Source organism: Aliiroseovarius sp. PrR006 (assembly GCF_010500215.1).
In the GTDB taxonomy this organism is placed as follows: domain Bacteria; phylum Pseudomonadota; class Alphaproteobacteria; order Rhodobacterales; family Rhodobacteraceae; genus Aliiroseovarius.
Genome location: NZ_JAAGOY010000004.1, coordinates 1417164 through 1473041 on the forward strand (window position 1 = coordinate 1417164; position 55878 = coordinate 1473041).

Below are 55878 nucleotides of genomic sequence, written 5' to 3' on the forward strand. Positions count from 1 at the left end.
ATGAACCAAATCCAGGAAGGTCGAAGCCTCGTTATAGTCACCACATCAACCGGCACGGGCAACTTCATAGTTTTGCTCGCCGCGAGTGGTCAGGTAGGTCTTCCATTCCTGAATTTCCAGCGTCGCATTCACGCCCAGATTCTGCTTCCACATCTGGCTAGCTGCCAGGGCCACTTTCTTGTGAGCCTCGGACGTGTTGTACAGCAGGGTCAGGTCGATCGGGTTGTCCGCACCGTAACCAGCCTCAGCCATCAGCTCGACAGCATTGGCGTTGCGTTCGTCCTGACTCCAACCTGCATATTCAACCGACGGCACTCCAAAGCCAGCGGTTGCGCCCGGAGTAAAGGTACAGACGGTCTTGCCGTCATTGGTGGTGTGGCTCGGCGCAACACAAAGAGGGAAAAAACCATTTACGGCGCGGCAAGCCATCCACCCGTCTGCCCCGCTTTTTCGGCGTATTTCATGCTGCCCGCCGTCATAATCACATCGACCTCCGTCAAAATGTCGATTGTTTGCGTCACCACCCCTGACGTCACGGTGATTATTGCCATTCCCGGTCGCGCGTGCGACCATTTGGTAAAACTTTGACCACAACACATGCCCAAGGGGTGAAATCCGTGAAAAGCGAACCGCAGACAACCTCGGATGAGGGGCTGAAAGCGTCGTCCGACCAGCTGCCGCAACTGGCCTTGCCCCGCAATCCGGGGATGGATTTGGACATGAACTGGGTGCGGGCCGTGCAGGCCAACACATCCGCCATTGAACGCCGCTGTGCGACCCTATCGGGGCGGCGCAGCGTGAAGAAGGACTATCAGGCCGCATGGCTTCTGAAGGCGATCACCATGATCGACCTGACCACCCTATCGGGCGACGATACCGAAGGCCGCGTGCGCCGCCTGTGCGCCAAAGCCGCCCAGCCCGTCCGGCCCGAGATCATGGCTGCCCTGGGGATGGAGCCTGTGACCACCGGCGCCGTGTGCGTCTATCACGACATGATCGAGACCGCCGTGTCGTCCCTGAAATCGCTTGGTGTAACCATGCCGGTCGCCGCTGTGTCGACGGGCTTCCCGGCTGGCCTTAGCCCCTATCACCTGCGGGTCGAGGAAATCCGCGAAAGCGTGCGCGCCGGTGCCGAGGAGATCGACATCGTGATCTCGCGCCGCCATGTTTTAACCGGCAACTGGCAGGCTCTGTATGACGAGATGCGCGACTTCCGCGAAGCCTGTGGCGATGCCCACGTGAAAGCCATTCTGGCGACCGGAGAGCTGGGCAGCTTGCGCAATGTCGCGCGTGCATCGCTGGTGTGCATGATGGCGGGCGCAGACTTCATCAAGACCTCGACCGGCAAAGAAAGCGTCAACGCCACCCTGCCCGTCAGCTTGGTCATGATCCGCGCCATTCGCGACTATTTTGACGCCACCGGATACAAGGTGGGCTACAAGCCTGCCGGCGGGATTTCGAAGGCCAAGGATGCGCTGGTTTACCTGTCGCTGATCAAGGAAGAGCTGGGCGATGACTGGCTGGACCCGCACCTGTTCCGCTTCGGCGCCAGCTCGCTTCTGGGCGACATCGAACGCCAGCTGGAACACCACGTGACCGGCCACTACTCGGCCACCTACCGCCATCCGATGGGATAAGGACAAAGACATGACCGTGAAAGAAAAATTCGACAGCATGGATTATGGTCCCGCACCGGAAAGCGCGGGCGAGGCGTTAGAGTGGATCGCGGCGCGCGACAGTGCGTTTGGCCTTTATATCAACGGCGAAATGACCAAACCGGGCGCGCTGTTCGACAGCCGCAACCCGGCGACGGGCGAGGTTCTGGCGCAGGTCACGCAAGCCAGCGCAGATGATGTGGACGTGGCGGTGATCGCCGCCCGCAAGGCGCAAAAAAGCTGGGGGGCTCTGCCCGGCCATGCCCGCGCAAAATACCTCTATGCGCTGGCGCGTCTGGTGCAGAAGCATTCGCGCCTTTTCGCCGTGCTGGAAAGCATGGACAATGGCAAGCCGATCCGCGAAAGCCGCGACATCGACATCCCACTGGTCACGCGTCACTTCTATTACCATGCAGGCATGGCGCAACTTCAGGACGCCGAGCTTCCCAACCGCGAGGCCTTGGGTGTCTGTGGCCAGATCATCCCTTGGAACTTCCCGCTTCTGATGCTCGCGTGGAAAATCGCGCCCGCAATTGCGATGGGCAACACGGTGGTGCTGAAGCCCGCCGAGTATACCTCGCTGACCGCACTTCTGTTTGCGCAAATCTGTGACGAAGCCGGACTGCCCAAAGGCGTCGTGAACATCGTGACCGGTGACGGTCGCGTGGGCGAGGCGATTGGGACCCATGAAGGCATCGACAAAATCGCCTTCACCGGGTCCACCAATGTAGGCCGCCACATCCGCCGCGCAACCGCCGGGTCGGGCAAGTCGCTGACGTTGGAGCTGGGCGGCAAGTCGCCCTACATCGTGTTCGACGACGCCGATCTGGATAGCGCGGTTGAGGGTCTGGTCGACGCGATCTGGTTCAATCAGGGCCAAGTCTGCTGCGCAGGCTCGCGCCTGATCGTGCAGGAGGGCATCGCGGATCGCTTCTATGCCAAGCTGAAAGCCCGCATGGGCAAGCTGCGGATTGGCGACCCGCTGGACAAATCCATTGATGTCGGCGCCGTGGTCGACCCGATTCAGCATCAACGGATCACCGATATGGTGAACGCAGGCGCGGGCGAAGGCGAGCTTTACCAAGCCCCCTGCCCGCTTCCCGATCAGGGCTGCTTCTATCCGCCCACGCTGATCACCGGATTGTCCTCGGCCTCGACCCTGATGCAGGAAGAGATCTTCGGCCCGGTACTGGCCGCAACCACTTTCCGCACGCCGGGTGAGGCGGTCGAGATCGCCAACAACACCCGCTACGGGCTGGCAGCCTCGGTCTGGTCCGAGAATGTGAACCTGACGCTGGACATCGCCCCGAAACTGGCCGCTGGCGTGGTCTGGGTGAACGGCACCAACATGTTTGATGCGGCTGCTGGTTTCGGGGGCGTGCGCGAAAGCGGGTTTGGGCGCGAAGGCGGATGGGAAGGACTGCAGGCCTATACCAAGCCGCGCGGCAAAGCTGTGGCATTGAAGCCGGTTGCCCCCGTAGCCGCCCCGAAGGACGCCAAGGTAGATGCGCTGGACCGTACTGCCAAGTTCTATGTCGGCGGCAAGCAGGCGCGCCCAGATGGCGGGTACAGCCAAGCAATTTGGGCGAAATCCGGCACGCTTCTGGGCCATGTGGGTATCGCCAATCGCAAGGACATCCGCAACGCGGTCGAGGCAGCGACGGCCGCCAAAGGGTGGGCGAAAACCACCGGGCATGCCCGCGCGCAGATCCTCTATTACATCGGCGAGAACCTCTCGGCCCGTGCAGGCGAGTTCGCCGCCCGGATCGACGCCATGACTGGCGGCAAGTCCGGCAAGAAGGAAGTTGAGGCCGCCATCTCGCGCCTGTTCACCTATGCCGCATGGGCTGACAAGTTCGACGGCGCTGCCAAACCCGTACCGATGCGCGGTGTGGCGCTGGCGATGAACGAACCGGTGGGTGTGATCGGCGGGTTCTGCCCGGACGAAGCGCCGCTTCTGGGCCTCGTGTCCCTGATGGCGCCCGCGATTGCGATGGGCAACCGCGTGGTGCTGGCAGCCTCACAACCCTACCCGCTGGCGGCCACGGATTTCTATCAGGTGCTGGACACCTCGGACGTCCCCAGCGGCGTGGTGAACATCATCATCGGCGATCACGTCACGCTGGCCGCCCCCTTGGCCGGTCACTTGGGCGTGGATGCGATCTGGTCGCATTCCGGCGCCGACATCTCGGCCACGGTCGAGCTGGAAAGCGCCGGCAACCTGAAGCGCAGCTGGGTCAACAACGCCAAAGCGCGGGACTGGATGGGCGCTGCCGGTGAAGGGCGAGAGTTCCTGAGCCACGCGACCGAGGTGAAGACCGTCTGGGTACCCTACGGCGAATAACCCGCCCCATCAAAAAGCAGAAGCGCCGCGCGAGGGTCTCTCGCGCGGCGCTTTTTCATGCAGCCATAAGCGCTTACTTCTTCTTGCGCCACGTCCCCAGCCAGCGGGACACGCGACCCTTAGCTTCATCAGCGCGGGCATCGACGGCATCCCATGCCTCACTGGCATCCTCAATCGCGGGGTCGATCGAGCGCTGGCGGAACTGCCGCCACAGCGCGCGCACAAAGCCCAGCGCGACGGCGAGGAACAGGAAGAAGGCGATGTTGAACCACGGAATGATTGTCACGTCCGGCCCGGCCACGGGGCGAATGCCCACAGCGTTCGGGAAAGTCGACAGCAGCTCGTTCCGCCAGCCGTAATGCGTGATCACCGCCCATTTTGGCTCTTCCGCAGTCGAGCGAAGGTCGTCGACTTCAGTCTGCAAGCTGGCGGTGTCAAACTTGAAATAGAACGGCCAAGACCAGCCGGTATCCTCGTTACGATAGACCATGACCTCGTCCGCATCCGCGCGAATGAAGCCCAGCAGATAGGTCTTCTTTTTCACCGTCTGTACGAACTGCACATCACGGTTGATCAGGCCTGCGGATTGGTCATCCGGTTTGGACCAGAAAATCCGGGTCCAGTCGTCCAGATCCTGACGTTCCTGATAGGTGTTCACAACACGCACCACGTCATGTTGCGGCAGCGTGTAATGCAGCACGCCAAACAGGATAAGCGCGATCAGGCTGCGGATGATGATACGGAAACGGCGCATATTAAACCTCAGTTAATAAGTATAATCGACAGCAGTACCAGCAGCGCAGGCACCACATAAACCAGCAAGATCAGCTTGGGGCGGAAGCTTTTTTGATAGTCCTCCATCCCCTCGCGCAACCACGCTTCGCGGTCGCTTTCATTGCCATTGGGATGTTCTTCGGCCCACTGTTCTTCCAGCTTTTCCAGACGGACCGAGCGGGAATAGAGGCTGACCAGCAGATAGATGATGCTAAGCCCCACAAAGCCGAAAATGATCAGACGTAGAAATCCCATCCCTATTTTCCTTTCACCGCGCCCCAAGGGCCGACCATTTCAATCACTTGCTCACGCGTACGTTTGCGCGTCGTCGTCGGCACTTTCAGCGCGTCTTTGCGCCCGCCAAACAGCTTATCACGGGCACCGGCCTTATTTGCCATATAGTCACGATGCAGGAACTCTGCCACAAACTCGCGTTTTTCGTCAGGCCATGTGGCGTAGGAGGCATAGAAAAGCTCTTTGTGGCAGATGAACAGCTGGCGGAAGTCCATCGGTGCCAATTCGGACAGAAGACGGTTGATCAAGTCGCGATCTGGATGATCAGGCCGCGCGCGCAGGGTGTAAAAATAGGCCGGATGACGGCTGTCGATCCGCGGCCATTGCCCGCCCGCCTCGGCCCAGCGCACAAGTGCTGCCAGCCCGTGGAAGGCCTGCGGCAGATTACGTCCCATCCGCTGCGCCACGTGCCGCAAGGTGCGCGAGGACATGTCGCCCAGCTCCATCCCGGCCGAGGTCGAGGCGTCCACCAAGATGAACTCCATCTTCTGACGCAGAATTCGCGCGCCCGCTGCACCGCGCTCACGCACCAGCGGCTCGACCAGATCGTTCTTGCGCAGGAAGCTGGCGATGCGGTTGGGCTCGGTCGTGTCGACAAAGGGCAGACGGGGGAAGCGTTCCATCCGGTCCTTATCGCCCGAGACCACCACGCAGGGGCTTTCCACATCGCGAAAGATGTACAGCCCGCCGAAATGCGCCGTCCAGAAATTGCCCTGCTCGTATTCCTGCACGCCCAGATCGACCGGAACCTTGGTCACGTCCCCGGTTTCGCGGGCCAGATCGATCATCTCGGCAATCAGATCATCGTCATACCACGCGTTCGGCGCGGTCTGGAAATAGTCGATCTTTTCGGCCAGCACGCGGGCGTTTTTGACGTGGCTTTGGGTTGTATCGGCCTCGATCACGATCTTGCGGATGTCGAACAGCCGCGACGGGTCGGAGATATCATAGACCGAGTTCATCAGCTCGCCCGCCACCGCGTCATGGGCGGTCAGCGCAAAAAGCTTCGCCTCGTTATCCGCAATGAACTGCCGCAGGATCCCGCGCGAGGTCGAGAACATGGCGTTCAAGAGCGGCGCCTTCTTCTGGTCCACCGTCAGAATGATGAACTGCCGATTGCAGCCATTGGGGTTCAGGTAGAGCGGATCGTTCAGCTCCTCCCCCACCTCAGGCGAGAAGCCGGAAATGTCTATGTGAAACTCAGTCAGCCCGGTGCGCTTGCCCGCAAGGGAATGCAGCGCGCGGTTATACCGCTCGATCAGCGCAGGGCTGTCGACCCGGATCAGATTGCCAAACATGAGGCCGCGTTGGATGAGGCGTTTCATGCGTATTGGGAGTTCGTGTGCGTTTCTCTAGATGATCTACCCTTGAAACGATCCAATACAGCTTCGGCTTCCGCAATCCGAATTTCAAAAGTGAAGTCCAACCTAGAGCTATTGTGGTCTACTAGTTGAACCGCACGGGATACAATTCGCTCCAGAATTTTGGCCGAAAACTGAATATCGTGTGAAAACTTTTTCTGCTGTGCTCGAGAAGCGATACTAATGATGGGAACAGAGGCGGCTAGTCCAGCGATAATTCCAATCATCGCGACAAATGAACTTAATTCTACTGAAGCTACGAAGTTCTCGTGCGTGTTTCTAGTTAACAGTCCCACGACCAAGGTTGCTACCGTACCTGCAAGAGCGACTGCGATCAGGAGATTACGAAGAGCGACGCCTCGCGATTCCAGCCGTGCTTCAAGCTCCAGCGCCCGTTTTACGTCCTCTGTGTATTCTTCGAGCAACTTCAGAAGCTCCGCGCGTGCGGAAGAGTAGCTCGTTTCAATCGACGCTAGATCATTTTCATTTTCAAGCGAGTTCAAAGCTTTTTCCCTTCAAGTAGATCATTGAACCTACGAGTTAGATTATACAAGTGCTTGATGTGTTCGTCCAAATCATATCCTGCAGAAGTCGGGGCAAGGATTTGACCGTCCGGACCCAAAAAATTTGAAACCACATGCGAAACAGGCACAAAATGATGACTGAAAGCCAATCCGCGAGCACCTAAGTCATTCTCGATTTCTGCCAGCAACTGAGCATACTCACTACCATCCGCATCAGTATAGTGCTTGATAACCTTCTCTCTGCTGCTCCACCACAAGTCTTGTTTGCCTACGACGGTCATCATCCACACGTTTCGTTTAACTTCGGATATGCCATCCTTCAATGCATGAAGCCGTTCCAACTCTATCCCGCGTCGCTGCTCAAGATAGGCCTCAAGAAATTTTTCCTCCGACATCCCCGGCGTAAACAATTCAAACTCTTCAAAGGAACTCAGATCAAAAGAATGGTAGCCAAAGGCGACCAAGTTTATGATCGCCAGCGACTTTTTCTTCTCTAATGTATCGAAAATCCGCGGCCAAACTTCCGAAACGTACCTTGCCTGTCCAGGGGCAACCAGTAGTCTTGCAGATACTTTCCCAGGAAATTGAACGTTTTTCTGCTCGATGTCCGACTCGTAAGTGCTGTCGAAATGAAGCGGATTGTCTGAAGTAATGACGTGAGCAAAGGTGGATTTTCCTGTCCCACCTGCACCAAGCACTGCTATTTGAGTTTCACCGTTCAAGATGGCATCCAATGTCCTTTTCGCGTAATTCTTAATCGCCTCCGATTTCGAAACTGCCTTTGCAAGCTCTATGGCCAGTTTTGCTGGATCTAAGTTTTCCGGCGATAGCCAGTTCGCATCACTCATGAATTCTACTCCTCTAAATACCTTTTCTTCGCCTCTTCCTGACGGCCAAGGTCTCGGACCATTGCCTCGATGGCGACCTCGTCGGATTTGTCGGCATAGCGGAATTCTGAATCGGCGTAGCGGTTGACCTCTTGGATCACCATGTCGGTGGTGATGGGCACGCGCAGTTCAGAAATCATGTCTTTCTTGGTGTCATAGTCTTTGACCAAGAACAGTTCGGGGTTTTCCATCCATTCGTCGGGCAGCTCAAAGTCCATCGCGCGGACTTTCACCGCGTCGGTGATGTTCTTGATCGAGCGGCCCGTGAAGCGCTCGTCGGCTTCCTGAATGCCTTTCAGATAGGTGCCGATTTTTGCGATATCGTCCAGCTCTCCGATCTGGTCATAGACCTTGTCAAAGACGTTCATCAGGCCGGTTTCCTGCGGCTTGTTATGCGCCTCGAAGCTGCGGGCGACAGCGGATTTGATTTCCTGCGCGCCGTACAGGTCGTGGTTCCCCAGCGGGATGTCGTGGTTCTTGCCCATGAGCAGATGCAGGATGTCGATATAGTCCTCGCGCGTTTGGGGACCATCCACCAAGAAGCGCGCGCCGGCGCGTTGGCGCAGGGCGTCGTCCACGTTCTCGGGATAGTTCGAGAACATGCCGAAGGTGCAGTTCCCGCGCACTACGGTGTTAGCGCCCGCGAAGCTTTCCATCAGAACCGCCGTGACCTCTTGCTGACCGGCCGAGGATTGACGATCCCCGCGTTTGCCCGCGATCTGGTCGATGTCATCCACGGTGCCAAAGCCGATCACATTGGGGTCGAGCACGTTGTTGATAAATGCCTTGGCGTTCTGGCCCGACTTGCCCTGATAGCTGTCGATATTGTCGATGCCGAAATTCTGGTACCGGAACGGATAGCCCGCCACCGCGCAGTAGTCATTGATCAGCCCGGCCATCATCTGGATCAGCGTGGTTTTACCCGTGCCCGGCTTGCCGTCGCCCATGAAGGTGAAGATGAAGCCACCCAGTTCCGCGAAGGGGTTCAGTTTGCGGTCGAAGTCATAGGCCATCAGCATCTTGGCCAGCTTCATCGCTTGGTATTTCGCGATGTGGTTGCCCACGACTTGATGCGGTTTCTTGAAGGTCATCGTCAGTTTCGAGCCGCGATGGGCGCGGGGCGGCGTGAAGCCCGAGATGGTCAGATCATCTGCCTCGACCCGGTAGTTGGCCGAGGTGAACGGACCAAGGTGGCTGGCTGTTTGGGCACGAAGCGCGACCTTCTCCATCAGCTGTTCGACATAGGCCAGCACCGTGGGCACCAGCTTGTCTTCGGAGGTCACGAAGGTGGCAAGCTCCTGATCCAGCTCCCACAATGCGCCATTCAGGGCGAGTGGGGCGTTGTCGGTCAGGATCTCTTCGACCGCGCCGACCTCAATCGGGGTTCCGCTGGCGTGGTCAGCCAGAAGGTACGAGGTCGCGTTGCCGAAGACGTAAAGGACGATCAGCGCCTCGGCGGTCAGAAGTTCCGAGAACGCAGTGGATTTGTCTGCGCCTAGACGGCCCTCGAGGTTCGCGCGACGCAGGGCGGCGAGTTCGGTTTGCTCGGCAAACCCCTCACCCACCGCCAAAGCAATCGCAATGGCGCGGCGCAGCGTGTGCAGGACGGTTGCCTGCATGGGGGACACCAGCGGATCATCCCCGTCCGAGCCTTCGATCCGTTCGACCAGATGCACGCCTTCGGGCCGCGCGGTGGACCGCGTGACCAGACCCGGCGTGGTCGACCGGAACCGTCGCGCGCGTCCAATGCCGGGGCTGCGTTCCGCCTTGGGCGCTTCCTTCGGCTTGGCAATCCGGGGCGTGTGATCGAACCCGTCCAGATGCCCCGCCGCAGCCGCATAATGCGCGCGGATTTCCTCTTCGCGAAGCTCCATCAGATCAGCGGGGTGAGACATGAAATACTCCTAAAAAATCAACGATATGACAGCACCCGGCCACCCGGGCTGACAACAAATTTGCGTACGTCGTGGAACCCGGCGGGGTTCTTTTCGGCCAGCACCTGAAACGGGCGCTCGGGCATGATGATGGCGCGTTCCATGCTGGTCGCGCCGATGGTGGACCCCGCCCCGGCAAACGGATCGAGCGCGAAGACCTGACGTTCCACCTTCCCGAACCAGCCGGATTTCTCCTCCTTCACCGAGGCGCTTTTCAGCTCTTCCACGGTCCATGCCAACGCCCAGTCTTCGCCGGGCGGGCTTTTGGCTTGCTCCAAAACCTCACGCAGAGGGCCGGTTTGACGGGTAAACGTATGGCTGTACATCGGGCCGACATGGAAGCGGCGCAGACGTTTCGGGTGCAGGTCGTCGAAATCCTTATCGAACCCGGTGGCGATGGTCACAAGTTGCAACCCAGCCATCGACTGCGCCATCAAATGCGACTGGACCTGAGGCCAACGGCGTTCGTCTTTGGGCAGCGCGGTGCGGCCGGTGTCTTCCAGTTCCATCAGATAGATGGTGGGCAGGTTGACCTCGCTGTCATAGACCGCCCAATGGGCCAGATAGACGCGGCGGGGATCGCGGCCCTCGCCCTTGTTGTGGCGCCAGATCACGTCGGGATGCATCTGGGGCCAGAAAAGGTCGCCCTTTTGCAGCTCTTCATAATAGAGCCGCTGTGACAGGGCGTATTGCAGCTTCTTCGGCACGCTCAGATCACCGACAATCTGGCTGACCATCTGGCTTTTCAGATCGCGGGCGGAGGCCATGCCCTTCAGATGCGTATCCGCCTGCGCGGCGTCGGACGCCATTTGCAGAAGTTCCGCATGGATCGGAAACCCGCTGTCGCGCCTATCAAAGGTCAGCGTCGCCCCGCCCAGCCCATAGGCCGTTTCGGACATGTGATACTTGTTGGCCAGCGCCTTGAAGCTAAGGCCCAGCTTGATCAGGTAGCGGGCGAGCACGTCGACCTCGTCGCGGCTCAACTTGCCCTCGACCTCCATCTGCCCGGCCACACGGGCCAGATGCGCGGTTATCTTCTCGAATTTCGAGAAGTAGCGCCGCGTGATCTGCGTATCCGTCAGCTCGGCATGGTCGCGGGGGGCAAAGCCGGCCGCGGCACGTTCGGAGGTTTTGATGTTATCGCTCATCGCTTTCCTTTTTGGGCACAAACCAAGACCAAACCCATTTCACAAAGTCCCAAAGTGTCTGAAGATACTCGAGCACTTCCATCAGCAGTACATAGGCGAACCAAAGACCCCGGATTATGGTCCAGAGGCTATCCATCTGGATCGAACCAAACAGTAGCCATTCCAGAGCAAACGACGCGGCGACGACTGCTGTGATCAAGATCGTATATTTGGGAAACGACCGCGCAGTTGTGCGTTTGAAGCTCTGGGTTTCGTTCGTCATAGCTTTCAATCAAACCGATGAGGGCGGCGCCTGACCCTGGGTGGGTGCGAAGCGCCCTCCCGTGGGGAGGGTCGGGCGCAGCCCGGACTATCGACCGGGCGAAACTTACATCGGCTGCTCGACTTGCGATCAAGTGTTCCGATTTCAAACATCTAAGTCCCTATCCTTTCCCTGCTCATCAACATGGAACATCCACCGATTGTGGCGTGCGCTCCAAGATTCACTAAAGAGCCTTTGGGGCGTCCAACCAACCCTCAGCATCAGCTCACTGCCACGATATTCGAACCAGATTGCACGCAACACCCATCGAGCCGCAGCAGCGAACATTCCATACAGACCCAACTGCCACATATAGATCCCCTCTTCCGTCGAGCCCGTTTTCCATTCAATCAACGGACCGGACAGCGCTATCAGATCAACAAGGATCATCAAGCCCGATATAAGAACGACTAGATTTTGTTGCGAGGAGAACCGCACTTATTCCCCATACAGGTTCTTGTCGTGCTTCTCGACGATCTCGGCGAAGCGGCGGGCGAAGCGTTCGTCGGCTTTGGCCTTCTGCTCCAGCACGTCGCGGGCAAAGACCATCTGGTCTTCGTGGGCTTCCATCATGTCAGCCATGCGCTGGTTCGTTGCCGTGCCAATCGCAGCCATGGCGGCTTGGGCTTCCTTGTCGGTCTCGACGCCGATTTCGTTGATCCGGTGCGCCACATCCTGCTGTTGCGCGGTCTTCAATGACTTGGTCAGCGCATCATACAGCACCACGCGTTGCTTGGTGTCTGTTTGCAGTTTGTTGATCAGCACCATCTGCGTCGCGGCTTGGTTCTGCAGCGAATCGACCCAGGTTTTGCCCTTCTCGATATAGCGCTCCAACGTCTGTGACTTGGCAAGCTTCACTTGCTCTTCCTGCACCATCTCGTTGTACTGGCTGTTCAGATCGGCCAGCTCGGTCTCAAGCTGCGTGCGTTTGGCGGCGTCCTGTTCGTTGGCGATCTTGTTTTCAAGTTCGATGATCTTGGGGTCCATGCCAAGGATTTCGGCACGCAGGCTTTCCAGCTCGCCCACGGTCATTTCGCGCTCGTCCAGCGTGGCGGTCAGGTTTTCGCCGACCTTTTCCTTCTGCTCGTTCAGCATCGCCAGCTGACCTTCCAGAAGGTTCACAATGCTATCCGACTGCGCGATCAGCTCTTGCAGCTTGTCGTCGATCGAGGCCGTGCGCATCCGTTCCTGACGCATGCTTTCCGATTTTGCTTTCGAGAAGATGCCCACAAAGCTTTCCCAGCCCGTCTTCGACCGCATCTGGTCAAAGTCGGTCGAAAAGCCCGAGGTCACGTCGTCCAGACCCATGATCAGTTCGGCGATGTTGGCATTCATCGCTTCGGTGTGGGCGTGCACGTCGTCCAGCGTCGCGTTTTCGATGTCGATCGAGATGTCTTCACCGCTGGCGGCTTTCGCACGCGCGGTTTCGATCCGTGTGGTCAGTTCGGAAATCTTGGCCTGCGCCTCTTCAACCTGCGTTTGGCTTTCACGAATCTGCTTATCAAAACTGGACATATGCCCTCCTTCTATCCACCAAATCTTCGGTCAGGTCTTGCTGCCCGCGCGAAGCATGTTAATCACTATTACATTTCTATTTAGGTTGAGCTTACCGCGATTTAAAGCCCCACAACAGCGTTTTCCTTCGCGTTTTCCGCGAAATTCGACGGGGTTTATATCCACCATTGAGATACGTGCGCAGTGCGCCTAGGGTCTTGGCATGACCGACAAAATCGACCCGCTTTTGACCGAAATTGCGCGCCGTCAGGATGACCTGATCCGGCTGACCCAAGACCTGATCCGCATCCCGACGCTGAACCCTCCGGGCCGCGAATATCGCACCATCTGCACCTACATAGCCGAGCGGATGGGTGCGCAAGGCTGGACAGTCGAACTGATCCGGGCCGAGGGCACGCCGGGCGACAGTGCAGACTATCCCCGCTGGAACGTGATTTGCCGACACGAGGGTAAGGCGCCCGGCGAATGTGTGCATTTCAACAGCCACCATGATGTGGTCGAGGTGGGTCACGGCTGGACCAAGGACCCGTTTGGCGGCGAATTGGAAGACGGCAAGGTCTATGGGCGCGGAGCATGCGATATGAAGGGCGGGCTGGCGGCCTCGATCATCGCGGCCGAGGCCTTCGTCGCGCTCTACCCGGACCATGCAGGCGCGGTGGAAATCAGCGCCACGGCGGATGAGGAATCGGGAGGCTATGGCGGCGTCGCCTATCTTGCCGAGAAGGGCTATTTCGACCCGGATCGCGTGCAACATGTGATCATCCCCGAACCTCTGAACAAAGACCGTATCTGTCTTGGCCATCGAGGCGTCTGGTGGGCCGAGATCGAGACCAAGGGGCGAATTGCCCACGGATCGATGCCCTTCTTAGGCGATAGCGCCATTCGCCATATGGGCGCGGTGTTGGAAGAGATGGAGCGCCACCTGTTCCCGCTTCTCGCCACCAAACGCACCGACATGCCGGTGGTGCCCGAGGGTGCGAAGCAATCGACACTAAACATCAACTCGATCCACGGCGGCGAGCCAGAACAGGATCCAGATTTCACCGGGCTACCTGCACCCTGTGTAGCCGACCGCTGCCGCATCGTGATCGACCGACGCTTCCTGATGGAAGAGGACATCACCGAGGTGAAGGCCGAGGTCAGCCGGATGTTGGAAGCGATCCGGGCTGAACGCCCGAACTTCGAGTGCGAGATCCGCGACATGCACGAGGTCATTCCGACCATGACTGATAAGGACGCACCGGTTGTGACCTCAACGGCTGCGGCGATCGAGAAGGTGCTGGGCGCGCAGCCTTCTTACGTGGTCAGCCCCGGCACCTATGACCAGAAGCATATCGACCGCATCGGCAAGCTGAAGAACTGCATCGCCTATGGGCCAGGCATTCTGGATCTGGCACACCAGCCCGACGAATGGGTGGGTGTGCAGGACATGATCGACAGCGCGGGCGTCATGGCCTTGGTGTTGAAGGAATTGCTCGGTCAGGACAATGGGGGCGCTGCCCCCGCCTGACCGGACAATGTCCGCTCAGGCTCCCCCGGGATATTTATGGCAAGAAAATGCGGCGTTACTCGCGGGCGCGCAGGACGCGGGCGGGTTTGGCCGAGAGCGGGCGGAAGGCGAAGAAGAGGCCTGCCAGGACGGTGGCGGCGACACCGCCGGACACGATGGCAAGGGCGTTTTGCAGGTCGAAGGCGAAGCTCTCTTCCATGATGTAGTGCGTCACGGCCCAGCCTGCGATGCCCCCTGCAACCACGGCGACCACGCCAGCAGCTGCACCCAACACTGCCGAGCGGATGGCGAAGTTTACAAGGATACCTGCACGGGTCGCGCCGAGGGTTTTCAGGATTGCAGCCTCGTAAGTGCGGGCACGTTCCCCGGCGGCGGCAGCGCCCATAAGTACCACGAACCCGGTGACCAGCGTGGCCAGTGCGCCATACGTGATTGCAGCAGCCACCTGCCCCATCAATCCGGTGATCTGGGTGATCGCGTCACGGACCGAGATCAGGGTGATGTTCGGGTGGGCATTGCCCAGATCGCGCAGGATCGCGGCCTCGCCTTCCTGCTTGGAATAGATCGTGGCGATATAGCTGTGCGGTGCACCCGCCAGCGCGAACGGGTTCATCGTCAGGATAAAGCCCATGCCCGCCTGACTGAAATCCACCTCGCGCAGTGATGTGATTTCGCCGGTGATATCGCGACCCAGAATGTTGATGGTCAGCTGGTCTCCGATGCCAATCCCCATCTCACGCGCTTCCTCGGCGGCGAAACTGATCTGGGGCCGGCCTTGGTAGTCCTCGGGCCACCATTCGCCCTCGACCACCGTCGTACGGGTGGGTTTTGCGGAATAGGTCAGACCCCGATCGCCACGGATGACCCAATGACCACCGGCGACCTCGCCCGCGGGACGGTCATTGATCTGGGTGATCACGCCGCGCAGCATAGGGGCGGTGTCGATGCGGCTGACGAAGGGGTCGCCGTTCAGACGCGCCTTTACGGCGTCGATCTGGTCGGGCTGGATGTCCACAACGAAGAAACTTGGGGCCACGTCTGGCAAGTCGCGCGAGATCGCGCCGCGCAGGTTGTTGTCGATCTGGCCCACGGCAGCAAGAACGGCCAACCCAAGACCGAGCGATAGGACCACCGCCCCGGCCTCGCCTCCCGGGCCGCCCACGGCGGTGAAGGCCATGCGCAGGGTTGGCACGCGGCGCAGGATTTGGCGGTGACCCAACCAGCGGGCGGCGTATTTCACGGCTATCCCTGTCAGGACCAGCGTGGCAAAGGCGCCGCCAAGGCCGATGAAGCTCCACATCGCCAAGGGCGCCATGCCCGAGAACTTTGCCGCCACCCAGACCAGCAGCGCCAGAATGGCGACGCAGAGCCCAATGAACAGTGGACGCGGCAGGCGGTTCGAGCCAAGGGCTGCATCGCGGAACAGGTCGGCGGCTTTGACCTCTTCCGTGCGGGCCAGGGGCCAAAGGGTGAAAAGGAGTGCGGCAAGGACGCCGTAAAGCGCAGCCTCGGCCAGTGGGCGGGGATAGAGGGTCAGTTCGGCTGACACCGGCAGCGACTGCGCGATGACGGGGACCAGCAGTGCCGGGATCAGCGCGCCGAGAATCACGCCCAGCGCCAACCCCAGAAGGGTCAGAGTGCCGATCTGTAAAAAGTAGGTCAGGAAGATCACACGACGTTCGGCACCAAGGGCGCGCAGGATCGCAATTGTGCCGGTTTTTTCGTCCAGATAAGACCGGATCGCGGCCGAGATGCCGACGCCTCCGACCGCCAGCCCCGCCAGCCCGACAAGGACAAGGAAAGCGCCCAGACGGTCGATCAGGCGCCGCATCCCGGGCGCGCCATCGCGCGCGTCCTGCCATCGTGCGCCGTTGGGTTCAAGCGCGGGCATCAGCACGCCATAGGCCGGGCCGATGCCGCCCTCGGGCAGGCGCATGCGATAGTGGCTGTCAAACAGCGTGCCTTCAGACAACAGGCTGGAGCCGTCCAGCGCCGAGCGGCGCAGGATCGAACGCGGGCCAAGCCCGAACCCGCCCGTGGCGTTGTCCGGTTCGCTGACCAGCTCGGCCATCAGGACAAAGGGGATTTCGCCCAATGTCAAACTGTCACCGACCTCAAGGCCCAAACGATCGATTAGAAGATCGTCCATGACGATCCCGGGCTGGCCGTTCACCCCGTCCAGCGCGGCGGCCATCGGCATCGGTGGGTCCAACCTCGCCGTGCCATAGAGCGGATAGGCGTCATCAACGGCTTTCACCTGTGTCAGTGCGCGTTCCTCGCCGACCACGATCATGGATCGGAAATCGGCGATGACCGACAGGTCGACGGCTGCGTCTGAGATCATGGCCAGTTCGGCCTCATCCGCGAAGCGATAGGTGAAAGAGATCGAAGCATCGCCTCCGAGCAGCACTGCGCCTTGGCTGGACAGGCCAGCGCGCAAGGCTTCGCGCACCGACCCGACGGCAGCGATGGCGGCAACACCCAGGATCAGGCAAGCAAGGAAGATACGGAAGCCTTTGATCCCGCCGCGCAGCTCGCGCCGGGTCAGGCGCCAGGCCATCCCGAAATTCTGGGCGATGTTCTGGATCATGCAAGTCGCCCGTCTTGGATGTGCACCACGCGGTCACAGCGCTCGGCCAGTTCGGGGGCGTGGGTGACAAGGATCAGGGTCGATCCGTGACGGTCGCGCAGTCCAAACAGCAGATCCATGATCGAGGCTCCGGTAGTGCCGTCCAGATTACCAGTCGGTTCATCCGCCAGCAGGATTTCGGGCCGGGGCGCGGCAGCGCGGGCAAGCGCGACACGCTGTTGTTCGCCGCCCGACATCTGGCTGGGATAATGGTGCAGACGATGGGATAGACCCACTGCCTCAAGCTCTTGCGTGGCGCGGTCGAACGCGTCGGACACACCGGCCAGTTCCAAGGGGGTCGCGACGTTTTCCAGTGCAGTCATGGTCGGGATCAGATGAAAGGACTGAAACACAACGCCCATGTGGTCGCGGCGGAACCGCGCCAGCCGATCTTCGTTCATCGCGCCAAGGTCTTGACCCAGCGCCTGAACGCTTCCACCTGTGGCCTGATCCAGCCCGCCCATAAGCATCAGAAGCGAGGATTTACCCGACCCGGACGGCCCCGTCAGACCCACGGTTTCGCCAGTAGTCACATTTAGGTCAATGCCCTTGAGGATCTCAGTCCGGCCTGCATTATTGCCAAGCGTCAGGCGCACGTCGCGCAGGGATAGAACCGGGGTCGTCATGGGGCAGACCTTCTTTAGGAGAATGGCATGATATCAGCTGCATATGGGGTTTTGGCCCGCGGTCTCAAGGGGCTATTCCTGACAGTTTTCATGGCCTGTGCGGCGCAAGCGGAAACCACTACGATTCTTGCGCTGGGTGATAGTTTGACGGCTGGATATGGCCTGCCGCAGGCTGAGGGGTTCGTGCCCCAGTTGGAAACCGCGTTAACCGAGCAAGGCCTGGACGTTCAAGTGGTCAATGCGGGCGTATCCGGGGACACCTCGGCCGGAGGAGCCGCACGTCTTGGGTGGATCCTGACCGACGACATCGACGTCGCTATGGTCGCGCTTGGCGGAAATGACATGCTGCGCGGTATCTCGCCGGAAGAAACGCAGCGCAATCTTGCCGCAATCCTGACGGAACTGCAGGACAAGGGCATCCCAACCCTGCTGATCGGCGTCCTTGCGTCATCCAATTTCGGCGAAGGCTACCGCGCTGATTTCCAGCAGGTTTTCCCGGATCTTGCTCAGGAATTCAGCGTCGATCTGTTCCCGAACTTCCTAGATGGCATCGCCACCGCCGGGACATTCGCCGACGCGCGGCGCCTGTATCTTCAGGCCGACGGGCTGCACCCGAACCAGCAGGGCGTTGCCCTGATTGTGGACAAAATAGTCCCTTCTGTGGTATCCTTAGTGAGATAATTCACGTGACTGCGCACGCTTTCGGCATGCGTAAGAACGCTGTTTTCTGACGGGTGACCCGCATTAGTTCGGCCTTCTGTGACACCAATGCGGATTGTCTTGGCGCTGCCAATTCAGAGCCCGTCATAGCTGGTCGTGCCATTTTACGCGACGCAAGGTGCGGAGCGCCGCTATGAAACTGCTGATTGCCTCTGATGATGCCACGCTTCGGCGCACGGTTCTTGCCGCCGCCGAGAGTTGCGGCATTCCTTCCCCATTTGAAGCCGACTCGATGCAGCGCGCTTTGGACACGCTTGGGAAAGCGCCCGGATATGATTGTGCTGTCATCGACTATCGTTTGCCCGACCTCGGTGGTCTGAAGGCCATCGAAAAGCTGTGTCGTCGTGACAAGCGGTTGGCCGTCGCGCTCTTGCTGCCCAAGAAAGAGGTGGACCTGCTGCGGCAAGCCCTGCGGACGGGGGCTTGCGTGGGGGCGCCGGTCGAAATCTCCGAGACCGCTCTGGCCAGCATCCTGACCCTGATCAGCGAAGACCTTGGTCTGATGGCCTACCCCATCTCTCATCGGCCAAATATCGACCAGCACGGCACCAGATTATCACGGCGCGAGATGCAAATTCTGGACAGCCTCTGTGCGGGTCGCCAGAACAAGGAAATCGCCCATATATTTGGCATTCAGGAGGTCACCGTGAAGATGCATATGCGGTCGATCATCACCAAGCTGGGTGCGAAGAACCGCACCCATGCCGCGATGATCGCGTTGCGAAACGGGATCGTGTAGCGACGTTACTCTTCCGGCGGATTATCATCCCACCTATCGCTAAGAATACGCTGACCGTCCCCATCGGGGTCGTCATATTGTTCCGTCTTCAAGGTCCAGAAGAACGCAGCCAGACCCAGCGCTCCCAAAAGCAAGGAAATGGGGATCAGGTACACAAGGACGTTCATCGGCTTAGCCTTTCTTCAGACGCAGAGCGTTCAATGACACTGACACCGACGAGGTCGACATGGCAAGGGCTGCGGCCAATGGTGTTGCAAAGCCCAACAGGGCAACCGGAATGGCAATGAGGTTGTAACCTGCTGAGATAGCGAAGTTTTCCTTGATCCGGCGGGTGGCCGATTTCGACATGTCGATGGCACCGGCCAGCGGCTCCATCGATTTGCCCAGCAGCACGATGTCGGACACCACGCGGGCGGCTTCCAGCGCAGATGCAGGCGAGATCGAGACATGCGCAGCCGCCAGTGCCGCCGTGTCGTTCAGACCGTCGCCAACCATCAGCACCTTGCGGCCCGACTTACCCAGACGAGCCACGAACTCGGCCTTGTCTTCGGGCAGCGTGTCGGCCTGCCAGTCTTCGATGCCCACACGACCCGCGATGTCGGCCACCGCGGCGGGCACATCGCCCGAAATCAGCGTGACGCCCATGCCTTTGGCTTTCAGGGCGGTGATCGCCTCTTCTACACCGGGGCGCAGCGCATCGGTGAAGGTGAAGGCCACCGGCTTGGCGCCCGAGATCGACAGATAGGTCGCGGTTTGCCCAACAGCGTTGGCGCCCAGCCATTCGGCGCGGCCAAGGCGGACGGTTTTTCCGGTCCACTGCCCTTCGATGCCCTTGCCCGGAACCTCGGTCACTTGAGACACCTCGGCGGGGTGCACGCCAGCGGCGCGGGCAGCTTGGGTCAGGGATTGAGCCAGCGGGTGGCTGGAACCTTCGGCCAACGCAAGCGCGACCTGCAGGTCGCGGTCCTTGTGGCGGGCCAGTGCATCCAGTGCGGGCTTACCCTCGGTCAGAGTGCCGGTCTTGTCGAACACGACGTGATCCACCTCGGCCAGACGCTCCATCGCGGTGGCGGATTTCAAAAGCATCCCCTGCTTGAACAAACGGCCCGAGGCCGCCGTGGTCACGGCCGGTACAGCCAGACCCAGCGCACAAGGGCAAGTGATGATCAGCGTGGCAACGGCGATGTTCATCGACATGCGCCAGTCGCCGGAATACCAAACCCAGAACAGGAAGGCCGCGAAAGACAGAATGTGCACCACCGGCGCATAGACGGCGGCGGCTTTATCCGCCAGCGACGTATAGCGGTTGCGCGCGGTTTCCGCGATGGCGACCAAATCGGCCATCCGGTGCAGCGAGCTGTCACGCCCGGCAGCTGTTACGCGTACGGTCAGAGGGCCAGTCAGGTTCACCTCGCCCGCCGAGACGATGCTGTCCGGCGACGCCGCCACAGGCAGGCTTTCCCCGGTCAGAAGCGAGCGGTCCAGCTCGCTTTCGCCGCCGGTGACGATGCCATCCACGGGAACGCGGGATCCCGGCACGACGCGCACGATCTGTCCCGGCTCCAGCTCGGACACTGGGACCTGTTCGTCGGCTTGGCCCGCGACCACGCGCAAAGCACGCGGGACTTCCAGCGCAGCCAATTCCTCGGCTGCAGATCGAGCGACCGCACGCGTACGGTAGTCCAGATAGCGTCCTGCCAGCAGGAAGAAGGTCAGCGACAAGGCTGCATCGAAATAAGCGTGCTTGCCCGAGTGCATGGTTTCATAGATCGACATGCCCAGCGCCAGCAGGATCGCCAGAGAGATCGGTACATCCATGTTCAACCGGCGTACCCGAAGGGCCGACCATGCGGATTTGAAGAACACCTGGCTTGAGAAGCCCACGGTCGGAATGGCGATGCCCGCGCTGATCCAGTGGAACAGATCGCGCGTTGCATCCGTGGCCCCCGACCAGACCGCGACGCTCAGCAGCATCACGTTCATCATGGCAAAGCCCGACACGCCCAAACGCATCAAAAGGTCTTTGCCGTGTTTGTCGGTGGCAGTTGCTTTCAACTGGCCCGGATCTAGCTCGTACGCTTCGAACCCGATGCCGGTCAGATAATCGGCCAACGTCTGTGCTTCGACATCCTGGTCCACATCAACAACGGCCCGCTTCAATGTCAGGTTCACACGCGCCGAGCGCACACCGTCCTGTTTGGCCAGCCCACGTTCCACGCCCGCGATACAGGCCGCACAGTAAATCTGGGGCAGCGAAAGCATGATCCGCTTCGCTTCCATCCCATTGCCGCGATAGCCCTTGCCCGCTTGCTCTTCCGCAAGCGGGGCAGCGTCACACGCCGGACAGGCAGAGATCGGAGCAGCCATAATGTATTCCTTGTTCGCGCGCTTTTTGAAGACTTAGTTGGTCTTCAGATAAATCGGAATCCGCTGTTGAAAGCTGGTGCCGTCTTCCGCCACTGCATTCATCCGCAGGTTCCAGTTGCCGTCACCCAGCTTGCCCACCTGCGCAACATAAGCGCCGGTCGAGTCTTGGCTGAATTCAGGTTCTTGGTCTTCATTCACATGGGTCGCCCGGCCCAGAAGGCCGTAAAGCGAAGTGACGGTCACAGCGTCGCCGTTCTCGTCCTTGATATCCAGAACCAGAGTCTCACCCTCGATCCGGGCGGACACGTCCCAGCCCAGCCCCTCTTGGGCGGCACGCTGGGAGTCAAACTTCTGACTGGCGACATACGAATTCTTGGTCTCAAGCCCGGGGAATGTCCCCACGGCCGAATAGGCCATGAAGATATTCACACCGATGATGATCGAAAACGCCGTAACCACGATGGCCAGCACATGTTTGCCCGTCAGTTCGAACTCTTTCTTCTCGGTTTTCTCACCCATGGCTCAGCGCCCTCTTCCGTTAAAGACAGTGTCAAGGTGGGCACGGTCTCCGGTCACGCCATCCACGACCCAGATGCGCAGGTCAGTACGGTCCAGCTTGGCGGCTTCCGAACCCGGAGGCGCAACAACATAGACACGCTGTTTGGCCTCGGTATCAGGCGGAGCTACTAGCACAAGTTTGTCGCTGCCTTCCAGTTCTACCGTCAGCGGGCTGCCGTCTGTCAGGGTAAAGTAATAGGGCCATTCTTCGCCGTGGCGGTTCCGCACACCCACGTCATAGGTGTTGCGGATCGCACCGTCCGACAGTGTCACATAGGTGGGGTTACGGACGGGGCGAATGGTGACGTCGACTTTGGGACGGGCAAACACGGCCACGGTCAACGCGACCCCAACCAGCGTCCAAAGCGAGGTGTAAAGAATGGTGCGCGGACGTAGCAGGTGCTTCATCACCGGGATTTTCACATTCCCGGCGCGTTCGTACGACTCATCTTTCAGCGCAAGATAGTCGATCAAGCCACGTTCTTTGCCGACCTTCACCATCATCTCATCACAGGCATCGATGCACAGACCGCAGGTGATGCATTCCATCTGCTGGCCATCGCGAATGTCGATGCCCATCGGGCAGACGGCAACGCAGGCGTTACAGTCGATACAGTCGCCCAGATCGTCCCGTTTCTTACCACGGCCTCGTGGTTCGCCACGCCAGTCGCGATAGGCGATAGTGATTGTGTCTTCGTCCATCATAGCCGCCTGAATACGCGGCCAGGGGCAGGCATAAATGCAGATTTGCTCGCGCGCGATGCCGCCGAAGAAGAAAGTGGTTAGCGTCAGCACCAAGACGGTCGAATAGGCCAGCGGGTGCGCCTGCCCCGCCACCAAATCCATCAAAAGCGTGGGGGCATCGGCAAAATAGAACACCCACGCGCCGCCGGTGGCGACAGCGATCAAGATCCAAGCGATGAACTTCACCAGACGCTTGCGGATCTTCTCGGCATTCCATTTTTGCCGGTGCAGACGGATGCGCGCGTTTCGGTCGCCTTCGATCCAGCGCTCGACAAGGATCATAAGGTCGGTCCACACGGTCTGCGGACAGGCATAGCCGCACCACACCCGACCAGCGGCAGACGTAAACAGGAACAACCCAAGCCCTGCCATGATCAATAGGCCCGCGATGAAATAGAATTCATGCGGCCAGATTTCGATCCAGAAGAAGAAGAACCGGCGGTTGGCCATGTCCACAAGGATCGCCTGATCGGGCAGGTTCGGGCCACGATCCCAACGGATCCACGGGGCAAGATAGTAGATGCCAAGGGTGATCCCCATGATCCACCACTTAAGGCTACGGAAGGTGCCCTTTACCCGTTTCGGGAAGACTGGCTCGCGCGGGGCATATAGCTGCTCTGGGGCGTCAGACATGACTGTTTCTCGGATCCTGTGTTTCGCTTGAGGTTCCACTTAGGAACTATTCCAGATCTAAGCCTTGATGTGGATCAAGACTTTTCCTGAAGGTTTTCACCGACTGCCTATCTAAGCCTCTGAGAAAGGACGAGTTTGCAGAGTGTCGCAGTGCAAAAAGGTCGCAGGGGGCGCGAGCACACTCGGAATTACACAGGGGAAATCTGATTCCCTACACACCAAAAAGAAACCCGGGCGACATGCACCCGGGTTTCGAAATTTGGCGGCACCGACCTCGGAGAAACGCGCGAACAGGATCAGAGGTCGGTGCCTTTGACCGGGGAGTGAGGCCCCGGATCTTGGGCCGTCCAAGCGCAGGCGCTTGGACGAATGTTTTAGGCCAGAGGCCGGGGCTTATTCGCCGCCGCCCAACTGGTGGATGTAAGCCGATACAGCGTTGATTTGGCTGTCGGTCAGCTTGCCGCTCCAGGCAGGCATAACGCCGTAGGGGCCTTCCGAAACGACCTCGGTGATCGCGTCTTTGCCGTCACCGAACAGCCAGATGGCATCGGTCAGGTTCGGAGCACCTTGGGTACGGTCACCCGTGCCGTCTTCCATGTGGCAGGACGAGCAGTTGTCCGCAAAGACCACGGCACCGTCAGCAACCAGCGACATGTCAGCAGCGTCTTTGGTCACCGACGACAGCGACATGGTGTAGGCCACAACCTGTGCGATTTCTTCGTCGCTCAGATAATCGTCACCGAAGGCGGGCATTTCCGAATAACGGGTATCGTCATTGTCGTCCGAACGAATACCGTAGGCAACCGTCATCTGGATGTCTTCCAACGTACCGCCCCAGAGCCAATCATTGTCCAAGAGGTTCGGATAACCAACGGCACCGTTTGCGCCTGAACCGTGACACTGCGAACACCAGGTGGCGTAGGTCGCTCGGCCCGACTGAATGGCGTAGTTGTGCAGATCCGAACCTTGGCTCAGCGTGGTCAGGTCAGCAGAAGCCAGCTGGGCTTCCAATTCGCTGTTCATGCCTTTGAAGCGTTCGATTTCTTCAGCAACTTCCGCACGGGTCGAGTAGCCAAGGTAGCCAGCGGTGGCCCCTTTGATCATCGGCCAAGCAGGATAGGCGATTGTGTACCAGATACCCCAAACGATGGTGGCGTAGAACACCCAGACCCACCAACGGGGCAGTGGGTTGTTAAACTCCTGAATGCCGTCCCATTCGTGACCCGTCGTTTCGGGATCTTTCTTTTCAACAGGTTTTTTACTCATTGCCGCAACTCCTTTTGAGCTGAGCGCCCGGGAACATCAGTCCCGGTCACCGGCAGGTTTGTCTTCGTGGCGGAAGGGGATGTTCGCGATGTCCTTGTGGACCTTGTTCGATCCTGGGCGGAACGCAAATATTGCTGCCCCGATGAAAAAGGCGAACATCGCGATCAGGAACCAGCTGTCAGCGAAGGCTCGCATAATGCTATAGGTGTCCATCATCCCAGCTCCTTACCGGCTTGCGTCAGGTGTGAAGGTCGAGAAGTCGACCAGAGTACCCAACATCTGCATATAGGCGATCAGAGCGTCCATTTCGGACACACCCGGCTTGCCATCGAAGTTGCGCGCTTGCGCTTTCGGATAGCGTGCCTGGAGCGCGTCGACGTCCGAATTGTCGCCATCCGGGTCAGCTTGGCTTAGCCAATCTGCTTCCGCATTTGCGATCTGTTCGTCGGTGTAAGGCACACCCACGATCCGGTTCGTCTTCATCACGTCCTGGATGTATTTCGGCTCGATCAGCTTATCCAAAAGGAAAGCGTACGGCGGCATCACCGATTCCGGCACAACCGACTGCGGATCAACCAGGTGATCTACATGCCATTCGTCCGAGTAGCGGCCACCGACGCGGGCAAGGTCAGGACCTGTCCGCTTGGAGCCCCACTGGAACGGGTGGTCGTACTGGCTTTCAGCCGCAAGGCTGTAGTGGCCGTAACGCTCTACTTCGTCGCGCATCGGGCGGATCATCTGCGAGTGACAGACATAGCAGCCCTCGCGGATATAGATGTTCCGGCCCTCAAGCTCGAGCGGCGAGTAGGGGCGCACGCCTTCCACATCCTCGATCGTGTTTTCGAGGTAGAAGAGCGGTGCGATCTCTACGATGCCACCCACGGTCACAACCAGAAGGCTACCGACCAGAAGGATCGTGGCGTTCTTCTCAATGACGCCGTGTTTGTCGAGAATTCCCATTAGTCATTCCCTCCTTATTCTGCCGGTGCCGCTGCTGCGTCGCCTGCTGCTTCAGCAGCCGGAGCGCGCTTCACGGTCATCCAGAGGTTGTAGCACATGATCACAGCACCAGCGAGGAACAGAACCCCACCCAGACCGCGAACCACATACATCGGGAACTTAGCGGCAACGGTGTCTGCGAACGAGTTCACAAGGAAGCCTTGCGCATCAACTTCACGCCACATCAGGCCTTCCATGATACCGGTTACCCACATCGACGCGGCGTAGAGCACGATGCCGATGGTGGCGAGCCAGAAGTGCCAGCTTACCAGTTTCAGGCTGTAAAGACCTGCACGGTTCCACAGTTTGGGGACTAGGAAGTACAGCATCCCGAAGGTGATCATGCCGTTCCAGCCAAGAGCACCCGAGTGCACGTGACCAATGGTCCAGTCAGTGTAGTGCGACAGCGAGTTCACGGCGCGGATCGACATCATCGGACCTTCGAAGGTCGACATGCCGTAGAAGCCGATGGACACAACCATCATACGGATAACCGGGTCGGTGCGCAGTTTGTCCCATGCACCCGACAGGGTCATCAGACCGTTGATCATACCTCCCCAGCTGGGCATCCACAGTACGATCGAGAACACCATACCAAGGGTCGAGGCCCAATCCGGCAGAGCGGTGTAGTGCAGGTGGTGCGGACCAGCCCAGATGTACAGGAAGATCAGGGCCCAGAAGTGGATGATCGACAGCTTGTACGAGAAGACAGGACGTTCAGCCTGCTTCGGCACGAAGTAATACATCATGCCCAAGAAGCCAGCGGTCAGGAAGAAGCCCACAGCGTTGTGGCCATACCACCACTGGGTCATCGCATCTTGTACACCAGCAAACAGCTGTACCGATTTCGAACCGAAGATCGACACGGGAACAGCCAGGTTGTTCACAACGTGCAGCATGGCAACGGTGATGATGAAGGACAGGAAGAACCAGTTGGCTACATAGATGTGCGGCTCTTTCCGCTTCATCAGCGTACCCATGAAGACCACCAGGTAAGCCACCCAAACGATGGTCAGCCACAGGTCGGTGTACCATTCGGGTTCGGCGTATTCTTTACCGTGGGTTGCTCCAAGCAGATAACCGGTTGCAGCCAGCAGGATCACAATCTGGTAGCCCCAGAACACGAACCACGCCAGGTTGCCGCCCCAAAGGCGTGCACCCGAGGTGCGCTGCACCACGTAGAACGAGCTGGTAATCAGAGCTGTACCGCCAAATGCGAAAATCACTGCCGAGGTGTGCAGTGGGCGCAGACGACCAAAGTTCAAATAACCTTCGGCCCAGGCAAAGTTCAGTTCAGGAAAGGCCAGCTGGAACGCGATGAACGTCCCGACCAAGAAGCCTACGACGCCCCAAAAGGCAGTCAAGGCCGCGCCCACGCGAATGGGCCCATCCATATATCCGGTTTCAACGACCTTTTCGCTTCCCACACCTCGCAGTGTGTAAACGAACAGGCCAGCCGCGATCAGAACTACCAGAATAGCGTGTACTTGGTAGGCTACGTCGCGGGCATAGCTAGCGGCGATTGCGGCCAATACTGTTATCAGCGCGAAAATCACCAGTTTGAGGTAATCCCACATTTTGCGTCCCTTCGTCATTGTCTTGTGCCCACTTGACCCTAAATAGACTCGGGGCACCTATCGACTTTCGTCGGTTTGGACTTAACCCCAGCCCCTCGCCTTGATCCATGTCAAAACTTGCCGCACCCGGGCAGATTTCGGCGCTTGACCCATGTCAAAGCGTCACAGGTGAAGGCTTGGCACCCTTTTAGTGACATTCGCTGGAGGCCTGACATGGACTACAAAACGATTATGACAATCATATCAGACGACACGCGGTTCCGCCCTGCGCTGGATACTGCACGCTGTCTGTCCGAGCGTTTCGACGCACATCTTGAGGCCTTATGCCTTGGCATCGACCCTTCACAGCAAGGGTTTTACTATGCCGGGGCATCCGCGATGATGGTGCAAGACAACCTTTCCCAAGTCCGCGAGGACATCGAAGCGCTGGAACAAGACATCCGGCAGATTCTTGCATCGAATGTAATGCCGTGGTCGACCACGGCACTGGCCACTCAATCGGTCACGCTGAACCATGTGGTGGCGCATCGCTCTCGATTCGCGGATCTGGTCATCCTGCCCCGCCCCTATGGCGAAGGCCGTGGCCACAATGCCGAGGCCATTATCGAAAGCGCCATGTTCGACGGCGGCGTACCGGCTCTTGTGCTGCCAGATGAGGTGTCTATGTCGGAACCGCCCACAAATGTAGTGATCGCATGGAATGAAAGCTCCGAATCGCTGCGTGCGATTCGCGCGGCCATGCCGTTCCTGAAGGCCGCCGAATCGATCTCGATCGCTGTCATTGATCCGCCACAGCATGGGCCCGAACGCTCAGACCCCGGCGGCGCACTTAGCCAGATGCTGGCGCGTCACGGCATCCGGGCAGAGGTGTCAGTTCTGGCCAAGACCATGCCGCGCATCGCGGACATTCTGAACCGCCACGCCAGTGACAAGAATGCAGATTTGATCGTGATGGGGGCCTATGGCCACTCGCGGTTCCGCGAATCCATTCTGGGCGGCGCCACCCGGCATATGCTTGAAATTGCAGCAGTTCCGGTACTGATGGCACACTAAAACCAAACAGACGGCGGTTTAGAAAATGTGACCGCCGTCGATATCATCCCCGGTCTCGGACACCAGTCTTTGCAGGTCGGGGATGTGCACTTGGCGCTTGCCCTGAAGCTGGATCACTCCAGCCTTTTTCAGCGCCGAGATCTGGCGACTGACCGTTTCAAGCGTCAGACCAAGATAGTCTGCCATCGCTTCGCGCGTCAGCGGCAGATCGAATTCCATACCATCTTTGGGCAGCCGTTTATGCAACGCAGCATCCCGGCGCGCGATAATCATCAGAAGGCTGGCAATCTTTTCACGCGCGGTTTTGCGCCCCAGAACCAGCATCCATTCCCGCGCGCTGTCCAGTTCGTCCAGCGTCATCTGCAACAGCCGTCCACCGATCGACGGGGTCGAGCCCATCAGATTTTCAAAAGGCTTCTTGCGGAAACAGCACAGGGTCAGGTCGGTGACGGCAACCACATCGAACGGCGCTTGTTCACGTCCCGGACGGCCAATGAAGTCAGACGGCAGCAACAAGCCGACCATTTGGGTCCGCCCGTCTTCCATCGTCTGGCTCAGGGTTGCGATCCCGGTGACGACGCTGGCCACGAACTCCATCGGGTCCCCCGCCCAGATGACAGGCTGGCCTGCTTCATAGGTGCGATAATACTTGATGTCGTCCAGATGCTCCAACTCATCCGGCTCACAGCGCGAACACACGGCACGGTGGCGAATCGGGCACGTTCCGCAATCTCTTGGGTTGAAACTGGTATCGTTCATGGTTTCCTGAACAAGATAAATATCCTGCTTTGATCCTGATCAAAGTATGCAGCGCGTTTAGTGTTACAGCGTATTCGAATGCAGACACTTACGCAACTGAAACGCCTTGGTCTTTTTGACGCGCGAGTCCCCCGATATACCAGCTATCCGACCTCTCCTCATTTCAAGGCAGGCTTCGGTTCCAATACGCTTGCCAATTGGATTGGCGCGATTCCGTCGGGCAACAAGGTTTCGCTTTATGTACACATTCCGTTTTGCCGACGCCTGTGTTGGTTTTGCGCCTGTCGCACCCAAGGCACATCGACGGCCGAGCCCGTTGCCGCCTATGTCGACACGCTAAAAGCGGAACTGGCGACGATCAAATCGCTGCTGGCACCGGGGATCGAGATCGAACACCTGCATTGGGGTGGCGGAACCCCGACCCTGCTGCAGCCAGAGATGATTGCCGATCTGACCGCAGCCATTCTGAACACAATGCCGCTTGCCGAAGGCGCACAGTTCTCGGTCGAGATTGACCCATCGGAAGTTGATGACGCCCGTCTGGACGCGCTGGCTGCGGCTGGCATGAACCGTGCGTCGATTGGCGTGCAGGATTTTGACCCGATGATCCAAGAGGTTATCGGGCGTCCCCAAAGCTATGAAATCACCAAGGACGCCGTGGACGGTCTGCGCGCCCGTGGGATCGACAGCCTGAATATGGATATTCTGTACGGCCTACCCCACCAGAATGTCGCACGTGTCACAGATTCGGTTGAAAAGCTGATCAGCCTTGGCCCGGACCGCGTGGCCCTGTTCGGCTATGCCCACGTCCCGTGGATGGCACGCCGCCAGACCCTTATCCCGACCGAGGCCCTGCCCTCGGCCGAAGAGCGTCTCGACCTGTTCAACACCGCCCGCGATCTGTTCGTAGCCAGCGGTTATGACGAGATCGGCATCGACCACTTCGCCCTGCCCACGGATGGTCTGGCGAAAGCGCATAAAGCCGGCACGATGAAGCGGAACTTCCAAGGCTATACCGAGGACGCGTCCGAGGTGTTGATGGGCGTGGGCGCAAGCTCGATCGCGCGCTATCCGCAGGGCTATGTGCAGAACCAGCCAGCCACCGCCAAATATCAAGCTGCTGCGCGTGACGGGCAGCTGACCGCCGCCAAAGGGCACACGTTTACAGGTGATGACATCGCGCGAGGCCGCGTGATCGAAGAGCTTTTGTGCTATTTCCGTGCCGATCTGGCCGCACTGGCCAAGGAGCAATCCCTGCCGGTAGGGACCCTGCTTGAGTGGGTCGATGGTCTTGAAGAAGCGATGCCTGGAACGACGGATCTGGTGGACAACGTGCTGACCATCCGCGACGAATCCCGCCCGCTTGCACGCATCATCGCCCGCCACTTTGACGCATACGAGATGAATGAAAGCGGACATAGTCAGGCGGTGTAATCGCCGCCTGAACTACCTTCGGTGACGAACGCCGTCACTCTGGGGATTTTTTGCGATAGCCCGCCTCGATTGCGATTCGGTCCAACACATCGGCCAGAGTCAGCCCGTGTTCGAACTTTCCATCACGTAGGAAGCTTTCGACCTGCGTGATTACCAACGGGTTCACCATCATGAAGGTGTGGGTCACCGGTAGGGTGATGTGGTCGTCCATCCCTTCGACCCGTGTGCTTTCGACCGAGACCTTCCCGTCATCCGCGCCGTCGATCACCGCCGAATAGATCGGGTTCAGCGATCGGTTTCCGGCGATCACGCCCAGTTCGAACTGGGCGCTTCCCGTTTGATTGGGAACCGAGTCCTGACCCGTGCCCAGCTGCAATCCGGCAGGACCGTTGATCCATTCGAAAGGCTCCAGTTCGGCGAACTCATCCACCAGTTGCGAGCCTTGATTGGGCGGGGCCAGCATTACAACGCGCCCAAGATTCTTAGGATGATTATCGTCCAACCAGACGCGCACAAGGATGCCGCCCATCGAGTGCGTCACGAAATGCAACCGCTCGTCCCCGCAGGCCTCGACCGCAGGGGGGATGGCCACATTGGCCAGAACCGGAATTTCGGCCTTGGTTGACGGGTAGCCAAGGTTGACCACCTTATAGCCCTCGGCCTCAAGCGCTTCCTCCATCACCCACATGGACGAGGCCGACCGCGCAAGACCATGCAACAGCACCACGCAATCCGCACGGGCGGGAAGCGCGCTGATGAACGTCATCAGAAGGGCAATAACAGCGGTCACTCTCATGGCTTCAGAATACTCGTATCAACACAGGGGTTCGAGCCGATAGGCCAAACGCGCGCCCGATGGGCACGGTTTAGCGCACCTCGGTGTGGAAGCCCGGCGCGAACCAGCGGATGATCAGGGCGCCTGCCCCGACGATCGCTACAGCCAACACGCCGATCCATCCAATCACCGGGATCAGGGCCAGCAGCGTCACGGCCACTGCGCCGACAGCTGCCGCAATGGCACGTTCGGACAGGGTTTCCGGAAGCGGGCGGCTCAGTGCACTCATCACGCCGACGCCCAGAATATAGCTGCCAATCACATAGCCCGCGACGCCCAGCAACACCGCCAATACGATCGACGCCGGAACCAGCAAGATACCATAGCCCGTCAAGGCGAACAGGAACAGCGACCCGGCCAATGCCGAAATCGACAGAAAGCCCATCCACAACGCGCGCATCGGGGTTTCAAGGGTGCGCTCACGCAGGTTCATCAGGAAACCCGGTGCCAGAGCCGCAATCAGGGTCGCCAGTGCGGTCAGGATCAGGATCGAGGTCACTTTGCCGCCCAGCCACGACATCCAGCCGCCGCTAGCTTCTGCGGTTGCGCCCCCTTCGGGATCCGCCGCCGGATCAAATGCATCTGCGTCGTGACGCTCGATCCGATCTGCCGGCACGACATGGGCCGGGATCTCAATCGCATCCGGTTCATCCGCATACAGATACAGCGTGCCCTCGATCCGGGCGTTCTCACCGAAACTGATGGTTTTCGTGGACAGGCTGGCGTCGCCCGCAATGGTTTCGGTCAGCAGGATATGTTCGGCCGCGATCAGCGCGTCATCACCGATCGAGGCCGTGATTTCGGCCCGCTGCGCGCCAAGGCGTAGATCGCCAGAAATCGGTGCCGTCACCAGAACCGTATCGCCCAGAAGCTGTGCATCCCCACCAACCGGGGCCGAGACGTTCACATTCATCCCCGCCGCGTAAAGGCTCTGCCCCACCGGGGCCGAGATCGACACCGAACGTCCCCCCGCATGTGCGCTGCCGCTTACCGGGGCCGAAACCACAATCGTGTTGCCGACCACAAAAGCGTCATCCACAGCGTCTCCCGACAGGGTCACGTTGTCCCCCGCAATGTAGGCATCATCGCCGAAGCGATACTCCTCATCCGCGAGGCTGGGGGTTGCGATCAGTGTGGCGCACAGAAGAAGGAATGAACGAAACATGGCTGTCCCTTGCCAATAAAAGTGATGTTATGGGCGTTAACATAAGTGGAATTGTTAGAAGTTGTAAGGGGGCAATGCGAACTTTGTCCGTGCGCCCCGCCTACTTGCCAAATGCGAATCCCCAAAAGCAGGACTCTGTGCTAGTTTTGATAAGATCAGACTCCATTTCTTCATCTAATTGATTGGACCCTTTCATGGACTACCCCAGCTTCATTCGCGCCTTTCCGTCGCTTGATGTGCCCTTCTCGGACGAGATTGTGAAATCTTTCGCCATCCGCTCCGACGCCGGCCTGGCGGTGTTTTTCGAGTTTTACCAGGACTTCACGCTGCCGATGCATTCCCACAAGGCGCAATGGGGCACGGTGTTGCAGGGAGAGGTTAAACTGACGATTGGCGGGGAAACCAAGATCTATGGCCCCGGTGACAGCTATTCCATTCCAGATGGGGTAGAACATGGCGGTGACATCAAGGCAGGCACCAAGGTTATTGATGTCTTTGAAGAGCCTGATCGATACCCGCTACAAGGCTAACGCCCCATATCCCCCCTGAAAATCCGTTTGTGAGAATGACGAGGCGGCTTAACAACCGCCATTTTCTCAATTTTCTGGGGTTTGAAGGTGCCACTCTGTGGCATCTCGAAACACAGCTGATTTCCTGTCCGGCGCCAACAGCGCTGAACGCAACAAAGGCGCCCCGAAGGACGCCTTTGCCTAATTTCGTAGGGCTGGTGGGCTTTCGGCGATTTCCCGTTGGGAATTCGCCTAACGCCATCAGAATTCGACTAGCGAATTCTGATTACATCATGCCGCCCATGCCGCCCATGCCGCCCATGTCGGGCATGCCGGCGCCAGCGCCACCGTCTTTCGACGGCTTGTCAGCAACCATGGCTTCGGTGGTGATCAGCAGACCAGCAACCGATGCCGCATCTTCCAGAGCGGTACGGGTTACTTTGGCCGGATCGATCACACCGAACGAGAACATGTCGCCATATTCTTCGGTCTGAGCGTTGAAGCCGAATGCGGTGTCGTCCGACTCGCGCACTTTGCCAGCCACAACAGCGCCGTCGACGCCAGCGTTTTCAGCAATCTGACGCAGCGGTGCTTCGATAGCTTTACGCACGATAACGATACCAGCGTTCTGATCCGAGTTCGCACCTTCCAGACCAGCCAGAGCCTTGCCTGCCTGAACCAGAGCAACACCACCACCAACGATGACGCCTTCCTGAACAGCAGCGCGGGTCGCGTTCAGAGCATCGTCCACACGGTCCTTACGCTCTTTCACTTCCACTTCAGTCATGCCGCCAACGCGGATCACAGCAACACCGCCTGCCAGTTTGGCAACGCGCTCTTGCAGCTTCTCACGGTCGTAGTCCGACGAGGTTTCTTCGGCTTGGGCGCGGATCTGAGCAACACGTGCTTCGATCTCGGCTTTCTCGCCAGCACCGTCAACGATGGTTGTTTCGTCTTTGGTGATTTCGATCTTCTTGGCGGTGCCCAACATGTCCATGGTCACGGACTCGAGCTTCATGCCCAGATCTTCCGAGATCACTTGACCACCAGTCAGGATCGCGATGTCCTGCAGCATGGCTTTACGACGATCGCCAAAGCCCGGAGCCTTAACAGCCGCGATTTTCAGACCGCCGCGCAGCTTGTTGACAACCAGAGTTGCCAGAGCTTCGCCTTCAACGTCCTCAGCAATGATCAGCAGCGGCTTCTGCGACTGGATCACCTGCTCGAGCAGCGGAACCATCGACTGCAGCGACGACAGTTTCTTCTCGTGCAGCAGAACCAGACAGTCGTCCAGATCAGCGATCATCTTGTCGGGGTTGGTCACGAAGTAGGGCGACAGGTAGCCGCGGTCGAACTGCATGCCTTCAACAACAGTGGTCTCGGTTTCCAGACCCTTGTTTTCTTCAACAGTGATAACGCCTTCGTTGCCAACTTTCTGCATCGCGTCTGCGATCTGCTGGCCGATTTCAGCTTCGCCGTTGGCCGAGATGGTGCCAACCTGAGCAACTTCGTCGCTGTCTGCAACGTCACGTGCCGAGGCTTTGATGCCTTCAACAACCTTGGCAGTCGCCAGGTCGATGCCGCGCTTCAGATCCATCGGGTTCAGGCCAGCAGCAACCTGCTTCAGACCTTCGCGCACGATGGCTTGAGCCAGAACGGTAGCAGTGGTGGTGCCGTCGCCGGCTTCATCATTGGTGCGCGAAGCCACTTCTTTGACCATCTGCGCGCCCATGTTTTCGAACTTGTCTTCCAGCTCGATCTCTTTGGCAACCGACACACCATCTTTGGTGATGCGGGGTGCGCCGAACGACTTGTCCAGTACCACGTTGCGGCCTTTCGGGCCCAGGGTCACTTTGACAGCGTCAGCCAGTACGTTGACGCCACGCAGCATTGCATTGCGGGCATCGGTGTCGAACTTTACGTCCTTAGCAGCCATTTAGCTTACTCCAGTAAATTCGTGTAATTCAGATAATTCAGTCAGCAGACGATCAGGACAGGATGCCCATGATGTCAGCTTCTTTCATGATCAGCAGCTCTTCACCGTCGACGGTGATTTCGGTGCCCGACCATTTGCCGAAAAGGATCTTGTCGCCTTCTTTGACGTCCATCGCGATGCGATCGCCATCGTCGTCCTTGGCGCCAGCGCCTACGGCCACAACCAGACCTTCAGCCGGTTTTTCCTTGGCGCTTTCCGGAATGATCAGACCACCAGCGGTTTTCTCGTCGCTCTCAACGCGGCGAACAAGCACGCGGTCATGCAGCGGGGTAAAAGCCATTTCTGAGACTCCCTAAGCTCAGTTTACGTTCCTTTAGCACTCACCTGGTGCGAGTGCTAACGGCGCATAGTTAGGACTGGCTTTGGGGGGAGTCAATGAATGTGGGTAAACTTTCGTCGCCGCATCGCAGCAATCTCGCAATCATCATTTGCAGTTGCAGCGCGACCCCCTAATGTCACCGAGAGCAGTGCAGGAGTTTCAAATGCGTTTTTTACCCCTTACCGCGACCATTGCCGCGTTTCTGTTTTCTTCTCCGGCATCAGCCCTATGCACCGGCGAAAATGGCTTTGAAAACTTACCGCAAACCGCCCGAGACGCGATCCGCTCAAAAGTCGACGACACTCCGTATTCGGAAGGCGTCATCTGGCAAGCGCGAAAAGACAACAAAGTGCGGACAATCGTTGGCACCATACACATTTATGATCCCCGCCTTGAAGCTGTCGCCACTCAGGTCAAATCCTATCTGCAAGAGGCGGATCTGTTGATGTTGGAACTGGCATCCGAAGACGCCGCCGACTTTCAGATGATGCTGGTCTCAGATCCAAATCGCATGGTGATTACCGACGGGCCCGGACTTGATGAACGCCTCTCTGAAGATTCGTGGAACAAGCTTGTTCAAACAATGGAAGCGTTGCCGCATCTTGGCATTCCTCCTGAAGCGTTGCCTCGTGTGCAACCTTGGTTCTTGGGTCTCAATCTGGCGCTCTCGCCCTGCGCGTTCGAAAGCATGATGCAAGGCCAGCAGGGTCTTGATCACCAGATCGAAACCATCGCGCAAGAACTGGGTGTCGAACGTACAAGTCTGGATGATCCGGTTGCGCTGCTGGACATGTTTTCGGGGGATCCCTTGGATGAACAGGTCAAGGATTTCGAGGCATCCATCCTGATGCTGGACCACGACCCTGCAATCATCGTGACCCTGATAGACACGTATTTTCAGGAGAATTTCATGCTGGGATGGGAATATGGTTTTCAGGCCGGGCGCGAGAAAGCTAAAGAACTTAAGCGTGAAGACTGGTTGGAGGCCGCAATCGACGAAATGATGGTCACGCTTCTGGACCAGCGCAATCGAGACTGGATGGCCCGAATTTTGGCCGAGGACGCAATGGAGCATGTGGTGATCGCGGTCGGCTCGGCCCACCTGCCGCGAGAGAACGGATTGCTATCCATGTTTGAGGGTGATGGCTGGACCCTGACCCGCATCAGCCTTGCTGGGCATTGAACCAAGTGGCACCTCACAGCGCCGACCCATTTGGAGGTCTATCCAGACAGTAAGCGCGACCATCCGCTTGCTGTCCAAATCAGAGCGTTCACACAGACCGCCCCTCTTCTGTCAGATCGTACACCCCGCGTTCAACCCGCTCGAACCAGCCATAGTGATTAATCGCCATCATATTGGTCGCCTTCTCGACCCCTGTCGCTTTGGCGACCTCGGCCCCGCGGCTGGGTCCATGTTCAGTCAGATAGGCACGCAGCTTCTCGGCATCCTGACGATAGGCGGTGACAAGCTTGCCGTTGGTGCCGCCGGTGTTCGGATCCCCTTCACGCCGGGCGAACTCGGACAACAGCCGCCCGGTCTTCACCTTCGACTTGCGCGGCTGAAACGGGCCCGGATCGGCATGGACCTGCACAAACCCATCTTTTAGCCGGACCGAGACAACGCCCAGCCCTAACCGCTTGCACAGCCCAACATTCCCCTTGAACGCCCGCCACCCCGGCTTGCCCGACCAGTGCGGCACAGCCACATAGACCAGATCGCTGATCGCCTGCCGTGCGACGGCCTGCTGCAACAAGGTCAGCGAAAACCCCGCCTTCAGTTCGACAATCACCGGCACATCGTCGCCATCACGCAGAGCGACCACGTCTGCCGCCCCGACCTCGGCCTTGACCTCATAGCCAAGCCCCTCAAGCCACGTTTTGACGGGGGCATACAGATCGGTTTCGGCGGGTTTGCTCACAGGGGCACGCTTTCGAACGGAAGTCCCGACAGTTTCACCACGCGACACCAGAACCGCAAGGGGTTTGCGTGCAACACATGACAGGTTTTCTGCAGCTGCACAGATGTTGGCCCTATCAGGGATGACAAGGCGCAACGGCCTTTCTATAAGGCACGCAACACGATCACACATAGACGGATGATGCATATGACCACCCTCGTATTCGGCCACAAATCGCCTGACACCGACTCGACCGGCTCGCCGCTGGTTTGGGCTTGGTACCTGAATGAAGTGAAAGGCGTTGACGCCAAGCCGGTTCTGCTGGGCCAGCCCAACACCGAAGCCGCCTTTATGCTGAAGCGCTGGGGCTTTGACATGCTGGACATCATCGAGGACGTGGCCGACGACCAGCCCTGCGTCATCGTCGACACCAACAACCCGGCCGAGCTGCCCGCCAACATCAACGGCGCAGACGTTCAGGCGATCATCGACCACCACAAGCTGGTTGGCGGTCTGGAAACCAAAGGCCCGATCGACATCACCATCCGTCCGCTGGCTTGCACCGCGACCATCATGTACGACCTGATGGGCGACGACGCCGCGAAGATGCCGGAAAACATCAAGGGTGCGGCCCTGACCTGCATCCTGTCGGACACGCTGGAATTCCGCTCGCCCACCACCACCGACCGTGACCGCGAAGTCGTCGCCGCTCTGGCCGCTGATCTGGGTGTGAACGTCACCGAATACGCAGCCGAGATGTTCGCCGCCAAGTCGGACGTGTCCGAATTTTCGGACGCTGAACTGATCCGCATGGACTCGAAAGAATACGAAGTGTCGGGCACCAAGTTCCGCGTGTCGGTTCTGGAAACCACCGCCCCGGAAATCCCGCTTGGCCGCAAAGAAAGCCTGATCGAGACCTTCAAAACCGTCGCTGCCGAAGACGGCGTGGACGAGGTTCTGCTGTTCGTCGTGGACATCCTGAAGGAAGAAGCCACCCTGCTGATCCCGAACGACGTAGTCAAAGGCGTAGCTGAAAAGAGCTTTGGCGCCACCGTTGAGGGCGACGCCGTGGTCCTGCCCGGCATCATGAGCCGCAAAAAGCAGATCATTCCGAACCTGGCTGTTTAAGTCAGATTGGACGTATGATTTGAGAAGGCCCGCGCATTTGCGCGGGCTTTTTTCTTGCAGTAACGACTGCAACATTGCCATTGCAAACTCTCCAACTGCGTGCAGAGTCATCCTATGACAGACCGAAACGAAAAGGCTCGACGAATGGCACTTCGTCGCGCAAGCGGAAGCAGAAAGCTGCCCAGCGCTTCAGAGGGCTCGTCACACCGTGGTGCCGAGTATCTAATCGCTCACGCTTGTTTCGACTGTAGAAAATCTTGGAAGATGAACCCAGTCGATAGCGGTAAGACTTGCCCCGAGTGTAGGGGCGAGGTCTTTTCGATGGGTCGCTCGTTCAAAACCCCCAGCAAATCTAATCTTGAACAGTGGGAGAAAGCAAAGCGGCTTTGGAGCGCCGGCTTTCGCTTCAACAGCTATAGAAGCTATCCAGACGCTGAGAAACTGCCGGAACGGCTCTCAAAGGTTGAGGAATTCATCTTACGAAATCCGCGCCACCCCTTCAGAGTTGGTTGATATAAGTCCGATCCAATCAGGAGATACACAAGGCAACGCCTGACCGCGGGTGGGCGTGAAGCGCCCGCCCATGGAGGCGGTCGGGCGCTGCCCGGTCTGTCGACCGGGCGGGAACCAAATTTCTTCCTCCCCCTAGCCACCCCGCCTCCCCTCTGCCATATCTCCAGCAACTAAGGAGACCGCGCCATGACCCGTATCATCACTAGCCTGTCCGAGATTTCCGCGAACTATGACGCGCTGTTCGTCGATCTCTGGGGTTGTGTGCACAACGGCATCACCGCATTTGACGAGGCTGTGGCCGCCCTGCGCGCCTATCGCGCGAATGGGGGCTTTGTGGTGCTTGTCACGAACTCGCCCAAACCGCGTGCTGGCGTGATGGAGCAATTGCCGGAATTCGGCGTACCCTCGGATTGCTATGACACCATCGCGACGTCGGGCGACAGCGCGCGGGCCGCGATGTTCACGGGCGCTGTGGGCAACAAGGTCTTTTTCATGGGCGAATGGGAGCGTGACGCCGGTTTCTTCGAACCGATGGAGGTGATCGACACGCCCGTCGACATCACCCGCGTTCCCGTGGCCGAGGCCGAGGGCATTGTCTGCTGCGGCCCCTTCGACCCGATGGCGGATCCCGACACATGGCGTGCGGATCTTCTGATGGCGAAACAGCGCGGGGCCAAGCTGCTCTGCGCCAATCCCGACATCATCGTGGATCGCGGCGAAGCGCGCGAATGGTGCGCGGGCGCCATCGCGCAGATGTATTCGGAGATGGGCGGCGAGAGCCTCTATTTCGGCAAGCCCCACCCGCCGATCTATGACCTTGCCCGACGCCGTATGGTGGCCGAGGGCAAATCGGTGCCGGACAACCGCATCCTTGCCATCGGCGACGGCATCGCGACCGACATCAAAGGCGCCTTGGGCGAAGATATCGATTCTCTGTTCATCACCGGCGGCCTTGCGCGTGAGGAAACAAAAACCCGCGCGCAGCCCGATCCAGACGCGTTGGATCAATATATCCAGTCGCAGATGATCACGCCGGCATATGCGACTGGCTATCTACGCTGACATAATCCCTTGATTTTACAGTAAATACCGGGAGCCGATCGGCAAGCTTGGGTTTACCTGCGTCCACCTGACGCGGACGTCACATGGTACTTCTACGCAGATTACCCCTTGATTTTTTCTGCAACTGCAAAGTAATGTTATTACCGATACGGACGACAATTCGTCCATTTGTTACCCGGAGGACAAAATGTTGGACAACTTCCCACGCGGAACGATCTGCATTGAAGAGCTGGAAATCGGTATGTCGCGCCACATCGTCAAAGAAGTGACCGACCGTGACATCGAACTGTTTGCCGAGGTCTCGACCGACCGCAACCCGGTGCATCTGGATGACGACTTTGCGAAAGACACGATCTTTCAAGGGCGCATCGCCCACGGGATGCTCAGCGCCGGCCTGATTTCGGCCGTGATTGGCGAACAGCTGCCCGGGCATGGCACCATCTATATGGGCCAGCAACTGACCTTCTTGGCCCCCGTGCGCCCGGGCGACATCGTGCGTGCTGAAGTGACCGTGATGGACATCGACCACGCCAAACGCCGCGTCACGCTGAAGACCGAGTGCCTTGTCGACGGCAAGCCCGTCCTGAAAGGCGAGGCCAAGGTTCTGGCTCCGTCCGCCAAGCTGGACTAAGCCACAGCTTTCACGAATTTGGTCCGCAGGCACCTTGGGCTTGCACAGGTCCGGCTGGACCGCTAATGCCAGCATATGCGGATCATTCGTGACTATCAGTTTGTAGACCCATCTGACCGAGGCGCCACGGCTGTCATCGGCAATTTCGATGGTGTCCATTTGGGACACCAGTATGTGATCGACATTGCCCGCCAGAAAGCGACCGAGCTGGGTGCACCTTTGGGCGTGATGACGTTCGAACCCCATCCGCGTCAGTATTTCGCCCCGAAAGCCCCACCGTTTCGCCTGATGAACGCCGACACCCGCGCGCATCGGCTGGAAAAGCTGGGAATCGAGGCGCTGTTTGAACTTAGCTTCAACGACACGCTGTCCGCCCTGACACCCGAGGAGTTTGCCCGCGACGTGATTGTCGAAGGTCTGGGCCTGACTCATGTCTTCGTCGGCGCGGATTTCCATTTCGGCAAGGACCGCGCAGGCACGCCCGCTGTTCTGGAAGCGCTTGGCAAAGAGCTGGGCTTTGGTGTCACCGTCGCGCCCCTGATGTCGGATAACGTGGGCGAGGTCAGCTCGACCGCGATCCGCCAAGCTTTGACCGAAGGCCGCCCACGCGATGCGGCCCGGATGCTGGGCCATTGGCATCGCATTGATGGCGAAGTGATCCGGGGTGACCAACGTGGCCGCGATCTGGGCTTCCCCACCGCCAACATGTCGATCTCGGGTCTGCACCCGCCGAAATTCGGCGTCTATGCAGTCGAGGTCGAAATCCTCACCGGCCCGCATCAGGGCATTTATGGTGGTGCGGCTTCGATGGGCACACGCCCGATGTTTGGGGAAAACCTACCCAACATCGAAAGCTTCATTTTCGACTTCAAGGGCGACATCTATGGCGAACAGCTGTCTGTCGCCCTGATCGACTATCTGCGCCCGGAAGAGGTGTTCGATGGGCTGGACGCCCTGATCGCCCAGATGGACGCAGACTGCGCACGTGCGCGCGACATTCTCTCTCAACTCTCGAGCCGCCCATGATCCGTCATATCGTTTTCTTCACCGCCAAACGCCCCGAAGACCGCGACCGCGTGCGCGAAGGTCTGGAGCTTTTGAAAGGCATTCCGGACTGCATCCGTCTTGAGATCGCCGAGAACCGGTTCGAGGATCCGATCCCCGGCCCCTCGCCCGACGTGGTGGTCTATGGCGAGTTCGAGGACGAAGCTCAGCTGGCCGCCTATAAGGCGCATCCGATCTATCAGGAATCGATTGCCCGCGTCCGCCCCCTGCGCGAGATGCGGATTGCCGCCGATTTTCTGGCCGACTGATGGGCAAGTCCCTGCGTAAGAAATTTTGGGAACGTCCGCTGGATCAGCTGACGCCTCAGGAATGGGAAGCACTGTGCGATGGCTGCGGCAAATGCTGTCTGAACAAGCTGGAAGATGAAGACACCGGAGAGGTCGTCTTCACCCGCGTCGCCTGCCGCCTTCTGGATGGCGATACGTGCCGGTGTTCGCAATATGACATCCGCCTGCAATTCGTCCCCGAATGCATCCACCTGACGCCTGAAAACATCGGTGAAACGGCCTATTTCATGCCCGCATCCTGCGCCTATCGCCTGCGGCACGAGGGCAAACCGCTTCACGACTGGCACCCGTTGGTGTCAGGCGATCCAGACAGCATCCACAAGGCCGGGCGCAGCGTGCAGGGCTGGACTGTACCAGAATTCGAAGTCCCTGAAGACGAATGGGAAGACCACCTGATCGAGGAGCCTCACTGATGTTTTTCGCCTCTGACAACACGGGTCCCGTGCACCCGAATGTGATGGCCGCTTTGGCACGCGCCAACGAAGGCTACGCCATGCCCTATGGGGATGACGACATCATGGCGCAGGTCACCGCCCGCATTCGCGAGATCTTTGAAGCGCCCGAGGCCGCGGTGTATCTGGTGGCCACAGGTACGGCGGCGAACTCGATTTCGCTGGCCACACTGACGCGGCCATTCGACACGATCTTCTGCTCTCCGCAAGCGCATATCCACGAGGATGAGTGCAACGCGCCTGAGTTCTATACCGGTGGAGCAAAACTCACCTTGGTTCCTGCTGAGCACGCGAAGATGTCACCCGAGGCACTGAGCGCGTCTATCGCGGGCGAGGAAAGCCGCGGCGTGCACGGCCCGCAACGTGGCCCAGTGTCGATCACCAACGTGACCGAACGCGGGACGGTCTATTCCGTGACCGAACTCCAAGCCCTGTGCGACGTCGCCAAGTCCTTCGACCTGCCCGTCCATCTGGACGGCGCGCGCTTTGCCAATGCGCTTGTCGCGTTGGGCTGCACCCCGGCCGAGATGACGTGGAAATCCGGCGTGGACGTGGTCAGCTTCGGCGGCACCAAGAACGGCTGCATGGGCGTCGAGGCTGTGATTTTCTTCGACCCCAAACACGCGTGGGAATTCGAGCTGCGCCGCAAGCGTGGCGGGCATCTGTTTTCGAAAACCCGCTATCTGGCGGCGCAGATGCTGGCCTATCTGGAAGGTGATCTGTGGCTGGATCTGGCGGGCCGCGCGAATGCGGCCAACGCCCGTCTGGCACGCGGGCTGAAGCAGATTGACGGCGTCACGTTCCTGCACGACCCGCAGGCCAATATCAGCTTTGCCGGCTGGACCCGCGCAGGCCACCAACGTCTGCATGACGCGGGTGCTGCTTACTATGTCTGGGAAGGTCAGCTTGAAGGCGACAACCCCGACGAAATCCTGACTGCCCGCATGGTCGCGGACTGGTCCATGTCGGACGAAAACGTCGATCGGTTTATCGAGCTGGTGCGCGGCTAGGACGCGCGCGGCCTAGGCCAGCGCTTTCTGCAGAATGTGACCGCGAATGCATGCAGCGACCTCGCGCGGGTGGCTGATCGGCCCCATATGCCCTGCCCCGGCAATCACCTTGCGGCGCACATTCGGGAACCGGGCCTGCATCCGGTCATGCACGGCACGCACCAGATCGGGTGAGCGTTCACCTTCCAGCAGCAGAACCGGCAGGGTCACTTTCTCCAACGCACCCGGTGCAACCTGCCCGTGCACGTCCTCATGCGTCACACAGCGCGCGGCCGGGATCAGGTGGATCTGCTTTGCCATATCGGATCTCAAGCGCTCGGGCAGCGCTTCCCACGCGGCATCGCTGCCCCATTGGCAGTTGAATAGACGCGCGGCCTCCATCAGGTCTCCCGCACGCATAGCGTCGGCAAAGACACCGGTCATGTAGGTGTTGTTCTCGACATAGGCCGGATCGTCTTTGGCGGCCGAGAACAGGACGGGTTCATACAGGGTCAAGCTGCGCACCTTGTCGGGCGCCATCTGGGCCACCCGCAAAGCAATCGTACCGCCGAAGCTGTGCCCGATCAGATCAACCGGCCCATGCGCGTGACGGTCCAGAAGATCCAGTGCGGCCTGCGTGGCGGTGTCCTGATAATCGCCCTGCTCGTCCCAATCGGCACTGCGGCCATGCCCCGGAAGGTCGTAGGCAAGCGTCGTCAGATCGTGCTCCAACACGGTCCGCACACCGCGCCACGCGCCGGAATGTGCGAGCGAGCAGTGGATGAACAACGCTTCGCGCGAACCCGCGCCTTGCGTGTCCCAATAGGTCGGGCATCCGCCCAGATCTTCCAGCATACTTATCCCCGCTCGGCCAAATAGGCATCCAGCAGGTCAAGGCGGTCCTGACCCCAAAACTTCTCACCATCATCGCAAACATAGAAGGGCGATCCAAACACACTGTCGTTCACCGCGTCGTCAGTGTTTCGAGCATAGGTCTCGGCCCCCATCAGAAGACCGCTATCCGCCAGCGACGGATCAAACCCGGCCTCGGACAGGCACTCCTTGATCACCGCATCTTCCGCAATATCTTTTTCGTCCATCCAGATGGATCGCATCAGAGCATCGACCAGCGCGCCTACATCCCCCGTACCCGCGTTCTGGGCCGCGATGATCGCATAAGACGCAGGCGCGCCGTTGGTGGGCCAATGCGCAGGGGTGAGGTTGATCGGCATGTCCAATGCCTTGGCCCAACGCTTCAGCTCTTGCATGCGATACTCCATGCGCGACGGGTGGCGATCCTTTGGTAGTTGCCCCCCGGTGCGGGTGAAAAGCTGCCCAATGTCCACGGGCTTGAAGGTGACCGAAACGCCATGTTTGTCCGCGATCTGCGCGAACCGTTTACCGCCAAAGAAGGCCCAAGGCGAAAGCACCGTGAAATAATAGTCAATATGGTTCATTTTTCGGTCCCCTGTTGCGCCAATGCTGTTTCCCGAAATCTATCCCGATGCTATTGGGTGTCAACGTCACGATTCTGTCATACAGAGCAATTCTGGGATCTGCTGCCATGCCTTCCATCACCGAACCGAAACTTATCTCGGGCAATGCCAACCGCCCGTTGGCCGAAGCTGTCGCGAAACGCATGTCTATGCATCGCGGCTCGAATGTTGGGCTGGTCGACGCGCGTGTCGAACGCTTCAACGATCAAGAGGTCTTTGTCGAGATCTACGAGAACGTGCGCGGCGAGGATATGTTCATCATCCAGTCGACCTCGAACCCGGCGAATGACAACCTGATGGAACTTCTGATCATGTCGGACACGCTGCGTCGTTCTTCGGCACGTTCGGCCACGGCCGTGATCCCGTATTTCGGCTACGCCCGTCAGGACCGCCGCACCAAGGCCCGTACCCCGATCTCGGCCAAACTGGTGGCCAACCTGATCGCACAGTCGGGCATCGAGCGGGTTCTGACCATGGACCTGCACGCCGCCCAGATCCAAGGCTTCTTTGATATTCCGGTGGACAACCTCTATGCCAGCCCGATCTTCGCGCTGGATGTGAAGCATCACTTCAAGGACTGCCTGGACGAAGTGATGGTGATCTCGCCCGACGTTGGTGGTGTGGCCCGCGCCCGCGAGCTGGCAAAACGCATTGGTGCCCCTCTGGCAATCGTCGACAAACGTCGCGAAAAAGCCGGTGAAGTGGCCGAGATGACCGTGATCGGAAACGTGGAAGGCAAGCGTTGCATCATCGTGGACGACATCTGCGACACGGCTGGCACGCTGTGCAAAGCTGCTGAAGTTCTGATCGAGAAAGGTGCGCAGGAAGTGCACTCGTACATCACCCACGGCGTTATGTCCGGCCCAGCCGTCGAGCGTGTCCAGAACTCGGTTATGAAGTCGCTGGTCATCACCGACTCGATCGAGCCGACCCAACCCGTTCTGGACGCTGAAAACATCCGCGTGGTTCCGACTGCACCGATGTTTGCCCAAGCGATCCTGAACATCTGGGGTGGCACGTCGGTGTCGTCGCTGTTCGACCACGACACGCTAGAGCCGCTCTACGAGGGCATGTACTCCTGATCCGACCCGGATCTCAGAGACACGAAAGGGCCCCGTGGGGCCCTTTTTTATTGGTCAGGTCTGGAATCACACATCCCACATCGCGTCATCCGGGACTTCCCCGATTGCCAGCCAGTCCGCGCGCACGCGCGCGACACGCGTATCACCCCACGTCCGGAACAGGATATCAAACCCGCCTACCGTCACGTTCTCGGCCGTGATATCTGCCCGCTGATTGCTTTCGCCAGCAATGTCCCACATCGACATAGACACGGTGATTGTGGGCGGCGTCAGGAAGGGTTCAGAAAATCGGATCGCTATCCGCATTTTGCGTGGACCACTGCCAGTCCACATTTCGCCATCATCCTCGAAGTCCGAGAACAGCACTTTGCTGCCCTGATCCACACCCAGCATATGGGGTCGAATTCTCTTCATAATTTAACGTAGTCCTTAAAATTCAGACAATTCTTGCCTAAAAATTATGTCCAAAACAAGTTAAGGCTGAGTTTTCAAACGTAAAAAGAAGGGCAGAAGGATCACAACGATCAATCCGGACAGCAGAAATGGCGCGCCGGGCAGGTAAATCGGTGCCTCCGCATCCGCGAAAAACTGAAAGACGCCAGTGACCACCATGGGCGCAATCACGGCAGCGATTGACCCAAGGCTGGCAATGACGCCCTGCAGCAGCCCCTGACGGTCCTCAGACACCATATTGGCCATCATTGCCGTCATCGTCGGCGGGGCCATATCGGCCAAAGCCGCCACAAGGATGAACGAGAACATCACCCAGACATTGCCGGTCAGCCCGAACGCAATGAATGCTGCTATCGCACAGACGATCGAGAAGATCAGGGTGCGGTACTCTCCCAACCTGGGCAGCATAAACCGCATAACGACACCTTGTGTGAAGGCCACCGCGATCCCGTAGGACGCCAGCGAGATGCCGATCAAGGCCGTGCCCCAACCGAACACTTCGCGCGTCCAGAACGCCCAGAGCGTCGGATAAACCATGTTGGCAAATTCGAAGGCGAAGATCAGAAGAAGCGGCAGCATGAGGCCGGGCAGACGGAACGCGTCCAAGATCGAGCCGAACGGGTTGAGGTCTCGTTTTGTAAACGCGCGACGTTTCTCGGGCGCCAAGCTTTCGGGCAGCAGGAACAGACCAAACGCCACGTTCAGCGCGGCCAATCCCGCGGCCAGCCAGAATGGCGCGGTGATATGGACGCTGGCGACCAGCCCACCAATGGCGGGCCCCATGACAAAACCAATGCCGAACGTGGCACCGATCAAGCCGAAATTCGCAGCGCGCTCCTCGGGCTTCGAGATGTCCGCAAGATAGGCGGTCGCGGTGATATAGGTCGCCCCCGCGACCCCCGCCAATACGCGCCCGATCAACAACCACCAAAACGTGGTGGCCAGCGCCATGACCACATAGTCGATGGCCAATGTGGCCAATGCCAAAAGCAGCACCGGGCGTCGACCAAGACTGTCCGAGATCCCGCCGATCACAGGCGCAAACAGGAACTGCATCGCCGCATAGGACGCCATCAGTATGCCGCCCCAGAACGCGCCATCCGCGGTGTTGGCCGCGCCCACACGCTCCATCAGGTCTGGCATGATGGGAAACACGATCCCAATGCCCACTGCATCCAGAAGGATGGTGGCCAGAATGAACCATATAGCACCGCGTTTTTGCATGTCGCGCTCCTTTGCCCACATCAGTGACGCGAAGCGTGGGAAAGCGCAAATGCAAAAAGCCCCGCCGGTTCAGGCGGGGCTTTTCGATAATCATGTTCCGTGGGCTTAGCCTTTCACGGACAGACCCAGTTCACTTGCCATTGCAGCGATATCTACCGTGCGTTTGGCCAGCTCGTCCAAGTTCTCGGCGGTTGCGTTTTCCGATGCGGCAGCCGCATCCGAAACGAAGCCATCAAGAACGTCCTGAGTCACTTCCGAGGTCGGAAGTGCACGCTCGGCCAGAACCGAGGTACCAGTGGCGGTCACTTCGGCGAACCCACCGGTGACTGCAAACTCGGCATTGCCTTCGGGGGACTCGACGCGAACGATACCGGGGCGCAACGTCGTGATCGTCGGTGCGTGGTTCGGCATCGCCGTCAGGTCGCCATCGGCACCCGGCAGCTGAACTGCGGTTGCCTGAAGCGAAGCAAGGCTCCGTTCGGGCGACACCAGGTCGAATTGCATCGTATCAGCCATTTGGGATCTCCTTCAGGGGTCGTCAGGGGGAGGGAGACCTCCCCCGTCTTAGTCCCGATTAAGCAGCGTCTGCTGCCATTTTCTCGGCTTTGGCGATCACTTCGTCGATGCCGCCAACCATGTAGAAGGCGCCTTCGGGCAGGTGGTCGTATTCGCCGGCCACAACAGCCTTGAACGACTTGATGGTGTCTTCCAGCGGAACCTGAACACCGTCCGAGCCGGTGAACACTTTTGCCACGTCGAAGGGCTGCGACAGGAAGCGTTCGATCTTACGAGCGCGCGCAACGGTCAGCTTATCTTCTTCCGACAGTTCGTCCATGCCAAGGATGGCGATGATGTCCTGCAGCGACTTGTAGCGCTGAAGGATTTCCTGAACGTCGGTGGCAACTTTGTAGTGCTCTTCACCGATGACCAGCGGGTCCAGCAGACGCGAGGTCGAACCAAGCGGGTCAACCGCCGGGTAGATACCTTTTTCCGAGATCGAACGATCCAGAACGGTGGTCGCATCAAGGTGAGCAAACGAGGTTGCAGGTGCAGGGTCGGTAAGGTCATCCGCGGGAACATACACGGCCTGAACCGACGTAATCGAACCCGATTTGGTCGACGAAATACGTTCCTGCATGGCACCCATGTCGGTGGCCAGCGTCGGCTGATAACCAACCGCCGAAGGAATACGACCCAGCAGAGCCGAAACTTCCGAACCAGCTTGGGTAAAGCGGAAGATGTTGTCGACGAAGAACAGAACGTCCGAACCCGTGTCATCACGGAACTGTTCCGCCAGGGTCAGACCCGACAGAGCAACACGCATACGCGCACCGGGAGGCTCGTTCATCTGGCCGTAGACCAGCGCAATTTTCGACTTCTCCAGATCGTCGGGAACGATAACGCCCGATTCGATCATTTCGTGGTAAAGGTCGTTACCTTCACGGGTACGCTCACCAACACCAGCGAACACGGACACACCCGAGTGCACTTTTGCGATGTTGTTGATCAGTTCCATGATCAGAACGGTTTTACCAACGCCGGCGCCGCCGAACAGACCAATTTTACCACCCTTGGTGTAGGGGGCCAGCAGGTCGATAACCTTAATGCCGGTGGTCAGGATTTCGGTTTCGGTCGACTGGTCTTCGAATGCAGGCGCGTCACCGTGGATCGGGCGGCTGTCTTTCGATTTGACCGGGCCTTTTTCGTCAACGGGCTCGCCGATGACGTTCAGGATGCGGCCCAGAGTTGCGTTGCCGATCGGCACCGAGATCGGTGCGCCGGTGTCAGTTACTTCCTGACCACGGACCAGACCTTCGGATGCGTCCATAGCGATACAGCGAACGGTGTTTTCACCAAGGTGCTGTGCAACTTCCAGAACAAGTTTGTTGCCATTGTTGTCGGTGTTGAGCGCGTTCAGAATTTCGGGAAGGGCATCCTCGAATTGAACGTCCACAACGGCGCCAATCACCTGGGTGATCTTACCTTTAGCGTTAGCCATTGTTGTTTCTCCGGTTCCTTAGAGCGCCTCGGCGCCCGAAATGATTTCGATAAGTTCGTTGGTGATCACGGCCTGACGCGAACGGTTGAACTGAATGGTCAGTTTGTCGATCATGTCGCCTGCGTTGCGGGTAGCGTTGTCCATTGCGGACATCCGCGCGCCCTGCTCCGAGGCACCGTTTTCCAACAGCGCGGTGAAGACCTGCGTGGCCACGCCCGAAGGCAGCAGCGTTGCAAGAATGCCTTCTTCCGACGGCTCATAGTCATATACGGTCGAGACTTCTTCCGCACCCTCAGCAGGGGCGTCGAAGCTGGCCGGGATGACCTGCTGGGCAGTCGGGATCTGGCTGATCACGCTTTCGAACTTGTTGTAGAAGATCGTCGCGACGTCGAACTCACCCTCGTTGAAACGATGGATAAGATCGTTGGCGATGCCTTGCGCATTGTCGTACCCGACGTTGCGCACACCCGAAAGATCCACATGGTCAACCATCTGGTCTTCAAAGTCGCGCTTCAGCTGTTCACGACCCTTCTTGCCAACAGTCAAGATTTTGACTGTTTTGCCAGAAGCGATCAGCTCTTCAGCTTTTGCACGTGCCATCTTGGCGATCGACGAGTTGAAGCCACCGCAAAGGCCGCGCTCGGCAGTCATGACCACAAGCATGTGGACCTGATCCGAACCCGTACCCGAAAGCAGTTTCGGAGCGCTGTCGCCCCCCGACGAAGCTGCCAGCCCACCCAGAACGGCGTTAAACCGTTCTGCGTAGGGACGACCTGCTTCGGCCGCTTCCTGTGCCCGCCGCAGTTTTGCGGCGGCCACCATCTGCATGGCCTTCGTGATCTTCCGCGTCGACTTGACGCTTTCGATCCGATTTTTGAGGTCCTTAAGGTTGGGCATCTGTCTGAGCCCCCTTAAGCGAAGTCAGCGGCGAACGCGTCCAGCGCTGCTTTGACCTTGTCCTCAAGCTCACCTTTAACCTTACGGTCATTGTCGGTGATGTCAGCAAGAAGATCGGCGTGTTTCTGACGCAGGTGGTTCAGAAGGCCAGCTTCGAAACGACCAACTTCCGATACGTCGATTTTGTCGAGGTAGCCGTTGGTACCAGCGTAGATCACGCAAACGATTTCAGCGTTGGTCAGCGGCGAATACTGAGCCTGCTTCATCAGTTCCGTCAGACGGGCACCACGGTTCAGCAGCTGCTGGGTCGAGGCATCAAGGTCCGAACCGAACTGAGCGAAGGCTGCCATCTCGCGATACTGAGCCAGCGACAGTTTAACCGGACCGGCAACCGACGACATCGCTTTCGTCTGAGCCGACGAACCAACACGCGAAACCGACAGACCGGTGTTCACAGCGGGGCGGATACCCTGATAGAACAGCTCGGTTTCCAGGAAGATCTGGCCATCGGTGATCGAGATCACGTTGGTCGGAATAAAGGCCGACACGTCGCCACCCTGGGTTTCAATAACCGGCAGAGCGGTCAGCGAACCTGCGCCGTAGTCTTCGTTCAGCTTTGCCGAACGTTCCAGCAGACGCGAGTGAAGGTAGAAAACGTCACCCGGATAAGCTTCACGGCCCGGCGGGCGGCGCAGCAGCAGCGACATCTGGCGATACGACACAGCCTGTTTCGACAGATCATCATAGATGATCAGGGCGTGGCGGCCGTTGTCACGGAAGTGCTCGGCCATCGCGGTTGCGGCATAGGGTGCCAGGAACTGCATCGGAGCGGGGTCCGAAGCGGTTGCAGCAACAACGATCGAGTATTCAATCGCGCCGGTTTCTTCCAGTTTCTTCACCAGCTGCGCAACAGTCGAGCGCTTCTGGCCAACAGCTACGTAGACGCAGTAGAGCTTCTTGCTCTCGTCGTCGCCAGCGGCTTCGTTGTACGATTTCTGGTTCAGGATCGCGTCCAGAGCAACGGCAGTTTTACCGGTCTGACGGTCGCCAATGATCAGCTCGCGCTGGCCACGGCCGATCGGGATCATAGCGTCAACCGATTTCAGGCCGGTTGCCATCGGTTCGTGAACCGATTTACGCGGGATGATGCCCGGTGCTTTAACGTCAGCAACGTTGCGGCCTTTGGTTTTGATCGGGCCTTTGCCGTCGATCGGGTTACCCAGACCGTCAACAACGCGACCCAGAAGCTCGTCACCAGCCGGAACGTCCACGATGGAGTTCGTACGCTTAACAGTGTCGCCTTCTTTAATGTCGCGGTCGGAACCGAAGATAACAACACCAACGTTGTCAGCTTCAAGGTTCAGAGCCATCCCGCGGATACCACCGGGGAATTCGACCATTTCACCAGCCTGAACATTGTCCAGACCGTATACACGAGCAATACCGTCACCGACCGACAGAACGCGGCCAACTTCGGCCACTTCGGCTTCCTGGCCGAAGTTCTTGATCTGGTCCTTCAGGATCGCAGAAATTTCTGCTGCTTGGATACCCATTATCCGACCTCTTTCATGGAATTCTGAAGTGCATCGAGCTTGGCCTTGACCGACGTATCGATCATTTGCGAGCCCACTTTCACGACCAGGCCACCGATGAGTGCTTCATCGACGGCCAGGTTGATGTTTACATCCTTGCCGATCGAGGCTTTCAGAGCCTTGGCAAGTTTGTCTTGTTGCGCCTTGGTCATGGCTTTGGCTGCAGTCACCTCTGCGGTAACTTCACCCTTATCCTCGGCGATCAGGGCGCGCATGGCGTCCAGAAGCTGAGGCAGCACAAACAAACGACGTTTCTGAGCCATCAGGCTCAGGGCGTTTGCGACTGTCGACGAAAGTTTCATTTTTTTGGCGACAGCTGCAATCACGGCGGCCTGTTCATCGCGGGTAACTACCGGCGAGTTGATCAGATCGACAAGATCAGAGCTATCGGCGAGAGCAGCATCAAGAGCGGCAACATCCGCTTCAACTGCTTTCAGTTCTTTGCCCTCTTTGGCCAAATCAAAGATGGCCGTGGCATAACGTTGGGCAATGCCAGTTGAGATCGAGACTGGTTCGGACACGTCCACCCTTCCGATGTACTATGCCCCTTTATGGTTTGCTGGACAAACCGGGGCGGCCTACAGAAGCCGCACTTTCGCGCGTACTATCTAAATCGTCGTCGCATGTAACAGGGAAAACCCTACCTCGCAACAGGCTTGAACGGGTTTATCGCCAACATTTCCGGCTAAGATTTCGTTAGATTTCGCCGTCAATCCGCGCATACCCCTTAACCCTAGGGACAATTTACCGATCACGGGGTGAAACTCGGGTCGCTCAAAACGGAATACTATTGCATACCGAAATGCCAATTACGAAAGAATCAAGGGGCACATGCAGTCGTGCGTGCCGATAGTTACCCACCAGCGGATGACTGATTCTATACCTAAGGCCGTCCCTGCCGCGAGGCGCTGGGCTCGGGCACGCCAAGCCCTTCAAGAACCTTCAGCGGACGGCGTACCGCCTGCGCCAAACCGGGGCGCTTGGGTGCGGGGACTTGCTTGGTCACCTCGACCATAAGGACACCACCTGCAAGGATAACTGGCAACTGAAGCCCCGCGCGCTCCCAGAAAGTACCGGTCTTAAGCCAGAACCTCTTTCCTGACGGCGGCTGGTACAGGGATGACAGGTGTCGTTCGACCTGAAATCCATGCTCGCGCAATTGAGCTTCCAACTGCCCCAAGGAATAGGGGCGCCCATAGCCAAACGGCGTCGCATCCGACCGCGCCCATAGTCCAGCCCGGTTCGGGGTGATGAACAAGGCGCGACCACCGGGGCCGAGCACGCGATAGCATTCGTCAAGCAACTGGCTGGGCGTATCAGATGTCTCTAGCCCGTGCATCACCACCAGCCGATCCACGACCCCGGTATCCAAGGGCCACAATGTATCCTCGACCAGAACCGAGACATTCGGCATGCCAGCGGGCCACGGCATCACGCCCTGCGGCGCGGGCATCAAACCGACCACCCGACGTGCTGTCGACAAGTAGGGGCGCAGCAACGGCACGGCAAATCCGTAGCCCGCAACGGTCTGCCCCTTGGTCTGCGCCTCGGGCCACAATCCGACCACCTTATCGCGGATCGCCTTTTGCGCCGCGCGCCCCAACATGCTGCGGTAGTAGAAATTCCTCAGATCCTGCACATCAAGATGCATGACGCGTCAATCGGCCCCTGTCTGTTCAAGGCCGAGACTACCCGAACACAGATAAATTGGAATGCCTCATCTTCACTGCGAAGCGCGGCGCAGAACCAGTGCTAAATTGTTGGCTGGCATCTCGATCAAGTCCGCGCGGCGCAACCCGGCGTCGGACGCCCAGGCCTCGACTTTCTCAAGATCTTTGTACCCGATATGGGGATCGTGCGCCGTCAGGGACGCGTGGAACGTCTTGTCTCCTTCGCTGCGAAATGCCCCACCGGTTCGGAATGGGCCGTAAAGGAACCAATATGCGCCGGGCGCCAAGTTGCGTGCGACCCCAGCAATCACAGCGCGCGCGGTTGTCGCGTCGATCAAATGCATCAGATTCACGGTCACGATCATCGACATCGGCCCGGTACGCCATGACGGAGCGCTGGCATCCAACCACTGCGCCAACCGCATGTTCTCGACGCCCCTCTCGGCGCGCCAGGCATCAATGCTGTTCAGGCGATCAGGGTCGACATCGGTCGGCTGCCAGATCACGTCTGGGAAGTGCCCGGCATATTCAATGATATGCTCACCCGTGCCCGACGCAAGTTCCAACGCGACGCCTTGTTTCGGCACGTAAGGTCTCATGGCGTCTAGAATCGGAAACAAATTTCGGGACGCAGATGGCGCAGACATGCGACCATCTCCGCGCTTATGCGCGATCGAATGTGGTTTTTCTCCCGCCATTTTTACCCCTCGGGCGCATTACCAGTATTGAGGCTTCGGATCGTTTGAGCAAGACTGTTCACCCAACACGGAGAACCAATATGCTCGAGCTCGTCACAATTCCCTGCCTTTCGGATAATTATGCATTTTTGCTGCATGACGCCAAGTCAGGGAAAACAGCGCTGATCGACGCGCCCGAGACCCTGCCCATCGAGAACGAGCTGGAACAGCGCGGCTGGACCCTGTCCGAGATCTGGCTGACCCACCACCACTGGGATCATATTGACGGTGTCGCAGATCTGGTTGCCGCTACTGGTGCCCGCGTGATCGGGGCCGAGGCCGACAAGCATCGGCTGCCACCGTTGGATCATACGCTCACCCCCGGGACAAGTTTCGATTTCGCAGGCCACGAGGTTCAGGTGCTGGACGTACCCGGCCACACGATCGGCCACATTGCCTTCTACGTCCCCGCAGCCAAGGCCGCCTTCACTGGCGATAGCTTGATGGCAATGGGCTGTGGGCGTCTGTTCGAAGGCCGCCCCGAACAGATGTGGGACAGCCTGCAACGTCTGATGGCACTGCCAGCCGATACGCTGATCTGTTCTGGCCATGAATATACTGGCGGCAATATCTCGTTCGCGCTGACCATCGATCCCGGCAATGCCGCCCTGCGCGCACGCCGCGAACGGGTCGAAGCCGCCCGCGCTGACGGCCAGCCCACCGTCCCGTCCCTTCTGTCGGACGAGCTGGAGACCAACCCTTTTCTGCGCGCGCACTTGTCGTCCGTCAAAGCCGCCCTACATATGGAAACCGCAACCGACGCCGAGGTCTTTGCCGAGATCCGCGCCCGGAAAGACGATTTCTAAGGCAAATCTCAAGAAATCACGCTTGTGCGAGCAGAAATTGACCAAAAGGGTCTTGATAGCGACGCAAGGACAACCGAACCTTAATACTATGAGGCAACGGTAATAAGGCGAAGTAATCGCCAGCGATGTCCACCGCTGAACTTACGAGGAGTGCGCAACATGCCATCTTTTTCCAAACCCCTCGAAGAAGCCATCCATCAGGCATTGGCTTTGGCAAATGACCGCAAGCACGAGCTTGCGACGCTTGAGCACCTGCTGCTCGCGCTTCTGGACGAACCAGACGCGACGCGGGTGATGCAGGCGTGTTCGGTTGATCTGGACGTGCTGCGCAAAGTGCTGGTCGAGTTCATCGACGAAGAACTGACCACCCTGATCACCGACATCGAAGGCAACGAAGCGGTTCCCACCGCAGCGTTCCAGCGTGTAATCCAACGCGCTGCGATCCATGTCCAAAGCTCGGGCCGGACCGAAGTGACCGGCGCCAACGTGCTGGTCGCCATCTTTGCCGAGCGCGAATCGAACGCAGCCTTCTTCCTGCAAGAACAGGATATGACCCGCTATGACGCGGTGAACTATATCGCCCACGGTGTCGCGAAAGAGGCCGGATTTGGCGAAGCGCGCCCGATTTCGGGCTCGCCAGATTTCGATGACGAGGAAGTGCAAGATGCCCAGCCTGCCGAAGAAAACGACAGCGCGCTTGGGAAATACTGTGTCGACCTGAA

The 55878-nt window shown here is 58.8% G+C and carries 59 protein-coding genes (2 of these 59 running past the window's edge); 19 read left to right on the forward strand and 40 right to left on the reverse strand.

Annotated features, from left to right (window positions below; genetic code table 11):
* The 3 genes in view from G0Q00_RS15855 to G0Q00_RS15865 are tightly spaced (at most 36 nt apart) and all read right to left on the reverse strand, a layout consistent with a single transcriptional unit that may run on beyond the window.
* Window positions 1-9 carry the beginning of a hypothetical protein gene (locus G0Q00_RS15855; RefSeq protein WP_239058338.1) on the reverse strand. The gene continues 255 nt to the left of window position 1, outside the view, so 9 of the gene's 264 nt are visible here — the first part of the coding sequence; it begins with the start codon at window positions 7-9; the stop codon falls past the left edge of the window.
* Window positions 10-45: 36 nt separating this feature from the next.
* On the reverse strand, window positions 46-429 hold the full coding sequence (locus tag G0Q00_RS15860; RefSeq protein ID WP_239058339.1) for an ABC transporter substrate-binding protein: 384 nt from the start codon (window positions 427-429) through the stop codon (window positions 46-48).
* Window positions 411-551, reverse strand: a complete 141-nt coding sequence (locus G0Q00_RS15865) for a hypothetical protein (protein ID WP_239058340.1) — start codon at window positions 549-551, stop codon at window positions 411-413. Before G0Q00_RS15865 ends, G0Q00_RS15860 begins: the two co-directional genes overlap by 19 nt.
* Before the next feature lie 102 nt (window positions 552-653).
* On the opposite strand from G0Q00_RS15865, the gene deoC reads away from it, so the two are divergent.
* Complete coding sequence (gene deoC, locus G0Q00_RS06920; RefSeq protein WP_239058395.1) at window positions 654-1637, forward strand: deoxyribose-phosphate aldolase; 984 nt, start codon at window positions 654-656, stop codon at window positions 1635-1637.
* Window positions 1638-1647: 10 nt separating this feature from the next.
* Window positions 1648-3999 (forward strand): aldehyde dehydrogenase family protein, encoded by a 2352-nt coding sequence (locus G0Q00_RS06925; protein ID WP_163037619.1) that lies wholly within the window; start codon window positions 1648-1650, stop codon window positions 3997-3999.
* Between the two features lie 73 nt (window positions 4000-4072).
* Here the strand turns inward: G0Q00_RS06925 and G0Q00_RS06930 are convergent, their stop codons facing one another.
* From G0Q00_RS06930 to G0Q00_RS06975, 10 genes are all read right to left on the reverse strand, one after another.
* The gene (locus G0Q00_RS06930) at window positions 4073-4753 is read right to left on the reverse strand and encodes a DUF1523 family protein (RefSeq protein WP_163037621.1); all 681 of its coding nucleotides are present in this window, start codon (window positions 4751-4753) and stop codon (window positions 4073-4075) included.
* Window positions 4754-4761: 8 nt separating this feature from the next.
* Entirely contained in the window at window positions 4762-5028 is a 267-nt protein-coding gene (locus G0Q00_RS06935) for a hypothetical protein (protein ID WP_203564907.1), read from the reverse strand.
* Between the two features lie 2 nt (window positions 5029-5030).
* Window positions 5031-6392 carry a DUF6638 family protein gene (locus G0Q00_RS06940; protein ID WP_163037623.1) on the reverse strand — a complete coding sequence of 454 codons (1362 nt, stop codon included), beginning with the start codon at window positions 6390-6392 and terminating at the stop codon, window positions 5031-5033.
* The gene (locus G0Q00_RS06945) at window positions 6389-6931 is read right to left on the reverse strand and encodes a hypothetical protein (protein WP_163037625.1); all 543 of its coding nucleotides are present in this window, start codon (window positions 6929-6931) and stop codon (window positions 6389-6391) included. Before G0Q00_RS06945 ends, G0Q00_RS06940 begins: the two co-directional genes overlap by 4 nt.
* On the reverse strand, window positions 6928-7800 hold the full coding sequence (locus tag G0Q00_RS06950; protein ID WP_163037627.1) for a hypothetical protein: 873 nt from the start codon (window positions 7798-7800) through the stop codon (window positions 6928-6930). Before G0Q00_RS06950 ends, G0Q00_RS06945 begins: the two co-directional genes overlap by 4 nt.
* 5 nt (window positions 7801-7805) lie before the next feature.
* Window positions 7806-9734, reverse strand: coding sequence for an ATP-binding protein (locus G0Q00_RS06955; protein WP_163037629.1), 1929 nt, complete (start codon window positions 9732-9734; stop codon window positions 7806-7808).
* A gap of 17 nt (window positions 9735-9751) precedes the next feature.
* Window positions 9752-10921 (reverse strand): hypothetical protein, encoded by a 1170-nt coding sequence (locus tag G0Q00_RS06960; protein WP_163037631.1) that lies wholly within the window; start codon window positions 10919-10921, stop codon window positions 9752-9754.
* Window positions 10911-11183 (reverse strand): hypothetical protein, encoded by a 273-nt coding sequence (locus G0Q00_RS06965; protein WP_163037633.1) that lies wholly within the window; start codon window positions 11181-11183, stop codon window positions 10911-10913. The genes G0Q00_RS06960 and G0Q00_RS06965 overlap by 11 nt, the downstream gene beginning before the upstream one ends.
* A 144-nt stretch (window positions 11184-11327) precedes the next feature.
* Window positions 11328-11612 (reverse strand): hypothetical protein, encoded by a 285-nt coding sequence (locus G0Q00_RS06970; RefSeq protein ID WP_163037635.1) that lies wholly within the window; start codon window positions 11610-11612, stop codon window positions 11328-11330.
* 48 nt (window positions 11613-11660) lie between these two features.
* A complete protein-coding gene (locus G0Q00_RS06975; RefSeq protein WP_163037637.1) occupies window positions 11661-12737 on the reverse strand; it encodes a hypothetical protein in 1077 nt (358 codons plus the stop codon).
* Between the two features lie 202 nt (window positions 12738-12939).
* Between G0Q00_RS06975 and G0Q00_RS06980 the strand changes: the two genes are divergently transcribed.
* A complete protein-coding gene (locus G0Q00_RS06980; RefSeq protein ID WP_203564908.1) occupies window positions 12940-14247 on the forward strand; it encodes an acetylornithine deacetylase/succinyl-diaminopimelate desuccinylase family protein in 1308 nt (435 codons plus the stop codon).
* A gap of 55 nt (window positions 14248-14302) precedes the next feature.
* Here G0Q00_RS06980 and G0Q00_RS06985 read toward each other — a convergent pair whose 3' ends face one another.
* On the reverse strand, window positions 14303-16837 hold the full coding sequence (locus tag G0Q00_RS06985) for an ABC transporter permease (RefSeq protein WP_239058341.1): 2535 nt from the start codon (window positions 16835-16837) through the stop codon (window positions 14303-14305).
* Window positions 16834-17502 carry an ABC transporter ATP-binding protein gene (locus G0Q00_RS06990; protein ID WP_163037639.1) on the reverse strand — a complete coding sequence of 223 codons (669 nt, stop codon included), beginning with the start codon at window positions 17500-17502 and terminating at the stop codon, window positions 16834-16836. Before G0Q00_RS06990 ends, G0Q00_RS06985 begins: the two co-directional genes overlap by 4 nt.
* Before the next feature lie 27 nt (window positions 17503-17529).
* Here G0Q00_RS06990 and G0Q00_RS06995 point away from each other — a divergent pair, with 27 nt between their 5' ends.
* Both G0Q00_RS06995 and G0Q00_RS07000 read left to right on the forward strand, forming a co-directional pair.
* A complete protein-coding gene (locus G0Q00_RS06995; protein WP_239058342.1) occupies window positions 17530-18183 on the forward strand; it encodes an arylesterase in 654 nt (217 codons plus the stop codon).
* 172 nt (window positions 18184-18355) lie between these two features.
* Window positions 18356-18961: a response regulator transcription factor gene (locus tag G0Q00_RS07000; protein ID WP_163037641.1), complete on the forward strand. Its 606-nt coding sequence runs from the start codon at window positions 18356-18358 to the stop codon at window positions 18959-18961.
* Between the two features lie 5 nt (window positions 18962-18966).
* Here G0Q00_RS07000 and ccoS read toward each other — a convergent pair whose 3' ends face one another.
* From ccoS to ccoN, 8 genes are all read right to left on the reverse strand, one after another.
* A complete protein-coding gene (gene ccoS, locus G0Q00_RS07005) occupies window positions 18967-19128 on the reverse strand; it encodes a cbb3-type cytochrome oxidase assembly protein CcoS (RefSeq protein WP_163037643.1) in 162 nt (53 codons plus the stop codon).
* A gap of 4 nt (window positions 19129-19132) precedes the next feature.
* On the reverse strand, window positions 19133-21328 hold the full coding sequence (locus G0Q00_RS07010; protein ID WP_163037645.1) for a heavy metal translocating P-type ATPase: 2196 nt from the start codon (window positions 21326-21328) through the stop codon (window positions 19133-19135).
* 33 nt (window positions 21329-21361) lie between these two features.
* A complete protein-coding gene (locus G0Q00_RS07015; protein WP_163037647.1) occupies window positions 21362-21847 on the reverse strand; it encodes a FixH family protein in 486 nt (161 codons plus the stop codon).
* A 3-nt stretch (window positions 21848-21850) separates the two neighbouring features.
* Window positions 21851-23263 (reverse strand): cytochrome c oxidase accessory protein CcoG, encoded by a 1413-nt coding sequence (gene ccoG / locus G0Q00_RS07020; RefSeq protein ID WP_163037649.1) that lies wholly within the window; start codon window positions 23261-23263, stop codon window positions 21851-21853.
* Between the two features lie 393 nt (window positions 23264-23656).
* The gene (gene ccoP, locus G0Q00_RS07025; RefSeq protein ID WP_163037651.1) at window positions 23657-24529 is read right to left on the reverse strand and encodes a cytochrome-c oxidase, cbb3-type subunit III; all 873 of its coding nucleotides are present in this window, start codon (window positions 24527-24529) and stop codon (window positions 23657-23659) included.
* 36 nt (window positions 24530-24565) lie between these two features.
* Complete coding sequence (locus G0Q00_RS07030; RefSeq protein ID WP_163037653.1) at window positions 24566-24742, reverse strand: cbb3-type cytochrome c oxidase subunit 3; 177 nt, start codon at window positions 24740-24742, stop codon at window positions 24566-24568.
* Between the two features lie 12 nt (window positions 24743-24754).
* Window positions 24755-25489, reverse strand: coding sequence for a cytochrome-c oxidase, cbb3-type subunit II (gene ccoO, locus G0Q00_RS07035; RefSeq protein ID WP_163037655.1), 735 nt, complete (start codon window positions 25487-25489; stop codon window positions 24755-24757).
* A 14-nt stretch (window positions 25490-25503) separates the two neighbouring features.
* Window positions 25504-27105: a cytochrome-c oxidase, cbb3-type subunit I gene (ccoN, locus tag G0Q00_RS07040; protein ID WP_163037657.1), complete on the reverse strand. Its 1602-nt coding sequence runs from the start codon at window positions 27103-27105 to the stop codon at window positions 25504-25506.
* Between the two features lie 213 nt (window positions 27106-27318).
* Between ccoN and G0Q00_RS07045 the strand changes: the two genes are divergently transcribed.
* A complete protein-coding gene (locus tag G0Q00_RS07045) occupies window positions 27319-28158 on the forward strand; it encodes a universal stress protein (protein ID WP_163037659.1) in 840 nt (279 codons plus the stop codon).
* Window positions 28159-28176: 18 nt separating this feature from the next.
* On the opposite strand, the gene fnrL is transcribed toward G0Q00_RS07045, so the two are convergent.
* Window positions 28177-28917, reverse strand: a complete 741-nt coding sequence (gene fnrL / locus G0Q00_RS07050; protein ID WP_163037661.1) for a transcriptional regulator FnrL — start codon at window positions 28915-28917, stop codon at window positions 28177-28179.
* Window positions 28918-28995: 78 nt separating this feature from the next.
* Here fnrL and hemN point away from each other — a divergent pair, with 78 nt between their 5' ends.
* The gene (hemN, locus tag G0Q00_RS07055) at window positions 28996-30351 is read left to right on the forward strand and encodes an oxygen-independent coproporphyrinogen III oxidase (protein ID WP_163037663.1); all 1356 of its coding nucleotides are present in this window, start codon (window positions 28996-28998) and stop codon (window positions 30349-30351) included.
* Between the two features lie 34 nt (window positions 30352-30385).
* Here hemN and G0Q00_RS07060 read toward each other — a convergent pair whose 3' ends face one another.
* Entirely contained in the window at window positions 30386-31147 is a 762-nt protein-coding gene (locus G0Q00_RS07060) for a triacylglycerol lipase (protein ID WP_163037664.1), read from the reverse strand.
* Between the two features lie 70 nt (window positions 31148-31217).
* The gene (locus G0Q00_RS07065; protein WP_163037666.1) at window positions 31218-32351 is read right to left on the reverse strand and encodes a hypothetical protein; all 1134 of its coding nucleotides are present in this window, start codon (window positions 32349-32351) and stop codon (window positions 31218-31220) included.
* A gap of 194 nt (window positions 32352-32545) precedes the next feature.
* On the opposite strand from G0Q00_RS07065, the gene G0Q00_RS07070 reads away from it, so the two are divergent.
* Window positions 32546-32881 carry a cupin domain-containing protein gene (locus G0Q00_RS07070; protein ID WP_163037668.1) on the forward strand — a complete coding sequence of 112 codons (336 nt, stop codon included), beginning with the start codon at window positions 32546-32548 and terminating at the stop codon, window positions 32879-32881.
* A gap of 265 nt (window positions 32882-33146) precedes the next feature.
* On the opposite strand, the gene groL is transcribed toward G0Q00_RS07070, so the two are convergent.
* Together groL and G0Q00_RS07080 are read right to left on the reverse strand one after the other, a co-directional pair.
* Window positions 33147-34796 (reverse strand): chaperonin GroEL, encoded by a 1650-nt coding sequence (gene groL / locus G0Q00_RS07075; RefSeq protein WP_163037670.1) that lies wholly within the window; start codon window positions 34794-34796, stop codon window positions 33147-33149.
* A 52-nt stretch (window positions 34797-34848) separates the two neighbouring features.
* Entirely contained in the window at window positions 34849-35136 is a 288-nt protein-coding gene (locus G0Q00_RS07080; RefSeq protein WP_108855428.1) for a co-chaperone GroES, read from the reverse strand.
* A 202-nt stretch (window positions 35137-35338) separates the two neighbouring features.
* On the opposite strand from G0Q00_RS07080, the gene G0Q00_RS07085 reads away from it, so the two are divergent.
* Window positions 35339-36358, forward strand: coding sequence for a TraB/GumN family protein (locus G0Q00_RS07085; RefSeq protein ID WP_163037672.1), 1020 nt, complete (start codon window positions 35339-35341; stop codon window positions 36356-36358).
* An 88-nt stretch (window positions 36359-36446) separates the two neighbouring features.
* Here G0Q00_RS07085 and G0Q00_RS07090 read toward each other — a convergent pair whose 3' ends face one another.
* On the reverse strand, window positions 36447-37094 hold the full coding sequence (locus G0Q00_RS07090) for a DUF2161 domain-containing phosphodiesterase (protein ID WP_370458549.1): 648 nt from the start codon (window positions 37092-37094) through the stop codon (window positions 36447-36449).
* A gap of 186 nt (window positions 37095-37280) precedes the next feature.
* Here G0Q00_RS07090 and G0Q00_RS07095 point away from each other — a divergent pair, with 186 nt between their 5' ends.
* From G0Q00_RS07095 to G0Q00_RS07125, 7 genes are all read left to right on the forward strand, one after another.
* Entirely contained in the window at window positions 37281-38201 is a 921-nt protein-coding gene (locus G0Q00_RS07095) for a manganese-dependent inorganic pyrophosphatase (RefSeq protein WP_163037674.1), read from the forward strand.
* Between the two features lie 699 nt (window positions 38202-38900).
* The gene (locus G0Q00_RS07100) at window positions 38901-39776 is read left to right on the forward strand and encodes a TIGR01459 family HAD-type hydrolase (protein WP_163037676.1); all 876 of its coding nucleotides are present in this window, start codon (window positions 38901-38903) and stop codon (window positions 39774-39776) included.
* Window positions 39777-39963: 187 nt separating this feature from the next.
* A complete protein-coding gene (locus tag G0Q00_RS07105; protein ID WP_163037678.1) occupies window positions 39964-40407 on the forward strand; it encodes a MaoC family dehydratase in 444 nt (147 codons plus the stop codon).
* A 75-nt stretch (window positions 40408-40482) separates the two neighbouring features.
* Window positions 40483-41433, forward strand: a complete 951-nt coding sequence (locus tag G0Q00_RS07110; RefSeq protein ID WP_163037680.1) for a bifunctional riboflavin kinase/FAD synthetase — start codon at window positions 40483-40485, stop codon at window positions 41431-41433.
* On the forward strand, window positions 41430-41720 hold the full coding sequence (locus tag G0Q00_RS07115; protein ID WP_108855420.1) for a Dabb family protein: 291 nt from the start codon (window positions 41430-41432) through the stop codon (window positions 41718-41720). Before G0Q00_RS07110 ends, G0Q00_RS07115 begins: the two co-directional genes overlap by 4 nt.
* Window positions 41720-42172 (forward strand): YcgN family cysteine cluster protein, encoded by a 453-nt coding sequence (locus G0Q00_RS07120; RefSeq protein ID WP_163037682.1) that lies wholly within the window; start codon window positions 41720-41722, stop codon window positions 42170-42172. The genes G0Q00_RS07115 and G0Q00_RS07120 overlap by 1 nt, the downstream gene beginning before the upstream one ends.
* A complete protein-coding gene (locus G0Q00_RS07125) occupies window positions 42172-43221 on the forward strand; it encodes a low specificity L-threonine aldolase (RefSeq protein ID WP_163037683.1) in 1050 nt (349 codons plus the stop codon). The genes G0Q00_RS07120 and G0Q00_RS07125 overlap by 1 nt, the downstream gene beginning before the upstream one ends.
* 12 nt (window positions 43222-43233) lie before the next feature.
* Here G0Q00_RS07125 and G0Q00_RS07130 read toward each other — a convergent pair whose 3' ends face one another.
* Window positions 43234-44055, reverse strand: coding sequence for an alpha/beta fold hydrolase (locus tag G0Q00_RS07130; protein WP_163037685.1), 822 nt, complete (start codon window positions 44053-44055; stop codon window positions 43234-43236).
* A gap of 2 nt (window positions 44056-44057) precedes the next feature.
* Entirely contained in the window at window positions 44058-44657 is a 600-nt protein-coding gene (locus tag G0Q00_RS07135; RefSeq protein WP_163037687.1) for a 2-hydroxychromene-2-carboxylate isomerase, read from the reverse strand.
* A gap of 107 nt (window positions 44658-44764) precedes the next feature.
* On the opposite strand from G0Q00_RS07135, the gene G0Q00_RS07140 reads away from it, so the two are divergent.
* Window positions 44765-45778: a ribose-phosphate pyrophosphokinase gene (locus G0Q00_RS07140; RefSeq protein ID WP_163037689.1), complete on the forward strand. Its 1014-nt coding sequence runs from the start codon at window positions 44765-44767 to the stop codon at window positions 45776-45778.
* 66 nt (window positions 45779-45844) lie between these two features.
* Here the strand turns inward: G0Q00_RS07140 and G0Q00_RS07145 are convergent, their stop codons facing one another.
* The 9 genes from G0Q00_RS07145 to G0Q00_RS07185 all read right to left on the reverse strand — a co-directional run bounded on the left by G0Q00_RS07145 (window position 45845) and on the right by G0Q00_RS07185 (window position 54311).
* A complete protein-coding gene (locus G0Q00_RS07145; protein WP_163037691.1) occupies window positions 45845-46192 on the reverse strand; it encodes an H-type lectin domain-containing protein in 348 nt (115 codons plus the stop codon).
* Between the two features lie 60 nt (window positions 46193-46252).
* A complete protein-coding gene (locus G0Q00_RS07150) occupies window positions 46253-47455 on the reverse strand; it encodes an MFS transporter (protein WP_163037693.1) in 1203 nt (400 codons plus the stop codon).
* Between the two features lie 105 nt (window positions 47456-47560).
* Window positions 47561-47971, reverse strand: a complete 411-nt coding sequence (locus G0Q00_RS07155) for a F0F1 ATP synthase subunit epsilon (RefSeq protein WP_163037695.1) — start codon at window positions 47969-47971, stop codon at window positions 47561-47563.
* 58 nt (window positions 47972-48029) lie between these two features.
* Complete coding sequence (atpD, locus tag G0Q00_RS07160) at window positions 48030-49454, reverse strand: F0F1 ATP synthase subunit beta (protein WP_163037697.1); 1425 nt, start codon at window positions 49452-49454, stop codon at window positions 48030-48032.
* Between the two features lie 18 nt (window positions 49455-49472).
* Window positions 49473-50351: a F0F1 ATP synthase subunit gamma gene (locus tag G0Q00_RS07165; RefSeq protein WP_163037699.1), complete on the reverse strand. Its 879-nt coding sequence runs from the start codon at window positions 50349-50351 to the stop codon at window positions 49473-49475.
* 14 nt (window positions 50352-50365) lie between these two features.
* Window positions 50366-51904 (reverse strand): F0F1 ATP synthase subunit alpha, encoded by a 1539-nt coding sequence (gene atpA, locus G0Q00_RS07170; RefSeq protein ID WP_163037701.1) that lies wholly within the window; start codon window positions 51902-51904, stop codon window positions 50366-50368.
* Window positions 51904-52464 carry a F0F1 ATP synthase subunit delta gene (locus G0Q00_RS07175; protein ID WP_163037703.1) on the reverse strand — a complete coding sequence of 187 codons (561 nt, stop codon included), beginning with the start codon at window positions 52462-52464 and terminating at the stop codon, window positions 51904-51906. The genes atpA and G0Q00_RS07175 overlap by 1 nt, the downstream gene beginning before the upstream one ends.
* A gap of 362 nt (window positions 52465-52826) precedes the next feature.
* Window positions 52827-53594: a class I SAM-dependent methyltransferase gene (locus G0Q00_RS07180; RefSeq protein WP_163037705.1), complete on the reverse strand. Its 768-nt coding sequence runs from the start codon at window positions 53592-53594 to the stop codon at window positions 52827-52829.
* A 72-nt stretch (window positions 53595-53666) separates the two neighbouring features.
* Complete coding sequence (locus G0Q00_RS07185; RefSeq protein ID WP_163037707.1) at window positions 53667-54311, reverse strand: DUF938 domain-containing protein; 645 nt, start codon at window positions 54309-54311, stop codon at window positions 53667-53669.
* An 80-nt stretch (window positions 54312-54391) separates the two neighbouring features.
* Between G0Q00_RS07185 and gloB the strand changes: the two genes are divergently transcribed.
* Window positions 54392-55156: a hydroxyacylglutathione hydrolase gene (gloB, locus tag G0Q00_RS07190; RefSeq protein WP_163037709.1), complete on the forward strand. Its 765-nt coding sequence runs from the start codon at window positions 54392-54394 to the stop codon at window positions 55154-55156.
* Between the two features lie 159 nt (window positions 55157-55315).
* Window positions 55316-55878, forward strand: the 5' portion of a protein-coding gene (clpA, locus tag G0Q00_RS07195; protein WP_163037711.1) for an ATP-dependent Clp protease ATP-binding subunit ClpA. It continues 1765 nt past the right edge of the window; the window shows 563 of its 2328 coding nt (coding positions 1-563); it begins with the start codon at window positions 55316-55318; the stop codon falls past the right edge of the window.

What these genes read in the sequence shown, in the direction of transcription:
- G0Q00_RS15860 (WP_239058339.1), bottom strand. Translation starts at nt 429, where the DNA reads ATGGCTTGCCGCGCCGTAAATGGTTTTTTCCCTCTTTGTGTTGCGCCG.
- G0Q00_RS15865 (WP_239058340.1), bottom strand. Translation starts at nt 551, where the DNA reads ATGGCAATAATCACCGTGACGTCAGGGGTGGTGACGCAAACAATCGAC.
- G0Q00_RS06925 (WP_163037619.1), top strand. Translation starts at nt 1,648, where the DNA reads ATGACCGTGAAAGAAAAATTCGACAGCATGGATTATGGTCCCGCACCG.
- G0Q00_RS06930 (WP_163037621.1), bottom strand. Translation starts at nt 4,753, where the DNA reads ATGCGCCGTTTCCGTATCATCATCCGCAGCCTGATCGCGCTTATCCTG.
- G0Q00_RS06935 (WP_203564907.1), bottom strand. Translation starts at nt 5,028, where the DNA reads ATGGGATTTCTACGTCTGATCATTTTCGGCTTTGTGGGGCTTAGCATC.
- G0Q00_RS06940 (WP_163037623.1), bottom strand. Translation starts at nt 6,392, where the DNA reads ATGAAACGCCTCATCCAACGCGGCCTCATGTTTGGCAATCTGATCCGG.
- G0Q00_RS06950 (WP_163037627.1), bottom strand. Translation starts at nt 7,800, where the DNA reads ATGAGTGATGCGAACTGGCTATCGCCGGAAAACTTAGATCCAGCAAAA.
- G0Q00_RS06955 (WP_163037629.1), bottom strand. Translation starts at nt 9,734, where the DNA reads ATGTCTCACCCCGCTGATCTGATGGAGCTTCGCGAAGAGGAAATCCGC.
- G0Q00_RS06960 (WP_163037631.1), bottom strand. Translation starts at nt 10,921, where the DNA reads ATGAGCGATAACATCAAAACCTCCGAACGTGCCGCGGCCGGCTTTGCC.
- G0Q00_RS06965 (WP_163037633.1), bottom strand. Translation starts at nt 11,183, where the DNA reads ATGACGAACGAAACCCAGAGCTTCAAACGCACAACTGCGCGGTCGTTT.
- G0Q00_RS06970 (WP_163037635.1), bottom strand. Translation starts at nt 11,612, where the DNA reads ATGATCCTTGTTGATCTGATAGCGCTGTCCGGTCCGTTGATTGAATGG.
- G0Q00_RS06975 (WP_163037637.1), bottom strand. Translation starts at nt 12,737, where the DNA reads ATGTCCAGTTTTGATAAGCAGATTCGTGAAAGCCAAACGCAGGTTGAA.
- G0Q00_RS06980 (WP_203564908.1), top strand. Translation starts at nt 12,940, where the DNA reads ATGACCGACAAAATCGACCCGCTTTTGACCGAAATTGCGCGCCGTCAG.
- G0Q00_RS06985 (WP_239058341.1), bottom strand. Translation starts at nt 16,837, where the DNA reads ATGATCCAGAACATCGCCCAGAATTTCGGGATGGCCTGGCGCCTGACC.
- G0Q00_RS06990 (WP_163037639.1), bottom strand. Translation starts at nt 17,502, where the DNA reads ATGACGACCCCGGTTCTATCCCTGCGCGACGTGCGCCTGACGCTTGGC.
- G0Q00_RS06995 (WP_239058342.1), top strand. Translation starts at nt 17,530, where the DNA reads ATGATATCAGCTGCATATGGGGTTTTGGCCCGCGGTCTCAAGGGGCTA.
- G0Q00_RS07000 (WP_163037641.1), top strand. Translation starts at nt 18,356, where the DNA reads ATGAAACTGCTGATTGCCTCTGATGATGCCACGCTTCGGCGCACGGTT.
- ccoS (WP_163037643.1), bottom strand. Translation starts at nt 19,128, where the DNA reads ATGAACGTCCTTGTGTACCTGATCCCCATTTCCTTGCTTTTGGGAGCG.
- G0Q00_RS07010 (WP_163037645.1), bottom strand. Translation starts at nt 21,328, where the DNA reads ATGGCTGCTCCGATCTCTGCCTGTCCGGCGTGTGACGCTGCCCCGCTT.
- G0Q00_RS07015 (WP_163037647.1), bottom strand. Translation starts at nt 21,847, where the DNA reads ATGGGTGAGAAAACCGAGAAGAAAGAGTTCGAACTGACGGGCAAACAT.
- ccoG (WP_163037649.1), bottom strand. Translation starts at nt 23,263, where the DNA reads ATGTCTGACGCCCCAGAGCAGCTATATGCCCCGCGCGAGCCAGTCTTC.
- ccoP (WP_163037651.1), bottom strand. Translation starts at nt 24,529, where the DNA reads ATGAGTAAAAAACCTGTTGAAAAGAAAGATCCCGAAACGACGGGTCAC.
- G0Q00_RS07030 (WP_163037653.1), bottom strand. Translation starts at nt 24,742, where the DNA reads ATGGACACCTATAGCATTATGCGAGCCTTCGCTGACAGCTGGTTCCTG.
- ccoO (WP_163037655.1), bottom strand. Translation starts at nt 25,489, where the DNA reads ATGGGAATTCTCGACAAACACGGCGTCATTGAGAAGAACGCCACGATC.
- ccoN (WP_163037657.1), bottom strand. Translation starts at nt 27,105, where the DNA reads ATGTGGGATTACCTCAAACTGGTGATTTTCGCGCTGATAACAGTATTG.
- G0Q00_RS07045 (WP_163037659.1), top strand. Translation starts at nt 27,319, where the DNA reads ATGGACTACAAAACGATTATGACAATCATATCAGACGACACGCGGTTC.
- fnrL (WP_163037661.1), bottom strand. Translation starts at nt 28,917, where the DNA reads ATGAACGATACCAGTTTCAACCCAAGAGATTGCGGAACGTGCCCGATT.
- hemN (WP_163037663.1), top strand. Translation starts at nt 28,996, where the DNA reads ATGCAGACACTTACGCAACTGAAACGCCTTGGTCTTTTTGACGCGCGA.
- G0Q00_RS07060 (WP_163037664.1), bottom strand. Translation starts at nt 31,147, where the DNA reads ATGAGAGTGACCGCTGTTATTGCCCTTCTGATGACGTTCATCAGCGCG.
- G0Q00_RS07065 (WP_163037666.1), bottom strand. Translation starts at nt 32,351, where the DNA reads ATGTTTCGTTCATTCCTTCTTCTGTGCGCCACACTGATCGCAACCCCC.
- G0Q00_RS07070 (WP_163037668.1), top strand. Translation starts at nt 32,546, where the DNA reads ATGGACTACCCCAGCTTCATTCGCGCCTTTCCGTCGCTTGATGTGCCC.
- groL (WP_163037670.1), bottom strand. Translation starts at nt 34,796, where the DNA reads ATGGCTGCTAAGGACGTAAAGTTCGACACCGATGCCCGCAATGCAATG.
- G0Q00_RS07080 (WP_108855428.1), bottom strand. Translation starts at nt 35,136, where the DNA reads ATGGCTTTTACCCCGCTGCATGACCGCGTGCTTGTTCGCCGCGTTGAG.
- G0Q00_RS07085 (WP_163037672.1), top strand. Translation starts at nt 35,339, where the DNA reads ATGCGTTTTTTACCCCTTACCGCGACCATTGCCGCGTTTCTGTTTTCT.
- G0Q00_RS07095 (WP_163037674.1), top strand. Translation starts at nt 37,281, where the DNA reads ATGACCACCCTCGTATTCGGCCACAAATCGCCTGACACCGACTCGACC.
- G0Q00_RS07100 (WP_163037676.1), top strand. Translation starts at nt 38,901, where the DNA reads ATGACCCGTATCATCACTAGCCTGTCCGAGATTTCCGCGAACTATGAC.
- G0Q00_RS07105 (WP_163037678.1), top strand. Translation starts at nt 39,964, where the DNA reads ATGTTGGACAACTTCCCACGCGGAACGATCTGCATTGAAGAGCTGGAA.
- G0Q00_RS07110 (WP_163037680.1), top strand. Translation starts at nt 40,483, where the DNA reads ATGCGGATCATTCGTGACTATCAGTTTGTAGACCCATCTGACCGAGGC.
- G0Q00_RS07115 (WP_108855420.1), top strand. Translation starts at nt 41,430, where the DNA reads ATGATCCGTCATATCGTTTTCTTCACCGCCAAACGCCCCGAAGACCGC.
- G0Q00_RS07120 (WP_163037682.1), top strand. Translation starts at nt 41,720, where the DNA reads ATGGGCAAGTCCCTGCGTAAGAAATTTTGGGAACGTCCGCTGGATCAG.
- G0Q00_RS07125 (WP_163037683.1), top strand. Translation starts at nt 42,172, where the DNA reads ATGTTTTTCGCCTCTGACAACACGGGTCCCGTGCACCCGAATGTGATG.
- G0Q00_RS07130 (WP_163037685.1), bottom strand. Translation starts at nt 44,055, where the DNA reads ATGCTGGAAGATCTGGGCGGATGCCCGACCTATTGGGACACGCAAGGC.
- G0Q00_RS07135 (WP_163037687.1), bottom strand. Translation starts at nt 44,657, where the DNA reads ATGAACCATATTGACTATTATTTCACGGTGCTTTCGCCTTGGGCCTTC.
- G0Q00_RS07140 (WP_163037689.1), top strand. Translation starts at nt 44,765, where the DNA reads ATGCCTTCCATCACCGAACCGAAACTTATCTCGGGCAATGCCAACCGC.
- G0Q00_RS07145 (WP_163037691.1), bottom strand. Translation starts at nt 46,192, where the DNA reads ATGAAGAGAATTCGACCCCATATGCTGGGTGTGGATCAGGGCAGCAAA.
- G0Q00_RS07150 (WP_163037693.1), bottom strand. Translation starts at nt 47,455, where the DNA reads ATGCAAAAACGCGGTGCTATATGGTTCATTCTGGCCACCATCCTTCTG.
- G0Q00_RS07155 (WP_163037695.1), bottom strand. Translation starts at nt 47,971, where the DNA reads ATGGCTGATACGATGCAATTCGACCTGGTGTCGCCCGAACGGAGCCTT.
- atpD (WP_163037697.1), bottom strand. Translation starts at nt 49,454, where the DNA reads ATGGCTAACGCTAAAGGTAAGATCACCCAGGTGATTGGCGCCGTTGTG.
- G0Q00_RS07165 (WP_163037699.1), bottom strand. Translation starts at nt 50,351, where the DNA reads ATGCCCAACCTTAAGGACCTCAAAAATCGGATCGAAAGCGTCAAGTCG.
- atpA (WP_163037701.1), bottom strand. Translation starts at nt 51,904, where the DNA reads ATGGGTATCCAAGCAGCAGAAATTTCTGCGATCCTGAAGGACCAGATC.
- G0Q00_RS07180 (WP_163037705.1), bottom strand. Translation starts at nt 53,594, where the DNA reads ATGCATCTTGATGTGCAGGATCTGAGGAATTTCTACTACCGCAGCATG.
- G0Q00_RS07185 (WP_163037707.1), bottom strand. Translation starts at nt 54,311, where the DNA reads ATGGCGGGAGAAAAACCACATTCGATCGCGCATAAGCGCGGAGATGGT.
- gloB (WP_163037709.1), top strand. Translation starts at nt 54,392, where the DNA reads ATGCTCGAGCTCGTCACAATTCCCTGCCTTTCGGATAATTATGCATTT.